The organism is Colwellia sp. MB3u-45 (genome assembly GCF_014077005.1).
Lineage (GTDB): Bacteria > Pseudomonadota > Gammaproteobacteria > Enterobacterales > Alteromonadaceae > Cognaticolwellia.
Genome location: NZ_JACGVC010000047.1, coordinates 173015 through 230685, shown reverse-complemented (window position 1 = coordinate 230685; position 57671 = coordinate 173015). Strand labels below are relative to the sequence as shown.

Here is a 57671-nt window from a genome sequence, read left to right as displayed (position 1 = left end):
GTTTTACGTGATCCCTCGGTTGATATCGCGGTATTAGAAACGGCGCGAGGCGGTATTGTTCGCTCAGGTCTGGGTTACTTAGAATGTGACGTCGCTGCTTGTCTGAATGTGCAAGCCGATCATTTAGGGTTAAGAGGTATAGAAACGCTTGAGCAACTAGCTGAAATTAAACGTATTGTGGTTGAAGTTGCTACCGACAGTGTGGTACTCAATGCGGATGATCCGCTGTGTTTGAAAATGGCTGATCATACCAAAGCTAAACACCTATGCTATGTCACTATGAATACGGGCCATAGTTTAGTCCGCGAGCATATTCGTGCTGGCGGTCGAGCCGTAGTATTAGAGAAAGGGATTAACGGTGACATGATCACCATTTTTGATAATGGTACCCATATCCCGCTGCTGTGGACGCATTTAATTCCAGCGACCTTAGAAGGCAAAGCACTGCACAATGTACAAAATGCTATGTTTGCTGCTGCCCTAGCTTATTGCTTAGACAAACCATTAGAGGCCATTCAACAAGGCTTAAGAACCTTCACAACGACATTTTATCAAGCACCGGGTCGAATGAATGTGTTTGATGAGCACAATTTTAGAGTGATACTTGATTATGCTCACAATGCTGATGGTGTGCATTGTATGAGCGAGTTGGCCAGTAAATTAGAAGTTAAGGGTAAGCGTATTACTGTCTTGGCAGGACCCGGTGATCGTCGTGATGAAGACATCGTGAATATTGCTAAAGCGGCGGCTGGACATTTTGATCTTTATATTTGTAAAGCTGATGATAATCGCCGTGGCCGTGGTGAAGATGAAGTGCCTCAACTTTTAGCTGCCGCATTAAAAGCTCAAGGTATTGATGAAGCTAATATTTATTGTATTCCAGATGAAGTAGAAGCGATAAATAAAGGTCTAGAACTTGCCAGTAATGATGACTTATTAATGGTTTTTGGTGATGCGATAACACGCTGTTGGAAACAAATCATTCATTTCAATGGCGTTAATAAACCTGATCATGAAACAGAGCAAACGCCACGTCAAACCGTGGTGTCTATGTTAGAAACTAGCGAGCCTGATACTTTTGTCTTGGAAACCGGCATGAGAATTGTTTCTGATGAACGCGGTGTGCGTGTGGTATCTGAACACGATGAAGAAAGTGATTAAGCTTACTAAAAAAAATCAACATCAAAAAGCGTAGTAATATATGAATATAAAAAATATAACACTGAGCTTAGATGATAATCGTCGGCTGACAGGTAAAAATTTATTATCTGATCAGCCAGGCGCGATCATTGATGCTTTTGTCTCGGGTATTGACAAGCTTGTTGTAGTTAATGTTTGGTCTATTTACGTTAATCGGCTACTGAAGGCGGTTAATTGGTCAAATGAAAAAATATACTCGCGTATCTTCGAAGATGGCATCACGATTGCCATCAGTGCTCCCATCGATGCGCTGTATGCAGCCTGTGATTTAAATGAAATGGCCTGGCAGTTGACCTGCGAAGAGTTAGCCCATACTGAAAATGCAGAGCCAATGAGTGCCGCCATCGTGCGTTTAAAAGCCGCGATAGCAGAAGAAGTTAATCCAAAACTGCTAGTATTAATTAAACAAGCAAAAGCTAAAGGTATTGTTTATTTGGTTGATGATGATGAATTTTCATTGGGTTATGGCAGCACAGCACAATGTTGGCCCATATCAGCACTGCCTGAACTCGCCAGCATAAATTGGTCACAATACCACTCGATACCGCTTGCCTATGTGACCGGCACCAATGGTAAATCGACCAGTGTGCGCATTATGTCGCAAATTATTGAGCAAGCGGGAAAATGTTGTGGTGTTACCTCGACAGATTTTATTCGGGTTGGTGATAATATTATTGATCATGGTGATTATTCAGGTCCGGGCGGGGCAAGAATGTTATTGCGCCATCCTAATACCCAAACCGCTATTTTAGAGGTAGCGCGTGGTGGTATTTTACGTCGGGGTTTACCCATAGATAAGGTTGATGCCGCCTTAATCACCAATATTGCCGAAGATCATTTAGGGCAATATGGCATTAATACCGTTGCCGCACTTGCCCAAGCTAAAGCTGTGGTTGCCAAAGGCTTACAGCATAACGGCGAAAGTAAAGGTACTTTAGTACTGAATGCCGATGACGAGTATTTAGTGGCGTTAGCGCCTGAATTGTTGGTGAATAAGTGTTGGTTTTCTTTAGATGAAAACAACCCGACACTACAACAACATAAACAACAAGGTGGCGCGGTTTGTTTTGTTAAAGACCAGCAATTGGTTTATGCAGAGGCTAATGAAGAAACAAGCATTATCGGTGTTAACGATATTCCTATGACGCTAAACGGCGCGGCGCTGCACAATATTCAAAATGCGCTGGGCGCGATTGGCTTAGCTAAGAGCTTAGATATTGACAATAAAGCGATTACCAAAGCTTTGTCGAAATTTGCTAGCAACAGTGAAGACAATCCCGGTAGAGGCAACCAGTTTAGCGTTAATAACGCGCAAGTGATCATGGACTTTGCCCACAATGTTCATAGTATGCAGGCCATGGCAGTCACGACGGCGAATATCAAAGCTGAGCGTAAATTTTTAATGCTGAGTCATGCGGGTGACAGAACTGATAGTGAAATCATCAACATGACGAAAACCGCATTAAAAATGCAGCCTGACTTTATTATTGCTGTTGAGGTAGAGCCGTATTTACGCGGTAGGGCGTTAGGAGAAGTACCGCAATTAATTATTGATACCGCGCTGGCTCATGGTGTAAAAGAGCATAATATTTTTACTTTTAAGAGTCCCTTTGCTGGGGCGAAATATATTATAGAGCAGCTGCAAGCCGATGATTTATCGTTACTGATGGTGTTATCTGAGCGAGAAGAGATCACTGAATTGTTACTGGATAAATCTTAAATAATTGAGCTTTGGCTTTCAGTTATCTAGATAACTGAAAGCCTAGCTTATGTGTTATTTCAGCAACTTTATTTCAGTAGTGTGAGTAAGCGCTTGACTGTCCAGTAAGGCGTTAAGCGCTTTTACTCATGACTTTGATGTCCACCAATAAGCCATAATAAACCTATAGCTATGCTATACATGCAGTGTTTATTAAGCTTCAACTGTTTAACAGCTTTGTCTGTGCTCGATATGATAGGGGATTAAAACAGAATCTGTAGCTCGGTTAATGAAAAGTTCAGCGGCTTTGCTGCCTTTTTCTGCACTGTTTTGGTGTACAGTGGTTAACGGTGGATTCGACCGGCTTGTTTCGTCAATACCATCAAAACCCACCACGCTGATATCTTCTGGTATTTTAAGGCCCATGGCATTAATTTCTTTTAAAGCCGCTAAAGCGATTAAATCACTCATACAAAGCAGAACATTTGGCCGAGGAATAGAGGTTAGCGCTTCTCTAACGGCTATTAAGGCGATGTCATGACTGCTTTTTGGAATATTCCATATCCTATCATCTCTTAACGTAACACCGAGTTCATTGATAGCCTTCTTGTAACCATTTAAACGACGATGAGCAATTGAAGGCAGAAGATCAAAGTCAGGTAATTCATACACTCGACAGGTTAAGTTTGAATCGAGTAATCTTAAACCCAGAATCGCTACATTATCATCTGCTGACTTTATCGCCAGTTTTGCTATTTCATATGCTGCTTGTTCGTTATCAACGCCTACCGAGGCATTACGATCAATATCAAAATCTGCGGTAACCACTTTTTTAGTGGTGGCTCTTAACTGCTCAACCAACTTAGCGTTGCGCGGGCTGCCATAACAAATAAAGCCATCAACAAAGTCAGCAACCGCATTAATGTCGTCAGAAGCCCCAGAGAATAATAATAAATTAACCTGATTTTTTTCTAAAACGGATGAAACACCCTTAACAAAATTGCTGGCGACGGGATCAGAAATCATATACTCGACACTATCGGGTAATACCAAAGCGACAATATTAGAGTGACCTTTTCTTAACGATTGCGCCGCTTTATTAGGCCCTGAATAACCCAACTTTTTACATGATGCAAGGATGTCATCTCTGCGCTTTTTAGACAGTTGATCTGGACGACTAAAAGCATTAGAGACAGTGGCATTTGACACACCAAGTTCTTTGGCAATGCTTTTTAATGTCCATATTTTTTTTTCTGTCATGTTGACCCTATTTTATTATAGTGCATAAACATCGCGCAGATCTATTCAGTTTGTTGTCATTATTGTTGACATAGTATACTGGTATTTATCAATATATAACTTATTTTCACTCGCTATTTTGAAGGCTAATTCAAAAGGCTTTCTAAGAGAATAAAACGTTTTTTACCCTTGTCATTAAGCTCAATAGACGCTTTTCTCGCGGTTAAGTCGACTAATAAAGTCGCTTGGCTCTTATCATTAGTCCAAGCCATTTCTAATACAGATTGCTGACCTTCAATAGTAAATTCACCATTAAAAGCTTCACTGTTATTACGTAATTTTATCAATTCAATGATAGCTTGAGTGATAGGTTTTTCGAGTGATTTTTCAATGTGTTCACTATTAAGATAAGGGCGATTTATATCTCTACCTACATTGGTGGCAGATAACAAGCTCATATCATTTTTTTCAGCGAATAAACCGGCATAATAAACTTGCGGTGTGCCCGGTGCGAAAAACTGTATGGCTCTGGCTAATAAATAGTCATAATCATTGGCCGCTAACGCATCGTAGTAAGTACAATTAACTTGATATAAATCAACATTACTTGCCGCTGCACCTGTGGCTTTTTGGCTTTCGCCTGCGCTATTAAGATGAATTTTTTTAACTAAGTTATCTATCTCAGCGTTATCAAGCAGCCCTTTTTTGCCGTTCATCGGGCCAACATCAATAATGCCAATACCGTCGTGGGTGTCTAAAACCGTGATGCAATTTCTAGGCGAAATGTTCAGCCACTTAATTAATGCGCTAAAGTCTTGGCTAAAAATACTGTGTAAAATTAATGGCGGCAAGGCAAAATCGTAAACTTGATCAACACGTTTAGCTATTTCAATTTGGGTTTGATAATAAGAATGAATTTCTACTAAGGTATCAATACCTTGTGCGTTAGATTTTTTGGTTAGCTGATCAATAAACTCAAAGGTTTCTTCAAGCATAAAGCAGCTAGTACCGGCCTTTTTAATCGCATAACCAGCGGCATCAAGGCGAATAATATTAATATTATTTTCAGCAAAGGTTTTTAAAATCCGCGTTAAATAGGCTTGTCCAACATCTGAAGTGACATCGATATCAATTTGGTTATCGGTAAACGTGGTCCAAAAATCAGCCGATTGATTATTGGGTAATACATAATTGGTAAAACTGCTACCAGGTCTAGGACGATATATTTTCGCTTGTTGCTCTTCATTTAAGCCGGCGGGGAAAACTTTATCTTTCGTTAAGAAAAGCTCCCAAAACGGTGAATCACTGCCTTTATCTAGTACATCTAAAAATTCTTTAGATTGAGCAGACATATGATTTACGATAAGATCTGCCATTAATTCATGGCTTTCTCCTAATGTTTTCACGTTTCCCCAATCGCCAAGTCGGCTATCAACTTCAGTGTGGTCAATAGGGTCAAAACCCGCATCACTGCCATCTATTGGATAATAAAAGGGTAATAAGTGCACACCTGAAAATAAACCTGACAACTGATTATGCAGAATATTATCGAGTGCTTGGACACCAGAACCGGTTAGCCTATCAACATAGGTTATTAGCTGAACATTATTTTTCATAAATCTACCATTAAAGTACAAGTTGAATCTTAATCGATTAAGGTATATGTTTATATACAACACAGTTTTAATCAAGAATAATTTTGCTTTTTCTTTAAAATATTAAGTATCAGCAGATGTTTTAAGGTTAAATAATCAATAAATCACTTTAGTTATTAAGCAACTAAAGCCAATATATATAAATATAATAAGAGGGGAAAATAATGAATCCATCGAGTAGCTCAGCAGTAGATAAATCTTCAATCGAGGACGCATCGATAACCCGTATTAAGCTTTTAACCTATATGATGTTTTTTGTTTTTGCAATGACCTCAGATGCCGTTGGTGTCATCATTCCTCAGTTAATTGAAACCTACAATTTAAACTTAACACAAGCGAGTGCATTTCATTATATTCCCATGATTTTTATCGCATTTAGTGGTTTGTTTTTGGGTTATCTTGCTGATAAGTGGGGCAGAAAATTAACCATTGTTATTGGTTTAATGATTTTCTCTGTCGCCTGTTTTATGTTTTCTGTTGGCGAGTCTTTTTACTACTTCTTATTTTTGCTAGCGCTAATTGGTATTGCTATTGGTTTGTTTAAAACTGGCGCATTGGCACTGATTGGCGACATATCTTCGTCAGGTAAAGAACATACGGCGACAATGAATAAAGTAGAAGGCTTTTTTGGCATAGGCGCTATTGTAGGCCCTGCGATTGTCAGCTACTTATTAATTTCAGGTGTTTCTTGGAAGTATTTATACATAGCTGCGGGTGTTATTTGTATTTTGCTGTGTTTGGTTGCAATGAAAACAAAATACCCAGTGACTAAACAACATGCGGCAGAAAAAATTAATTTAAAAAGCTCGTTTAAATTAATGAAAGACCCTTATGCTTTAGGGTTTTCATTAGCCATTGCGCTTTATGTCGCTACTGAAGTGGCTATATACGTTTGGATGCCAACACTGCTTGCTGACTACACCGGTTCTCTTGTTTGGTTAGCGACTTATGCCTTAACTATTTTCTTTGTCTTACGGGCAAGTGGGCGATTTTTAGGGGTTTGGATGCTTAAGCACTTTAGCTGGCAAAAAGTGATGTTTTGGTTTTCATTAGCGGTATTTCTTTGCTATTTAGGTACTGCTTTAATGGGGGTTGACGTCGCCGTTGTATTATTACCCTTGTCAGGTTTATTTATGTCAGTGATTTACCCAACCTTAAACTCTAAAGGTATTAGTTGCTTTAAAAAGTCAAAGCATGGTGCGGTTGCGGGGGTGATCTTATTCTTCACGGCGGTATCAGCTGCTATATCTCCTTTACTTATGGGGATTGTGAGTGATCTGTTTGGCCATGTTTCTTATGGATTTTATTTGGCAACATGCTTCGCCGGCTTACTGTTTGTCGCGGCAATCTACAATCTAAAAGTGGATCCTACTCAACATATACAAAATTAATTAATTATATTTATCATGTAATTAATTCAATAAAACCTATTGTACAAAAAAAAGACTTGCTAATATTTATATTTTTAACAATAATCAACTTAATCGATTAAGTTGATTGTTTTAATAGTAAACAACTTCGATTAACTATAAAAATATTAATACAATAAATTAACAGAACACGGGGTGAGACAATGAAAAAAGCTATTCATAAGAAATTTATCGTAAGCGCATTAGCTATGGCTATATGCTCTAGCTTAAGCGCAGCAGAAACAAACGTGACAGAAGAAGTAAAAAAGAAAGGTATTGATTTTGAGCGAATCGTCGTTACTGGCTCTGTTGGTAAAGGCACAACGGTTATGGAATCAAGTGTCTCGGTAAGTAGCATCTCTGCAGATCAAATTGAAATAGCGTCACCACGAAGCAGTGCTGAAGCATTCAGAAACATCCCAGGTGTTCGTGCAGAAGCATCAGGCGGTGACGGTAACGCTAACCTTGCAGTACGTGGTCTTCCTGTAGCCGCGGGCGGTGCTAAATTCATGCAAATTCAAGAAGACGGTTTACCCATTCTACAATTTGGTGATATCGCTTTTGGTAACACAGATATTTTCTTACGCATAGATTCTACAATGGCAACTATTGATGCTATTCGTGGTGGCTCTGCATCAACATTGGCTACAAATGCTCCTGGCGGCATCATTAATATCGTTAGTAAAACGGGTGAAGCTGAAGGTGGTAGCGTAGCGACAACATTCGGTTTAGATCACGACTCTACTCGTACAGATTTTCAATTTGGCGGCGAGATTAACGACTCAACCTATTTCCATCTCGGTGGCTTCTACCGTCAAGGTGAAGGCGTACGTGATACTGGTTATACGGGTAACAAAGGTGGTCAAATTAAAGCGAACATCACTAAAGAATTTAGCGATGGTTACGTTAGACTTTATTTTAAACACTTAGATGATACAACTACAGCATATTTACCTATGCCTGTTCACGCTGACGGTTCTTCAGTTGAAGGTTTTGACGCCTCTACTGGCACTCCTCATACCCCTTACCATACTTCAATGATCACAACTGATGGCGCTGGTAATGGCCGTCTTGCTGACATGCGCAATGGCATGAGCCCTAAAGTGGATTCTTTTGGTTTTGAAGCCGCATTTGATTTAGGCAATGACTGGTCTGTTGAAAACAGAATGAGAATTTCTCGCACTAAAGGTAGCTTTACTGGCCCATTCCCTGAAAGTATTCAAGGAAGCCAAGGTTTAGCTGACAGTATAGCGGGTGCAGGTGCAACATTAACTTACGCAAATGGTCCACAAGCAGGTAATGCTTATACGGCTGATAACCTTATGCGTATTCACTCGTTTGATGTTGAAATGACTAATCTTGATTTTATGGTTAACGATTTCAAATTAACAAAAACGATTAACGACTCTACCTTTACTGTTGGTTTATATAACTCGTCTCAAACTATTCAACAATCATGGTTATGGAACTCTTACTTATATGAAGTAAAAGGCCAAGATGCCGCACTTGTTGATGTAACTGCCGCTGACGGTACAGAATTTTCTCAAAATGGTGTAATTGCTTATGGTGTACCTGCATGGGGCAACTGTTGTACACGTAATTACGATTTACAATATGAAGTTACAGCGCCTTATGCTGCGTTTAGCACAAGCTTTGATAACATAAATATTGACGGTAGTGTTCGTTTTGATAGTGGTTCTGCAACAGGCTCTTTCTCAGGTGCAGCTCAATCTGCAGTTGACATGAACGGTGACGGTACTATACATCAAATCGAAACCAGCGTTTCAAATGTTGATAACGCTTCAGCTAACAACGTAAATTACGATTGGAACTACGTGTCTTATTCACTAGGTGGTAACATCAAAATCAATGATGATGTAGCCGCATTTGCTCGTATCAGTAGAGGCGCTACAGCTAATGCTGACCGCTTAGCTTTTGGTAAAATAGATGCTGCTGGTGTTGCCAAAGATGAAGACATCTATGATGAAGTTGATCAGTTAGAACTTGGTGTTAAATTCCGTCAAGATGAAATATCTGTCTTTGCAACGGCTTTCTTTGCACAAACTCAAGAGCAAAACTTTGAAGCCACTAGCCAACAATTTTTTGACCGTGAATATGAGTCAAAAGGTATTGAAATAGAATCTACATACTACATTGGTGATTTTGATCTACGTGCTAACTTAACGTGGACTGATTCTGAAATAACTAAAGATGTCATTAATCCAGCTGTAGTTGGCAACACACCAAGAAGACAAGCTGATGTTGTTTACTCAATAACAGGTCGTTACAACTTTAACCAAGGTTCTGCGGGTATTAACTTAATTGGTACTACTGATTCATTTGCTCAAGATAACTTTGACCAAACTGACCCTAACGCACTTATATTAGACGGCTATGTTCAAACTAACGCCTTTGCTCAATACAACCTTTCAGATTCATTAAGTGTTTCTTTAAACATTAACAACTTATTTGAAACTGTTGGTATTACTGAAGCAGAAGATGCAACAGCGGCAACGGCTAAAACTATTATACGCGCAAGATCTATTCAAGGTCGTTCAGCAACTCTGACGCTTAAATACGATTTTTAATCTATAACTTTTTAAACTAATAGTACAAATAATAACAAGCCCATTTTATATGGGCTTTTTTATTCAAAGGTGATTTTATGCTTTCTTTACTCAGTTATGGCGAAGTGTTGGTTGATTTTTTACCAAGCTCAGCTCATAACCCAAGTTACACTCCGTTAGCGGGCGGTGCACCGGCAAATGTCGCTGTAGCCTATGCTAAATTAGGCGGAAATAGTTATTTTGCCGGCGGTATCAGTAGCGATGATTTTGGTACTATGTTAATGCAGCAATTACAAGATCAAGGGGTGAATACAAGTTACGTAAATACCGTAGAAAATGCCAATACAGCCATAGTGTTGGTGACCTTAGATGCGAGTGGCGAACGTGCTTTTAATTTCTACCGTAACGATACGGCAGATATGTATTATGAAAAGAGCCAGGTTGATAAAATAAACTGGCAAGATATTACTGTTTTTCATTATTGCTCAAATACCCTCACCAATGAACAAAACTATGATAATACGCTTTATGCCTTAAAGCGCGCTAAATCCAATAAGGTATTAATTAGCTTTGATGTTAATTTACGTCAGCAACTTTGGGCTGATTTAAGTTTACTACCTGCTCGCGTAGAAGCCTGTCTCAATGAAAGTGATATTGTAAAATTAAGTAAAGATGAAGCCAGCTATTTAGCCGCCATTAAAAATATTGATATACCAGACTATGTTAGCTACTTATTAACGCTAGGCGTTAAGCTGATCGTTATTACTGATGGCCCTAACGAGGTGCAAGTAACTTGTGCCAGCTACTCACTGATGATTGCTGTGCCTAAAATAACCGCGCTAGATACTACCGCTGCCGGTGACAGTTTTATTGCTAGCTTCTTATTTTCTCTCTCTCAAGATGCCGATTTTAATCAAACGTGTTTATTTAGTGTATTAGAAAACCAAACACTTGTGTCATTAGCGGTATTATTCGCCAGTAAATGTGGCGCCTTAACTTGCCAAAAAATGGGCGCATTTGCGGCCTTGCCGTCAATTAAAGCGCTAGCGCTTTAATTGTTTTTTTATCAAATATCCGAGAATAAATATGGAATCTAGAACTTCCCTTGCCAGTTGGAAAAAGCTAACGCTGCATGCACAACAGATGAAAAAGTCTCATATGAACGACTTTTTCAATGAAGACAAACAACGATTTGATAAATTTTCTCTGTTATTACCTTCTATGCTATTAGATTATTCTAAAAACTTGATCACAGAAGAAACTCGCTCGCTGTTAATTTCACTCGCAAAAGCATGCGATGTAGAGGCTTGGCGAGACAAAATGTTCAAAGGCGAGCGTATTAATGGTACAGAAGATAGAGCTGTTTTGCATACCGCCCTGCGTGATCAGCAACAAACGCCCATAATTCTTGATGGCGAAAACATCAATGAATGCGTTGCAAAATCGTTAGATAAAATGCAAGCCTTTACCGAACAAGTGCGTCAAGGAAGATGGAAAGGATATTCTGGCAAGCGTATTACTGACGTGGTTAATATTGGTGTGGGTGGCTCTAACTTAGGCCCTCAAACGGTTACTGAGGCATTAAAAAAATATAGTGATGACAGTATCAATGTTCACTATGTCTCTAACGTAGATGGCACCCAAATTGCTGATGTATTGAAGCCATTAAATCCAGAGAAAGTCCTGTTTATTGTTTCTAGCAAAACCTTTACCACCACAGAAACCATGATCAATGCTAAAACGGCGCTGAACTGGTTAACCTCTGCTTCATTTGATAAAAGTGCTGTTGCTCAGCATTTTGTCGCTGTGACCACCAATAAAGAAAATGCGATGAAATTTGGTGTTGAAGCAGATAATATATTCGAGATGTGGGATTGGGTTGGCGGTCGATTTTCATTATGGTCAGCCATAGGCTTGCCAATAGCTTTAGACTTAGGTTTCGATAAGTTTATTGAATTATTAGAAGGTGCCCATGAAATGGATCAGCACTTTTGTCAGACTGAACTTGAGCATAACGCGCCAGTGATTTTAGCTTTACTCAGCGTCTGGAATTGTACTTTTCTAGGTTCACAATCACAGGCTATTTTACCTTATGATCAATCCTTACATATGTTATCTGCGTATTTGCAACAAGCAGAAATGGAAAGTAATGGAAAATCAGTTAACTGGCATGGCGAAACCATTAGCTATTCAACTGTGCCGTCAATTTGGGGCGAATTAGGCATTAATGGCCAACATGCCTTTTATCAATATTTGCATCAAAGCAATAATGTCGTGCCGGCTGATTTTATTGGTTCAATTGAAAGTAATACCCCTATTGAGGGACATCATGAAACACTGATGGCGAACTTTTTTGCTCAAACTCAAGCATTAATGCAAGGAGTAGATGAACAACAAGTTAGAGATGACTTAAAAGCCAAAGGCAGGACAGATGAGTATATTAATAAAGTTGCGCCACATAAGGTACATAAAGGCAATCGCCCCTCTAACACTATATTAATGAACCGTATTTCACCCCGTTCGTTAGGCAGCTTAATCGCACTTTATGAACATAAAATATTTGTTCAAGGGATTCTCTTACAAATATGTTCGTTTGATCAGTGGGGAGTCGAATTAGGCAAAGGTTTAGCTAATAAAATTGAACATGATCTACACCGTGACAAAAACAATCCCGATCACGACAGCTCTACTTGGAATCTGATCAAACATTATCATAAGGTAAAATCAGCCACCGCTGAAACACCTGATAAGTCATAAAACTGTATCTTGAAGTCGGGTGAGTATTCCTGTTAACAACAGGAATACAGGCTTAATAACAATGCGGTTGTTGAAGGCTTGAGTTGGCTTTTGATCCGCTTGTTTGATAGTTAACTTACCGCCATTGCAGCGCTTAATTCAATGGCGGCAAGTTAAAGCCGGCGATAATCGAATTATTTTGATCTAAGCGCTAGCTTTATGCGTATAATTTTTTTTAACTAATTGAATTATATTCATGAAACGTACCTTATACTGGGTGAATAAAGATCTTCGTATCAATGACAACGCCGCGCTTAACTTAGCCAGTAAAAGTGATCGTCTGCTTTGTGTATATGTTGTTGATAAACAGTGCTTTGAAGTAAATAATTTTCAGTCAAAACCGTTAGGTGATATCAGGTGGCAATTTTTACAAGGCTGTTTAGATGATTTTAACGAGAGCTTATTAAAGCTTAGACAAGAGCTGTATATTGTTTATGGCGATACCTTATCGACCTTAACTCGGCTCTGTGAAAACTATCAAATTACTGATGTAATCACCACGAAATTACCCGGCACTTATGAAAATAGGCTTATTACTCAGCTTAATGAGCGCCTGCCTGAACTGACCATTAATCTGGTAGACCAATTTACTTTATTTACCGAAAACGCTTTGCCTTTTGAGCTAGAGCAATTACCGGTCAGTTATTCTAAATTTCGCAAAAAAATGGCTGAAGTCAGTATTTCCAAGCCAGAGCCAAGCGTGCAATCTCTGCCTAGCATGTTTGACACCCTACCGGCGCCAACTCTCTTTAAGCCTGAATGGCTACCTAGTGTAAGTGCTATAAAGGCCAAGCAGGGCTTTAAGTTTGAAGGGGGTGAACAACAAGGCTTAAAGCATCTTAGGCAATATTTTTCATCAAATTCCCCCGCCGAGTATAAGCAAGTCAGAAATAATTTAGACGGTTGGGAAAATAGCAGCAAGCTATCGCCGTGGTTAAATGCTGGCTGTATTTCTGTGCGCCAAGTGATGAATTACCTGACTGATTTTGAACAGCAGCAGGGCAAAAACAGTTCCACCGAATGCCTGTATTTAGAATTACTGTGGCGAGAGTACTATCAATGGGTACATGGTAAAATTGGCGCTAAAACCTACCAATTTAAAGGCATTGCTAAACATAAACCCCTAACAACATTCTATCCTGAACGCTTTAATAAATGGTGCTTAGGCAATACTCCTTATCCTTTGGTTAATGCCTTTATGCATGAGTTAAGACAAACCGGCTATTTAAGTAACCGAGGACGTCAAATTGTCGCCAGTTGCCTAGTGAATGAACTCAGTGTTGATTGGCGCTATGGTGCTGCCTGGTTTGAAGAGCAGTTAATTGATTATGACGCTGCGGTTAATTGGGGTAATTGGCAATACATCGCCGGTGTAGGTGTTGACCCTAGAGGTGGCAGACATTTTAATATTGAGAAGCAAACCACACTTTATGACCCTAATGGTGATTACCAAGCTAAATGGACGGATCAAAGTCAGCAAGCCACTCAAGCCAATCAAACACTAGACTCCGTAGATGCTTCAGATTGGCCGGTGCTACAGTAAGCTAGCATGGCAGCTAATACTGTGGCAGCTAATCTCGTGGCAACTAATAACCTGGTAACTAATAACCTGGCAGATAGTGCGGTCAATATTGTTTGGTTAAAGCGAGACCTGCGACTGAGCGATCATCAGCCGTTGAGCGCATCCATTCAGTCGGGTTTAACATTAGTGTATTACGTATTTGAGCCTTTATTAATCGCAGACCCTCATTACGACGAACGACATTGGCGTTTTATTTGGCAATCAATTGAAGATATTAACGCCCAGCTCAGCGCTTTTAATGCCCAGGTTTATGTTTATTTTGGTGATGCGCTTGCCGGCCTTAATGAAATTCAGCAGCGTTTTAACATTACCGGTTTATTTAGCCATGAAGAAGTCGGCTTGTTGTCTACTTTTGAGCGCGATAAAGCGGTTAACAAATGGTGTAAAGCACACAACATTGTTTGGCATGAAAGTGCTTCAGGCGCGGTAAGTCGCGGTAAAAAAAATAGACATAACTGGGACAAAGATTGGCGTAAGATCATGAAAGCTGAGTTATGTCAGCCAGCGCTATCTTGTAACACACTGGTAAGTAAACAATGTTTAGAGCAGTTACCTGAGTTTATTTTACCTGTATCCTGGTCAACACCTGACGAGTTCATGTTAAAAGGTGGTGAGCTTTGGGCGCAAAAAATGCTGCAGTCATTTTTGAATGGCCGAGGTAAAAACTATCATTTTGACATATCTAAACCGCAGGCAAGTCGTAAAAGTTGTTCACGGTTATCGCCTTATTTAGCTTGGGGCAATATAAGCTTAAGGCAGTTCTATCAAACCATTTTAACGAAAAGACCTCAAAGCGGTTGGAAAAGACCAATAGATGCACTGGCATCTCGCCTGCATTGGCATTGCCATTTTATACAAAAATTTGAAAGCGAACATCAAATGCAGTGGCGTCCGGTAAATAGAGCTTACAGTGATTTTAGCTATCCTGACCTTCATTGTGGTTTGAGTATTGAAACGCGATTAAATAAATGGAAGACGGCGCAAACAGGCTATCCGTTAGTTGATGCTTGCATGCTTTGTTTAATAAAAACCGGTTATATCAACTTTCGTATGCGCGCCATGTTAGTCAGCTTTCTATGCCATCATTTACTGCTAGATTGGCGTTTAGGCGTGAGGTATTTAGCGAAATTATTTCTCGATTTTGAACCAGGCATTCACTATCCACAATTTCAAATGCAGTCAGGGGTAACCGGCACTAATATCATTCGGGTTTATAATCCAGTGAAACAGTCATTGGAAAAAGATAAAGATGGCCTATTTATTAGAACATGGTTGCCACAATTATCAGAGTTGCCAAATGAAATTATTCATACCCCTTGGCAATTATCGCCTATGGAGCAGCAGCTTTATCAATGTCAATTAGACGAGACTTATCCTTTACCTATAGTGGATATCAATGAAACAGGGAAGATTGCCCGCGATTTACTCTGGGGTTTTAGAAAACGATTTGACAGTAAAAAAGAAGGTCAGCGCATTGTCGCAAAGCATGTTCGAACGGCTAAAAAACCGACGAAAGCCAGCAAGCCTAAACCCTTAGAAAAATTAATATGATCAACGATGCATAAAAAATTATTCTTAGCCCATAAAAATTGTCTGACCTGTAAAAAAGATTTTTTATGGCGCAAAAAATGGCAAGCCAATTGGGCGCATGTGTTGTATTGCTCAGAGCGATGTCGGCGTAATAAAAACACGATTAATAGTGCACTTGATAGCGCTCAATCGAGAGTCAAAAAAAGAGCTAAACTCAAATTAAACGTAAACTTAAACTAAACAAAGCGCTAAAGCTTGGCTCTAGCCAGCGTTCAAATAAAAGTAAGGTAAATTCATGACGGCAAAACATCTCAGGCTTATATTGGGTGATCAGCTCAACCCTATGCACACTTGGTTTGAACATATCGACGCTGATGTTGTTTATGTCATCGCTGAGCTTCACCAAGAGGCAAACTATACCAAGCACCATGTGCAAAAAATAAGTGCATTTTTTGCTGCCATGGCTAATTTTGCTCAAGACCTTGAAAGTAAAGGCCATCGGGTTTGTTACCTCACCTTAGATGACAGTGCAGCATATCAAGATCTTCCACAGCTGATAAAAGCATTAGTTGCACGTTATGCTTGTCAAAGCTTTACCTTTCAACGGCCTGACGAATACCGCTTACGGGCGCAATTAGCTGGCATGTCAGCGCAGTTAGCTTTACCTGTGGTTGAAGTCGACAGTGAACATTTTTTACTGCCCTTTGACGAATTACCTAATCATTTTAAAGCGGCAACGCACGTAAGAATGGAGAACTTTTATCGTTTTATGCGTAAGCGTTTTTCTATTTTGATGGCGGGCTTAAAGCCAGCAGGTGGTGCATGGAACTTTGACGCTAATAATCGTCAATCCTTTAAGCAAGCTGATCTCAAACTTATTCCCAAACCTTTGGTATTTGACAACTCAGCAGAGGAATATTTACAGCGTATAAAACAGCATAATATTAATACTATCGGGCATGAGTCGGCCAATGTGGCTTACCCCATTAATCGGCAACAATCCTTAGTGTTACTGGATTATTTTTGTCAACATCAGCTAGCTAATTTTGGCAATTTTCAGGATGCAATGACGGTAGCTTCGCCCTACGCTTGGAGTTTATATCACTCGCGGCTAAGCTTTTCACTTAACTGTAAAATGCTCAGCCCCATGGAGGTAATTGACACCGCGCTTATCGCTTACCAAGACTCTGAGGGTAAGATCACACTGGCGCAAATTGAAGGTTTTGTTAGGCAAATTCTAGGCTGGCGAGAATATGTTAGAGGTATGTATTGGGTGAATATGCCGAACTACGCAGAGCAGAATTTTTTAGGTGCTAAGCGCAACTTACCTGCTTTTTTCTGGAATGCGGACACTAAAATGCAGTGTTTAAAAAGCGCGATATCACAATCACTGGAGCATGCTTATGCCCACCATATTCAACGCTTAATGATCACAGGGAATTTTGCTTTGTTAGCCGGCATAGCACCTAGCCAAGTTGATGACTGGTATTTAGGCATCTACATAGACGCGATTGAATGGGTAGAGCTACCCAATACTCGCAGTATGGCGCTTTTTGCTGACGGTGGTTGGATAGCAACAAAACCTTATGCGGCAAGCGGCAACTATGTCAACAAAATGAGTGACTATTGTAAAAACTGTCATTATAAAGTGAAAGAAAAAGTCAGCTCAAATGCTTGCCCATTAAATAGTTTATATTGGAACTTTATCGACCAAAACTATGACAAGTTTGCCGCAAACCATCGCATGAGCTTCCCTATTCGTAACTGGGATAAAGTTGATCCAGCGCAAAAAATTGCCATCAGAGAAAAAGCGGCCGCGTTATTAAATGATTTAGACAAGTTATAGATATACTTAGTAGCGGTGTTTTTCAAGGCAGTTGTAGCGTAAATTAAACGCTTTATTGCACAACACCGTTTGACGATTTTTTGTAGGTCGGACTTTAGTCCGTCAACCGTTAAGCGGGCAATTAACGCAATGGAGCGCAATTTTCTTGTAGGCCGGACTTCAGTCCGTCAACCGTTAAGCAAGCGATTAACGTGATGGAACACAATTTTTTGTAGGTCGGACTTTAGTCCGTCAACCGTTAAACGGTCAATTAATGTCATGGGTTGACCAAATTTTGCAGCGAATATTATTCTGTTAAATAATTTCAATACCAAAAAAAGTTAAATTTCATTTAACCTGATGGACTAAAGTCCAACCTACATTTAAGCCCCATAGAAGCTGCGGGTAATCATATAGCGTTGGGCGATTTTTTTGTAGGTCGGACTTCAGTCCGTCAACCGTTAAACGGGCAATTAATGTCATGGGTTAACCAAATTTTGCAGCGAATATTATTCTGTTAAATAATTTCAATACCAAAAAAAGTTAAATTTCATTTAACCTGATGGACTAAAGTCCAACCTACATTTAAGCCCCATAGAAGCTGCGGGTAATTATATAGCGTTGGGCGATTTTTTTGTAGGTCGGACTTCAGTCCGTCAACCGTTAAGCGAGCGATTAACCTTTATTTTCACTCGGTACTTTTATTATTTTTCACCTATCACATTGATTTATTTTAATATTGAAAGCAATGGGTAACACTAAAGTGATAAATTATCTTAAGTTCATATGAGTGAATTTATATGAGTGAATGCAAAAACAGTCGTAACCAGTATCGCTTAGGCTTTATGCCAACGTAGAACAGGCAAAATAACTAACGGGGAATTGGTCTTTTCTTATCTGTTATCCGTATAGCTAGAAAACTTATTGACCAATGTTAGGATAGCTTTTATGGCATTTTTGATGGACGAAGAATCAAGAATTATAGAAATGGCCTGGGAAGACCGAACTCCCTTTGAAGCGATAGAGCATCAGTTCAACTTACGAGAGCCCGAAGTGATCAAATTTATGCGTAGTCACTTAAAGCCAAAAAGCTTTAGGTTATGGCGTAAAAGGGTCGGTGGTCGTGCGACAAAACACCTGCAACTTCGAAGTGACGATGTAACAAGAGGTTACTGCCCAACACAATACAAGCAGCGTTGATGCAAAAAAACTAAGGATTAACGTTGCTAGTATAGCGTAATGACGATTTTACTTTGGCTAGCTAAGTAAATCCTAGGTTACAATGATAGGTTATCTAGCGACCTAAAAATTTATTCATTAAGCCCTAAAGCCCTAGAACATTAAAACGCTAACCGTTGCTGATTTTTTGTTAAACTGCATTAAATTACCTGCATTTAAGCACCAAACACTCAATACTAAGGATCAGTAACGACTACGGAACAGTGGTTAAATAGTTTTTAAACAGTGTTGGTTTCTGCCATTTTCTTTTGCTTCATATAAATATTCGTCAGCTATTTTAACCAGTTTATCACTGGAGATTTTAGTACCTTTAGTTTTTAACGCCGCTCCGACAGAGACTGACGTTTTAAGAATTTTGCCATTATTATTCAAGTTTAAATTTGCCACACTCTCGACTATTTCTAAACACGTTTCTTCAAGTTTTGCTCTATTTACCCCATAGAGAATCACTGCAAATTCATCGCCACCTATGCGAAAGCCAATGTCTTCAGTACGACGACATTTGTTCTTTATGACGCGAGCTAGCTTTTTTAAAACCTCATCACCCATGCTATGTCCGCAAGAGTCGTTAACTATTTTAAAATAATCTGCATCAATAAAAATTAAACCTAGGGCCGCATTGTCACGCACGGCAATTGCATTTAATCTTACTATTTGTTCTTGAAATGATCTTCTGTTGTTGAGTTTTGTTAATCCGTCTGTGATCGACTCGTTGTAAAGACGATTGATTAATAGATAATTTTTATAGAGCGTTTTTTGGCCGGTTAGATTAACCATAAGACAAATACATGCAACAACAATAAGAATTATCAGCATGAATATTAAGTCGTTTAATGGGTGGTTTAAGTGAATATTTACCGTTGTAAATACGCAGAGAATAATCACAGTGGCTATGCCTGCAGGTTTGATCGGCAGCACCATAAGTAAGCAGCCAAACATTATAATGAGTACTAAACCAAGCTGAGGAAATGAAAAACCATTTATGTCAGAAATATAATAGATGAAGGTGTGATTTAAGCCCACAGCCAAGTAGATAAACAATATTAATAATATGTTTGAACGTATCGTTATCGGGGGCTTGAACCAATAAATGAAATTTAAATACAATAAGGGCAGTATTACGAAAAATAGTCTAGATGTTAGTGTTAATAGGTATATTTCACTGGGAAATTTAACTACATCCATAATCGAAAATGCTAGGTATAAGAGCAATCCAGCGATTAAAGCCCCACGCCTAACGTTTAAGCATTGCGACATCAAAAAATGGGAGAACTTCTCTCTATTATCAGTCTGCTTGTTATTACCCGGAACTGCTGTATTCATATAAAACTTTAATCCATATCTATATTGCATAGTTTTTTGTTTATTGCGAACCAATCGACTATGTAATAACTTCAAAGATTTTAAATAAAAATATTATAATTATACTTTTTTAAATCTTTTACAATTTGTAACACTTTTATTTTGAGAGTGCAATTTAATGGCATATTAAAACTATGCTTCTAAAATGGTCAAGTATTATCTACACAGTGTTAAGAGTTGCAAAGCCTTAATGAATGCTAATAATAATCAGTCAGGCTAGTAGTTAACTCATTATTAACAGCTTCGCCATTTTAGCAATCATTTATTTAACTATTCAGTAGACCTGCGTAGTTGTATTTAATTTTCCTTGCTGTCGTTTCTTCGCGGCTAAACCCGTTTGAAATAGTAACTTAACAATGCACTGGAATAAGGCAGATAAAAAATTATTGGCGTGAATTTAAATTTGTGGCCAAAACTAGTCGGCGATAAACCTCAATTAACTATATTACAAACATCATTAGTCAATGGCTGAAAAGTAATGCAAACTAGCAAACAACTCAAGCGAACTAGTTAATTGCTAGCTTATTTTCATTTCGCAGCATATTTTAGTCAACATAATCAGTCCATTAATTGGGCATATACTTCCTCTGGATAGATATTATGAATTTAGATAAATCAACAAAACGTATAGCAAAAAAAGTTAAGGCAGGTTTTCAGGGCTACCCTCAAATTACCTTGGCATATTTTGGCGAAGCTGAAGATTGTGCGACACAAGTAGTGGTTAGTTTTATGTTAGAAGCCGGTGCTGATGCTCAGGAAGAACGTTTTTCTAGCAAAGGTGACATCAGAAAAGACGAAACTATTCAAACGACTATAGTAAAAGTTATTGAACGGGCAGAGGCAAAAACGGTTATAGAAGTGGCGGGTGTGGCAAAAATTAAATAACAGCAGTTAATTATGCCAACTGTTCGCTAGGGTGATATTGCTAAAAGTACTACTCGTACTTAGTGCTCAGTAATCGGTTAGAGCTCATTTATAGCTAAATTATTGCTAAGTTAAAGCTAAGTTATAACAGCACAAGTTAGCCTAAATCAGCGCTGCAGGCAGCTTATAGACAAAACAATAAAACCCAGCACAAACACAACAACTATCTCACTATCATCAAAACAGTTTGTTGTGTGTAATGGCAAGAGTTTTAGCATTTTAGGTTAAACCTATCTGTTGCAAGTTAATGGCTGCGATAGCCGTTAAAGTAGTATTTTTTAGTGTTTAGGCTTTTACTTAAAAAATTCTTTGCCACAGGTCAATTTTTTATGGCGGCGTCGGTAGTGATTTAGCCAGCATTTATCGCTATAAATGCTGGCTAGGCTTTAGCATATCGAGCTTGAGCATGCGCTGCATAGTCTTTAACATCAATTTATCAAGATTACGCCAGATCAGGTTATTTAGTGAGATAATGATGATTATGTTATTATCTTGACTAATTGCCTTATTGAACATTTAATCATTATATTGCCATGACAAATCTTGCCCCTTGCTTTACGTTATTCTCCCAAGCTGTTGACTCTATAACGCTGCCAGAAAAGTTTACTTTCCCCTTTTATTACCAACCACAACCGTTAGCAGTTAAAGCCGTTGAGCAGTTACAGCAACAGCTTGAAATGCTGCCACAATGGCTGGAGAAAACAGTATTAAATGCGTCAGTTGAATCAAAAAAAACCAATGCTGGAAAAATGTTTGGTGTGTTGGTTGTGCAAAACAATCAGCAGGAGTTAGGCTTTTTAAGTGCTTATTCTGGGCAACTTGAGGACAATACGGCGGATATTAACTTTGTGCCTGCAGTGTCAAATATGCAACTGCAAGACGCTGCCTTTTTGGCAGAAAATCGCATTATCAATAATATTAATGCCGAAATTGAGCAGTTAGCGCATAGCGAGCCGCTGAGGGTTATTAATAACCAGCTTAGTGCGGCGACAGCAAGTTATCAGCAAGAGTTAATAGCGCAGCAAAGTTTAATGGTAGCGAGTCGTCTGCAAAGAAAACAACAACGCAGCGAAGCTATTGATCGACTCGCGGAGCACGACTTTGAAGAGTTAAAAACAAATTTAGCTGGGCAAAGCATTCAAGAAAAAAAGCAACTGCAAGCGCTAAAGCAATCTTGGCAAGACCAACTCGACTTATTGCAGCAAGCACTAGCGAGTATTACCAGTGAAATTAACAAGTTAAAAAAACTGAGAAAATCACGCTCGAAAAATTTACAGAAAAAACTTTTTGCTCAGTACCAATTTCTCAATGCTAAGGGCGAGGCTAAAGACTTAAATGCCATTTTTGCTGAGCTACCTGATCATACTCCACCGGCTGGCGCGGGTGATTGCGCTGCGCCTAAACTATTACAATATGCTTATCAACATAACTTAAAACCACTCGCTATGGCTGAGTTTTGGTGGGGCGCTGCGCCAAAATCGGCTATTAGACAACACAAAAATTATTATCCGTCTTGTTACAGTAAATGTCAGCCCATTTTGACCCATATGCTGCAAGGTTTACAAGTTGATGATAATCCGCTGCTGATCAACCCTGCACTGGGTAAAGATCTAGCCATTGTTTATCAAGACGCAGATATGTTGGTGGTTAATAAGCCGGCCGAATTTTTGTCAGTGCCAGGTAGAAACATTGAAGACTCGGTTTATTCACGTATTAAAAGTCAATTCCCACAGGCCTCTGGGCCAATTATTGTCCATCGTTTAGATATGTCGACCTCAGGTTTGTTAATTATTGCTCTTAATAAAGTAGCCCATAAAGCGCTGCAAAAACAGTTTATTGAACGCACCATAGAAAAACGCTATGTCGCTTTGGTTGATGGAAATATTGTCGCAGAAAGTGGCAGTATTGACTTACCACTGACCTTAGATTTTGATGATAAACCACGGCAAATGGTTTGTTATCAACACGGCAAACACGCGCTAACCACATGGCGAGTACTTGAACGAAAAAATAACACCACACGACTGCACTTGTTCCCTAAAACTGGGCGAACGCATCAACTTAGAGTGCATTGTGCTCATAAAATGGGCTTGAATATGCCAATCGTTGGCGATGACCATTATGGTTTAAAAGCAAATCGCTTACATTTACATGCCGAGTATTTGTCATTTTGTCATCCCATTAATGAGACTAAACTAGTATTTGAAGTCGCGGCTGATTTTTAGTGAAAAATTCTGCATAAACTTTGGGTTTGATCACTGACGAATAAAAGCTAATTAGCCTATAAATTAATAACAGCTAAGTGATGGGATTTGGCTCTATTAGTTTAAATCGTATGGTTGTTAACCGATTAAGTTGAATTGGCTTAAGCTAGAATTCAGCTTAATCGCTTGCCAATGAGACTATTAAATCGAAGATATCAGATCATATTTTGTATACTTAAAATAAAGCACAATGCCTGCGCCAAACCTTTTCAGAACTCTTGCCAAATTTTTATAAGACAAATTTCAGCACTGCTGCTAAAGCAGTATATGAAATAGCGATTAAAATTTAGTGCGAGCAAAAAATAACTAATTCACTTGCTATAAATTTTACCGCACTAGCTTTGGCTTGTGTATTGGCAAAGCCTGACCTACATTCATTTAAGTAGCGTATTTTAATGCTTAAGTATGTCCACGATGGAATTATATAATTAAGTAAATAACTAAGTATATAACTAAGAGGGAACTTAAAATGTTAAAAAAAATATTAGTGAAAAAATTTGGACTTGGCTTAGTATTATCGAGTCTCAGTTTGCTTTGTGCTCAAACTCAGGGCGCTATAATAACCAGTTTTGATACTGGCGTTGATGTTGAAGTCTCATCTACATTTTCTGTCAATGAATTTGAAACAGAATTTTTTGATAGTCAAGTTTTTGTAGACGGCAGTGCATCTGGAGGCGCAAGTGGTAGTGATGATTTTGGCCCAGTTATTCTTGATTCTGATGAGGTTGGTTTAGTCAGCGCTGCGGCTGATGGCCAAGTAAACGGTATGGGAGGGTTTGTTCAGAGTTCCTGGGAAACAGATGGATATTTATTTTTTGAGAATAATACCGGCTCAGATATTTCTGTCAATGTGCTTTTTGCTATCACTTGGTTTGCAGAAATTTTTACTGCTAGCAGTGACGAAGAAGCCTATGCTACCGCGGGTTTTTTTATTGAAGATAGTTTTGGCGACATGGTTTTTGAAGATTTTATTGAATTGGACAGTCTTATTAAAGGGACTGGAATCTTTAATGATAGCGATTATTTTCAAGTCAATTTCAATTTTGTTTTAGCTGATGGCGATTTCGAAGAATATTATTTTATCGCAGATAGTTTTGGCTTTGCTGAAAGTCCACAAGCCGTTCCTGAGCCTAAAGGTCTATTTTTAGCTGGCTTAGCGCTTTTATTTGCGTTTCGACAACGTAAACTTAATGGCATAGTATAAGTACATAAAAACCAATGCGTGGTACGCATCTCACTTTGTTGTTGATTGACCAAGTATTACCTATGTATTTATCTCAATTATGGTAATACTTAGTCATTACTGAGTAATGTTTATTAGACTTAAGGCACATCAAGATTCTGTTTATGTGGCAAGGGTGAATATACAATTAGGCTTAGTTTAAAGACTTTTCACCTACGTTATTGTCTGTTAAGAGGTGTCGGGTTATGTCTTGTATTTTTCATACTTAAGATAAAACACAAAACCTGAGCCACACTTTATCTAGAGTACTATACACGTTCCGCTCAAGGAGCAGTGTCAGAGCTAAGCTCCCTATGGGCAAGCCGATAAAGGGTCATCTAAGGCGTTATGAATTTCGACAATATTCCCACATAGATGTGGGTTATTAGAGTCACACCGGAGCAGTTGCGAGAACAACTATTCTCTTCAACCCATGCCTAGTAGCTAACCCTTTCTCAGTTTGCTGAAGTCTGCATCTTGAAGTTGAGCGGGTATATACCTGCTCCTTGATTTATTGCTTCTGCATACAACAAGATCACAAACTAAACGGAACGGGTATTACTTGATTTTTAGGGGCTTTAAAGTTTTTTACCTAGCCTTTTTTCAATTTGTTTCTTTTCCCAATCAGCACCAAAAAAGCTATATAGCTCAAAGACACTAATGCCGTGAGATATTAGCCCTACACCCCAGCCAAACGCCGCCCACCAAGCCCAATAATACCCAGGGCTAGTTAAAAAATTAACTAAAAATAAAGCGAGAATTATCACCGTATAATTAATCAGGTGACTGTAAAATCCTTTAATGTCTCTAACATGATCGATAATACGACTTTCTTCTGCACTATAGTTGTCTGAGCTATTCATATTTTCTTTCTCCAGCAATTCATCAAGTTCAATTTCAAAAACAGCAGCAAGAGATTTTAGTGATTCCAAGCCTGCTTTTTGGCCTCGTTCAATGCGTTGGATAGTTCTTATATTTAAGCCACTGAACTGGGCTAGTTGCTCTTGAGACCATGCTCGTTTAAGTCTTAACTGTCGAACCATCATTTACTTCTCCTTGTAACTGTTCTGATTGAATTATTCATTACTAGATAAATTTTTACTACGACTTTTACCCGACAATTTACTGACAGTACTTAAAATTCAATGAGTTATGTCTGCTGTGTCTTTTATGTTGTTGGTTGATTAGTTTATGAATAAATATTAATGTCCTTCAGTAGTTCCGCCGCATCGTCAAATTCATAAACTTCAATTTTTGCCCTAATGTCTTTTAGTGCTTGGTGATAGCTTTGCTGTTGGCTCATTGCTAGCAAGGTATGAATGCTATCAATAGCGGCAACATCACAATGTTCTACATCAATAATCAATTGCGCCATAAGTGTTTTGCAGGCTGACACATTGAACTTTATATCAGCAGGCTCTTGATGCTCTAGCGGTGCTAGCGCAAGTTCAATACGACTAAGTTCATCTTGGCACTGTGTTAACAGCAGTGGTTTTATATCACGCTGGACAGCGTTGTTTTCTAGCTGTTGGCATAGCGCGTAAAGTGCTGTTGCGCCAATATTGCCAGCGACACCTTTTAAGGTATGTGCCAGTAATTCTATTTGAGCAAAGTCATGGTTGTTTAATGCCACGGAAATGGGTGCCATAGCATTTGCATAGTTAGTTTTAAATTTAAGCAATAAGCGTAGATACAAGTCGTGATTATTTTGCGCTATCGCTAAACCTGCTTTTATGTCGATGCCGTTGAGTTCAGGAATAGCCATTTGCTGATTTTTATCAGCTAATGGCTGAGCTCTATCGTCTGTTGTCCTCGCTATTTTATCTAACGTATTGGCATTATTTGTATTATTTGTACTCTTGGGTCTCACCCACTTTGTCAATTTGACAAATAGTTCATCGGTATTGATGGGTTTGCCAATATGTTCATTCATGCCTGAGTCTAAGGCTTTTTGACGATCGCCCGCCATGACATTAGCGGTCATCGCTATAATAGGTAAATCGATAAATCGTGGGTCTTGACGTAATTCTCGTGTGGTGGTGTAGCCGTCTTTAATAGGCATTTGGCAGTCCATTAACACACAGTCAAAGTGTTGATGGTTAAGGCGGTCTATGGCTTCTTGGCCGTTATTGGAGACCACCACTTCAATACCATGATGCGTTAATAACTCAGTCGCTAATTCTTGATTTATTTCATTATCTTCTACCAGTAATATTCTTGCACCCTGAAGTGTATTTATGGCCAAGGGGACTTCACGCAGGGAAGCATTATATGGCTCACTACGCAGGTTTTCCTGAGCCAAAGCTAGCAATAAACTGTCGAGTAAATTAGACGAGGTTATGGGTTTACAAAGTGTGGAGTATTGCTCATTACCTTTAAGTGCAAGCTCCGACATTTTTTGCTTGTTAGGGAGAATATGTAATATCGGCAAACCTATGCTAGCAGCGAGTATTAAGCCTAAGTCGTTACAGTGTTGATTGTCACTGCAATTGATCAGGTCGAATATTATGACATCAAAAACCTTGTTTTTGTTTTTTAGCTCTGGCAGCGCTTCGGCGACAGAGTTGAAATTTTCGACGAGAAAGCCCGAAGACGTTAACATCCGCTGTAAAATAGTTTTATAGATTTTATTGTCGGTGATTAAAGCGATGGTTAAACCTTCAACTGAGGTTAAATTAGTTTTTTTAGCGTTTATATCTTCCGATGACTGGCTTTGGTAGCTAAGGGTAAAATGAAATTGACTGCCCTTATCTTCTTCGCTTTCTAACCATATTTCACCACCCAATAATTCAACAAGGCGCTTGCAAATCGCTAATCCTAAACCGGTTCCGCCATATTTTCGTGTTGTTGAGGCGTCTGCCTGACTGAAGGATTGAAATAATTTTTTTTGTTGCTGCGCACTCATCCCTATGCCAGTGTCACAAATAGAAAATTTTAAGGTAACGTTATCGTCACGCTTACTGAGACATGAAACGTGAATTTTTATTTGCCCTTGTTCAGTGAACTTAGCAGCATTACTGCCAAGGTTAGTTAATATTTGGCTCAGGCGCAGTGGGTCACCAATAAGGTTAATGGGGACGGTATTTTCAACATCAAAAATCAACTCAGTTTGTGTCTCGTTCAGCTTATCGACTAACATCATACTGAGGTTATCGAGAATATCATCTAAGCAAAACGGGATAGATTCAATGTCGAGTTTATTGGCTTCAATTTTTGAAAAGTCTAAAATATCATTAACGATACCTAGCAAGGATTCGGCCGCGAGATTGACCTTGGCAATATGATTTTTTTGTTCGGGTGTTAAATCGGTTTTCAATGCTAACGCCGACATACCAATAATAGCATTCATTGGTGTGCGTATTTCATGTGACATATTGGCTAAGAAATTTGATTTAGCTTTAACCGCTTCTTCTGCTAATGCTTTGGCATGAGCCAATGTTTGCTCGGCCATTTTTTGTTCACTGATATCAACAAAGGTACCTAATAAGCCGCCCGTGCAGCCATCAGCTTTAGCAAAGCTTTTTACCCAATACATGGTGGTATGTTCTAAGCCATCGGCGTAAACCAGCGGTATTTCTTTTCGCACCATGCCCATTGAGTCAATAACTGCCTTGTCTTCTGTTTGGTAGGCTTTTCGGTCTGCTAATGGCAAATAGGCGAGGTCTAGTACGGTTTTACCAATAATATCCGCTCTTTTAACATTAAAGGTTTGTTCATAGGCTTTGTTAACGTTAGTAAATTTCAAGTCAGGGTCTTTAACAAAAATCGGGTATGGAATGGTATCAGCCAGTGCTTGTTGGAAAAGCAGATGCTCAGCCAATGCCGCGTCACGGTTTTTGCGTTTGGTGATGTCTCGAATAATGGCAACAATAAAGCGATCATTATGAATATCGACGGCGCTAACGGTGACTTCTGCAGAGAATTCACTACCGTTTTTACGTCTACCGTTAAGCTCGATGAGCTTTTTCTCTAGGGTAGGTTCGTGCAATAAGTGGTGAAAAATATGTAAGCTTGTTTCTTCTGGTAATAATCGCTCAATTTTTTCGCCAATAAGCTCAGCTTTTTCGTAGCCAAACATGCTTAATACTTGCGAGTTAACAATGCTGTGCTCTCGATGTTTATCTAACATCAATATGGCATCAGGTGCTGACTCCATTAAGGCGGCAAATTGTGCTTTGGCGGCATTTTTTTGCGTCACATCGATTAACGTTAACCGCACTTCGGTTAATTTATTATCGTCATCATAAACCGGCAGGGCAGACATCATAGTGTCGATAGTTTTTTTGTCATTTATTTTGACTGGTACTTCACACTCTAAAAGCCGAGATTTAGTCTGAAATATTTGGTGCACGTAATGGGCTGGCGCAACAAAGCTTTGCCAATTTAAGGAGGAAAACGTGCCTCTTGGGCGTTTAAACATTTGTGCGAAGACAAAATTGTGTTTAATAAACTCGCCTTGAGCGTTTAAGGTCGCATAAGCCACTGGCGCATGTTCATATAACTGCCACATTGCACGTTCGCGTTGATGTAATTCAGCGGTACGTTGTGCAACAAGTTGCTCTAATTCTGCTTTCGAGTGGCGCATATATTTTGTTGAACGTTGGCCAACCGTGAGTGTAAATACGTTAGACGTTAAGGTTAATAGTAAGGTAATAACAGCAATTAACATCAATTCATTACGCAGTGAACTTACGCCCCCCATGGCTTCATCTGCATTAATTTCGGTTGCAATACCAAAGCCGTACTGATTGTTCCATAACCAAGCACCATAAACGGTGACACCGCGATAGTCGTTATACCCCAAGACATTACTGGCAATTTTATGATCTGTGATCAAGCTAATGTTGTCTGAACGGGCATTATTGATCAATTGGTTTGCCATAAAAGTAAAGGGTAATTGCTGGCTGTTAATCACGGCATCAGGGTTTTTCATGACATTAATCTGTGGGTCTTTAAGTGTGATCATTTGCTTATTTTTGCTGTGTTCTTGAAAATAGTTTAGTGATGATAATTCAGCATCAAAGCGACTTTTTGAGAGCATTTGGCCTAATCGACTGACTAAGTAGCTTTCGCCTGAGGCGCCAATGCGACCTTGCTGTATAATAGTAGAGATTTGGCCACTGACTTGAATGCTAATGGATAATGCCGCAATAACCTGATCTTTTTCATCGAGGATCGGCGTGATCATATACATATTGTATTGATCTATCGTGTTGGCCGAATGGCTAAGTGAGTGCTTAACACCAGAGTTTATTGAAGGCACAAAACGACTTTTTCCAGCAAAAACAGCAGTGATAATCTCGGGGTGTTGTTGGGCTATTAGGTTAGTTTTACCTAGGCGGTCATTGTCATCAGCGCTAATGTTGATGAAGTCTTGATTAATAACTGAAAAACCTTGGTTTTCAAGACTCGTTTGGCGCAAGTATTGGCGAATATTTTGCTGTGATTTTGTTTTGATGAGTGTGTCGTTTAACTGGGATTGCAACAGTAAGCTTTTAGTGAGATTAACTAATGTGTCATCTTTAGCTATTTGTTTTAATAGGTTTTCTTGCTCACTTAACCAATCATTGAGTCTATTTTTTGTTGCTTCAACGACAAATTCAAGATTTTTTTTGATATTGGCTTGGCTGATTTTTTCATTGTCTTGCAAGGATAAGTAAATAACACTAAAAATAATGGCGATATTTAATATCGATACGGTATGGACGATAAAGGGGAATTTTTTTGATGCCATAAAGGAGGCTAGGTGTTGTTCACTAACTAATCTTGGTAGCAGCAGTGTTGAAAAAATTAATAACAGTGAAATTATTACCATGACAATAATTAATGACGTACTGCTATTAATGGCAAGTTGTTTAGGCGCAAAGCTGCTTAAGGCGTCTTCTAGTAATAGATTGGTGGGGATGAAAGGCTTATCTATCATGCCCAGTTGATAATAAATCTCAGCTATTTTTTCCATGCGGGTGCGGGCGATTGAGCCAAGAGGAATAAATTTAGCTAAAATTATTTTACTAATTTCGTCAGCTTCAAAAGCTAAGTGGCGATAAGACTTGTTTTGGCTATTATATTTTTCTGCAATTAATTTAATGATTTCTGCTTTATGATTGAGCGCATATTGCCAACCTTTTATGGTTGCTTGACGCATTGCTTGTACACGTTGAGGGTTGTTTTTTACCTCTGACTCACTGGTGAAAAGATTGTCGCCATAAAAATCAATACCGTAGTCTCTTGGGCTAATGGTTAATATATCAATATTTGCTTGGTCAAATTCAAAGGGCTCATTAGTGTCATAAATTAAAATAGCATCGGTTTTACCGGTAATTAACGCTGAAAATCTGTCACTTTGTTCTTGCCAAGTAAAGGCTGACATATCTTGTTCTGCTTGCATAAGCATGGCAGTAATAGGGGCAAAATTTTTCAATCTTGTATCTATCATGATGCGCTTACCAATCAGATCAAATGGACGGGCAATGCGAGAAGATCTTAATGTGGCGATAGTCGCCGGTGAATGTTGAAATATTTGTGCGACAATAACAACAGGTTTGCCATTATTTTTCGCGACAATTAAACTTGAGTCATTGATGCCATAATCGGCCCTGCCGTCGATGACATAATCTTCAATGGGGCTTGAACCTTTGAATTCTCTTAACTCTACCTCTAAGCCCAATGCTCGATAAAAGCCTTGCTCTTTGGCTGCGTAATAGCCGGCATATTGAAATTGATGCAGCCAGTTGAGCTGAATAGAAACTTTATCAAGTTCTTGCCCTAAACCTTGGCCACTAAAAATGAAAGATAAAGTACAGACTATGGTGATTAAGCTGTTTTTAATGCTGAAAAAATTTAACATATTACGCGCGTTCGGCCCATTGTTTGATAATGTTGGCTAGTTGTTCAACCCCGTCAGTTAATGCTGCGGGTCCTGGCTGTAAAATATCGGTAGAGTTTATCTCATAGATGTCACCATTTTTTATCGCAGGTATTGCTTGCCAACCCGCTCTAGAGGTAACTTTTTCTTGATCAAATTTACGACCACACCAAGAGGCAATGTAGATATCAGGCTGTTTGGCAATAACATCACTGGGGTTTGCCACAATGCGGTTTTTGGCTAAGGACTGGCCGGAAAACTCTTGATAACAGTGTATACCACCGGCAATTTCTATTAGCTCACTTACCCAGCCAATGCCGGTGATAATAGGGTCAAACCATTCTTCAAAATAAACTTTTGGGCGCACAGGCAGCTTGGCAGCTTGTTGTTTAATTTTGCTTAAATTATGTTGTAAGTCGCTGACTAACTTATCGCCTTTTTCTGGTTTACCGATTAAGCCTGATAAGGTGCGTATCATCTGCAAAATTTCACTGACACTGCGATGATTAAAGCAATGCACTTGTATACCTTCTTTGATTAAATCGGCAACAATATCGGCTTGCATATCAGAAAAGGCCAGCACTAAATCTGGTTTTAGTGCGACTATTTTTTCTGTTCTTGCGGTGATGTAAGCACTTACTTTTGTTTTTTCTTTTCGCGCGCGTTCAGGGCGCATGGTATAAGCTGAAATGCCAATAATGCGATGATCTTCTTCCATCAGATAAAGTGCTTCGGTGGTTTCTTCTGTTAAGCAGATAATTCGTTCTGGCCATTTAGGTTCAGCAACTGGCATTATGTATTTTCCTTGTTGACTCGCTGTGGTCTTACTATCAGTCTTGTTACTAGTATTCGCCTTGCTATGAACTATGTATCGCCATGAGCTAGCTGTTATTAGGCTGAGTACTTTTTACTTTATCAAAAACAGAGACACAATGATTAATTTTTTAATTATCCTAGGGGCTATTATTGGCCAACTCGATGTTAACGCATCATAACTAAGTACTTAATGCGCTAAACTTGTTTGCTATATTTTTCGGCATTATGGGGTGAAAATTGGCTTGAATTGACGCTTTAACGATAAGTTGTTAGTTGTTGAGTTGAACGGCCATGGAGACAAAATAAAGCTAATCAGTTAACTTTTATGCTTAGGAACCCGGTTATATTGCGGTGATATTATTTTGAAAAAGTGAGGATATTTATATTCTTAACAGCCCAGTGAATAAAAAATAAACCTTGCTATTTCGCTCTAGCTGTCGATAATCGCGCCATTAATTAAATAATGTCATATTCAATTTTACTTTTTTATGTTTTGAAAGCGTAATAAAATAAAGCTGGGAATGTGGTGAAAGTCCACAACTGTACCCGCAACTGTAAACAGAGCGATATATTAACCACTAAATCTTTTGGCTAAAAGTGATTTGGGAAGGGATATATCTAGATGCTGTAAGTCAGGATACCAGGTGAATTATGATCATTAGTTACCACGTCGAGCGGGTTACTCGGGCATTGGATATTTTATCTATTTTCATTTATACCGCCTCAGTGGTGAAAATGAATTTGCTCGCTATATCGCTAAACCTTATCGACGTTAATCACATATATCGACCAACTGATGTTGGGTTTGATACTCGTTAGGCGTTGCAATGTTTGATATGAAAGCTGTTAGTCATCCACACTCAGAAAAAATTCAAACGCTTATCTATGGTAAAGTTAAACCATTAAATATCAGCACTTTGGGTAAACTCAAACACTTAACTAAGCATTTAACTAAGCACATGGCTAAAATTCAGCTGACGGTTAAGGTTTGTTATGTGCCTAATCATCTTCATCAGAAGTTACATTTCAACTCTGCCCATTTTACAGCTGTTGCTATTGCGGCCAGTAAAGTCACCAAGCAAATGAATAACCAAGTGCACCAAGCCATGGTTGATATTAATCAACATCGAGAAATACAACTTGAGCGATTAGCTGATGTCTGTCAGCAGCATTTAGCTAGGGATAAAATTTACGACATGATTAATCAAGGTGTCGATACGCCGAGTAATAAGCTGTCAACTCACTAAGACGAAAAAATTTAAACAAGCGACAGTAACTGAACACTTTAGTGACTGTTTTACATAGTAAGTTCGAGGGAAGAAAATGAAATTTTTTCACTGCCCCCGCAACGGTAATCATAGTGTTAAGCGTTTTATTTATATAAAGATATATTGATAGAAAGCGTGGCCATGTTAGTCCGAGCACTTTAACTTGCATAATTAAACTGCGCTTAAGCGCGGTAATAAAAATGGTGCGGAGGGCATCGTTAATGAGGTCATATGAACATTAAACAAAACAATTTTTTCAAAAAATCACTATTATCACTTGCCGTTATCAGTGCTATGTCGACAGCTTTTGTCGCTTCAGCAAGCACCGAAAGTAAGGCAAAAGATATTGAAGTATTAACCGTAACGGCAACCCGTACACACCTAAATATTGACGATGCGCTGACTAGCCAAGTGGTTATTACACGTGCAGATATCGAGCTAGCTAACCCAATTTCATTTTTAGATTTATTATCTACAGTACCCAGTATTGATATTGCCACTAATGGCGGTAGAGGGCAAAACGCCTCAATTTTTATGCGTGGCACCAACTCAGATCATACCTTAATACTGATTGATGGCGTGCGAGTGAGTTCCGCTACATCGGGCGGCACAAATTTAAATACCATTTCGCCAGAGATGATCGAGCGTATCGAAATCGTGCAAGGCCCACGTGCAGCATTGTGGGGCTCAGACGCTATTGGCGGTGTTATTCAAATATTTACTCGTCAGTTATCAGCGGGAGAGTTGTTTGCCGGTGCTAGTTTTGGTACTGACAATTATCAAAAGTATAAAGCTGGCGCAGGTATTAGCCATGGTGACGGCCAAACGACTATCACCGTCAGTAAAGAAGAAAGTGATGGTTATGATGTTCAAGAAGGCGTTGAAACTGATGATGACGGTTACGACTTTACCTCGGTAGCGATTAGAGGTCAGCAAAAAATCACGGAAGACTTTTCAGTAGAGTGGTTGTTATCAAGTGATAGCGGCGACAATGAATATGATGGTTATTATAATGGCTCTGATTTTAATAATCATACGTGGTTAGTGCGTGCTAATTATGCGACCAGTATTAAAGGTGTAAATAACAAGACCGTTTTTTCTGTTGGGCAAAGTCGTGACAGTATCGACAGCTTAAGTAATGGCCTTTCACAAGGGATTTTTGAAACCCGTCGCAATCAATACTCGATTGTTAATAACAGCCAACTTTCTGATGATCTGCAAGTTAATATTGGTGTTGATTATTATCAAGACGATGTTTCTAAAAGTAGCATAGTTTTTGACAAAGAAGAAAGAGACACCACAGGTGTTTTCGCCCATACCTTATATACTGAAAATACATGGACATTTGAAGCGACATTAAGACACGACAGTGTTGAAGATGTTAACTCAGAAAATACGTATAATTTTGGCGTCGGTCATAAAGTTGATGAAGATACTCGCGTGGTGCTTAATTATGGTACTGGCTTTAAAGTGCCGACTTATAATGATTTATTCTACCCAGGTTTTGGCACGCCAACACTTGATTCAGAGCTTTCTGAAACGGTAGAGTTGTTTTTCGAAACAAAAATTGCTGAAGTTAACACCAGTGTTAGCTTATACCGTTCAAAAATTGATGACCTAATTGGTCAAAAAGATGGTGTGGCAGCAAATTTTGCAAAAGTTGAAATTAATGGTGTTGAACTCTCAGCTAACTATGCCGGCTTTGGTGGTATGCACGACTTTAATCTTTCTTATACGGATGCCAAAGATCAATCGACAACAGATAATACTGGCCGCTTAAGCTATGAGCAGTTGATTCGTCGCGCGAAAGAAAAATTCAACTATAAATTTGTCACCACAGTGAATGCAGTAGACGTTTACGCAGAATATCAATTTGTTGGTGCAAGAGAAGATGCCGTATTCGGCATTGGTAAGGTTGATTTAGCGAGTTATCAATTAATTAATTTAGGGCTGAACTACGATGTATCTCACAATTTTAGCGTTTCTTCGCGTATTACTAATTTATTAGATAAAGCGTATCAAACGGCGAGTGGCTTCAACAGCCAAGAACGCGCACTTTATCTTGGTATTACTTATCACAACTAAGTTGTATTGACCTGTCGGGAGTTATTATTGCCTAGCGCTTTTGCAAGAGCGTTGAAAGAGTATTGAAATATAGCCCTGTAAATAAAAAAGGCACCCTCAATAACAGTAGGGTGCCTTTTTTTATCTAATCTGTCGAGAAAACCCCGTGATCCGAGCGAAGAAAAAGTCGCGGGGTAGTTCACATTATGTGTTGGATGTGGGCGCTGATAACACTATGTTAGTTAATAATGCTTCTTGTTGGCAAAACAAGCGATAAAGCTGTAATTGATTTTTTGCTCTGACTAAATTGTGGCTGGCGTAAGTGGTTTTAAAGTACCGATCGCCATTTAAAAAGTCAGTTAAAAATCGAATACTGAGCATAAACGGCATCAATTTAATGCCAAAGATTAAGCTTCTGCGTTCAATTTCGCTGAGCGAGCCATTAAAACCTTCAATGTAGGCGTTGGTTAACGCGGTTAATATCTCAAAATTAATGCTCATATTATCGAGTTCAGCACTATCTTCGGCAATTGACGGACAACAGCTGCGTACCATATCGCCAAAATCATGCATCACATAACCTGGCATACAGGTATCTAGATCAATCACGGCAACGGGTTGGTTGGTTGCTTTGCTAAAAAGTAGATTGTTAATTTTAGTGTCGTTATGGGTAACACGTAAGGGCAAGTTTTTAGTGATTTCAGCGATACTGTCGATAAAAGTTTGCTGAGATTGAATAAAGGCAATACTTGTCTGAGCGGCTGCTAATCGTGTATCTTCAGCGCTTGCTAGTGCTTGTTGAAATTGTTTTATTCGTATGGATAAATTATGAAAATGTGCAATGATTTCAGCTAATTCTTCACTGTTAAAATCACTGAGTGCGGCCGTAAATTGTGCAAAGGCGCGGGCCACTAAACTGGCTTGCTCGACACTAGTTATTGACTCTAAGGTATAACACTGCGGAATATAATGCAGGCTACGCCAATATTGCCCTTGTACTTTAACATGATTTTTATTATCTATGCTGCGCAGCTGATAAATCGGTGTTAAAGGGTAGCTTTTATTGTCAGACTTAATTTTTAAGTGTGCGCTAATCAGGTCGGCATTATCAGTTACTTGCCGCGGCGCATTAAAAACTTGTTGATTTATATGTTGTAAAACAAAGCTATTATCAAGCGTTTGCACTAAGTAAGTGTTATTGATCAGGCCATTGCCGAGCAAAGTGATTTTGCAATTTTCTATAGCATAACCAAATTGTGCTAATACCTGTGCGAGTAATTTATGAGGTAAGGCTGAAGTCATAGGATGTTTTTTTATTGACAATAAGGCGCTACAAATAGGCGAAATCTTATCACTATAAAGCGTTCGACATATTAAGCGTTCGACATATAAAACAGTCGAAATGTTAAGTTATCGACATATTAAGAGATAGTCGCCAAGATGAAAAGTCTTCATTTGCTATTAATGTTTAAGAAAAACGAGGCTAAGCTAGCGACAGATAATTTTTTGCATTGATAATATCTTTATATTTGCCATGCTTTACCTCCTGCAGTCCTCATTCTTTTCTCCCTGTGAGATGTTTCTTGTTTTTACAGGGAGGAAACAATGAGAAAAGAAGGAGAAAATATTTAATATATGGCAGGGCTGCGAGGGTGTTATGTTAAAGGCGAAAGCATTTTATATTAGCTGTGCTTTACCTCCTACAGTTCTCATTCTTTTCTCCCGGTGAGATGTTTTTTATTTTTACAGAAAGAAAACAAGCAGGTAACCAAGGCTAGTGTGCATGTTTGCGCGCTAAACGCTTTAAATTATCGATAGCTTGAGATGATTTTGTATAGGCGAGGACAATTTCTCTAGTTAGTTGTAAGCCAACTATCGGTCTAAACACCACGTCACTGCGCTTAATAATTTCACTATGTGCCGGTAAAAATGCACAACCTAAACCGGCATGGACCAAACCGAGGGCATAATCTATGGTGGTAATTTTTGCTCGCACATCAAGACTAATACCTGCCAGCGCTAAAGTGTCTTGTAAGTTATTCCAAGCACTGCAAGGTGTGCGTTGAATAAAAGGTAAGCCATCGAGCTGCTTTAACGTTACGGTATCCTTGAGTGCTAATACGTGATCGTAAGGCAATACCAGCAAGTAGTCTTCTTGCCACATATTGATATATGGTTCACTCTCATGGAGTTCGTCTTTTAAAATAATACGCGCATCAACTTTATCGGTATGAGGGACTAAGGTCAGCTCAACCAAAGGATTGGCTGAAGTAAAATCTTTTAATAGTAGGCTCATGCGCTCAACACCTAAACCTCGGGTTACGCCTAAGTTAAACGGCTGTTTATCAGTTTTTTCTGAAAACACACTTTTGATTGCCCCTGCTTGTCCTAACAGTTGCTTGGCTAACGGAAAAAGCTTTTCCCCTTGCTCTGACGGCGTTACACCACGGGCATGACGAATAAAAAGTTGCACACTAAGTTGTTGCTCTAATTGTGCTATTGCTGCCGATATTGACGGTTGGGCAATAAAGCAGGTTTTTGCCGCCGCACTAAAGCTTTTTAACTCATAGACGGCAATAAAATAATTCAGTGATTTTAAATCCATAATAATCTTGGTTACTTTAGTGTGGTTATCGTTATTGGTGACGTTATCAGAAAAGGTATAGGAAAAAACTATAGCAGATAAAGAAAAAGAATATTTTAACTTTGGCTGGTTTTTGCTTATTATTTTTGTACTTTGTTTTACATGCTTTTTTTTAGCGTTTGTTTGATAGCTTAAATCGTCTTACAAGACTAATTTTAAACTACAACAATAATAACTATCCCCGTGGAGATATGATGTCTGATCGCAATCAATTGGTGAATGAAAACTTTATCAATTTTGTTCGAGCACGAACTTTACCTGAATCAAGTTGTGCTTTAAGCCCTAATGATGTGGGACTAAGTTCAGCTGAAGTGATTGACCTATTTGAAACGCAAGTCATGAGTCGCCACCTTGATTTGCAGTCACGCGTGATGCAGAAAAAAGGTCAAAGTTTTTATACTATTGGTAGCTCTGGCCATGAGGGCAATGCCGCTTATGCCAAGGCATTTCGCCCGACAGACATGGCCTTTCTACATTATCGCAGTGCCGCGTTTGTTATACAGCGTAGTAAGCAAGTACCCGGACAAACCATTTTATACGACATGCTGTTGTCATTTGCGGCCTCAAAAGATGATCCTATTTCTGGTGGTCGTCATAAGGTGCTCGGGAGTAAAGCACTCGCTATTCCTCCACAAACTAGCACTATAGCGTCACATTTACCCAAAGCCATGGGCGCTGCTTTTAGTATTCCGTTAGCAGAGCGTTTAGCCCATCAAGGCGAAATTCCCAATGATGGCGTGATTATTTGTAATTTTGGTGATGCTTCATCGAACCATTCCACTACACAAGGGGCAATTAATAGCACAGCTTGGGCAGCCTATCAGTCGATTCCTATGCCGATTGTTTTTGTCTGTGAAGATAACGGCATTGGTATTTCAACCGCCACCCCAGAAGGTTGGATTGCGGCTAATTATGAAAACAGAGCCGGTTTAACTTATCTCTATTGTGACGGCCTGAATATTTTAGATACTTATCAAACCGCCAAAAAAGCGGAACGTATTGCTCGAGAATTGCGTAAGCCGGTGTTTTTACATATTCGCACCGTGCGTATACTGGGCCATGCGGGGTCTGATGCTGAGTTTGTTTACCGTGATATGGCGGATATTACCGCGACTGAATTTCAAGACCCGCTATTACACACGGCGCGTATTATTTTAGAAAACAATCTATTAAATCCAGAAGAGCTGATTGAAATTTACCTAGATGTTGAAAGTCGCATTGCGGTGATTGCTGAAAATGCCGCGAGCAAAGACAAGCTGACCAGCGCTGAGGCGATCATGGCGAGCATTGTCCCTCAGGTGCATAAAGCACCCAGTTCAATCGCGGTGAGCGAGGAAACCCGCAAAGAAATTTTTAAGCATGAGCAACATAATCTGCCGAAAAAACAGCATTTGGCAAAATTGATTAATTGGACCTTGATGGACTTGATGGCTGAGTACCCCAATATTGTGATGTGCGGTGAAGATATTGGCAAAAAAGGCGGTGTTTATAATGTTACCGCTAAACTATGCGAACGTTTTAGCAAGAACCGAGTGATCAATACCTTACTAGATGAACAAACCATTTTAGGTACCGCGATTGGTTTAGCGCATAACGGTTTTTTACCTATTCCTGAAATTCAATTTTTGGCTTATGTGCATAACGCGGAAGATCAAATTCGTGGTGAAGCAGCCACCTTGCCATTTTTCTCCAATGGCCAATTTACTAACCCTATGGTGATCCGCATTGCGGGTTTAGCTTACCAAAAAGGTTTTGGTGGTCATTTTCATAATGATAACTCTTTTGCTGTATTTCGCGATATTCCTGGCTTGATCATCGCTTGTCCGTCAAATGGCGCAGATGCGGTTGAAATGATGCGCGCCAGTGTGCGCTTAGCGCAAGAGCAGCAACGCATGGTGATATTTTTAGAGCCGATAGCCTTATACATGGCGAAAGACCTACATCAAGAAGGTGATGGCTTATGGACTTTTGAATACCAAACGCCAGCATTGGCAGACAAGCGCATTGATTTAGGCGTTAAGGTTGCAGGCTCAGGTAAGCAAGTGTGTATTTTAACTTATGGCAATGGCAATTATTTATCGCGCCAAGCACAAGCAAAACTAGCCAAGCAGGGTATTGAAGCGCGCGTGGTTGATTTACGTTGGTTAGCACCGCTAGATGAACAAGGTATTTTGGCGCAAGTAAATGCTTGTGAGCATGTGCTTATTGTCGATGAATGTCGTCAAACGGGCTCAATTAGCGAAGCCTTAGTGACCTTAATTCATGAACAAGCCAGCAAGATCGCTAAAATTAAACGTGTTACCGCCAGTGACAGCTTTATTCCTCTTGGCGCGGCGGCTTATGAAGTGTTGCCGTCGGTGGAAAATATTGTCGATGCTGCCAAGGAGATTTGCCAATGAGTTCGTCAGTTAACAATAGCGCTGAAACAAGCGTCAAAAAAAAGCATAACAGCAAGCAAAGAGCGGTAGTTATTTGTCCTGGCCGTGGTACCTACAATAAAGAAGAACTGGGTTATTTACAGCGTTTACATAGTGATAAAACTGAAATAATTTCATTGATTGATGATTTTCGTGAGCGCCAAGGACAAATAAAAGTCGCTGAACTTGACGGTATGGAAAATTACAGCATGCGTACACATACGGCGGGTGAAAATGCTTCTGCACTTATTTATGCTTGTGCGCTAGCAGACTTTCAAGCGATTAATAAAGACCAGTTTGATATTGTCGCGGTGACAGGAAACTCGATGGGTTGGTACATCGCGTTAGCGGTTGCCGGCGCTTTAAAGCCAGATAAAGCTATCGAGTTAATTAATACCATGGGCTCGATGATGACAAAAGGTCTTATTGGCGGGCAAATGATTTACCCGATCATTAACGATGATTGGCAAGTTGATCCGGCGCAAGAACAAAAAGTAATGCAATGGCTGGCACAGGCAAATCAACAAAGTGATTGTGAAGTTTATCTGTCAATTAAGCTCGGTGGTTACCTTGTTTTTGGCGGCAATAAAGCGGGTTTAAAAGCCTTAGAGCATTTACTACTTGTGATACAAGACCGCTACCCAATGCATTTGTTTAACCATGCAGCTTTTCATACGCCGCTGCTTGATGAGGTTTCAAAACGTGCGATGTCGTTAATGTCAGCTGAACTGTTTAATGCCCCTGAAATACCGTTAATCGATGGTTTAGGACAAGTGTGGCAACCTTATAGTTGTGATGCTGAGCAGTTATATCACTACACGCTTGCTACCCAAGTGGTTGAGCCTTATAACTTTTCAAAAGCGATAGAAGTGGCCATTAAAGAGTTTGCGCCAGATAAGCTGATTATTTTAGGCCCAGGTGCGACCTTAGGCGGTGCTGTAGCGCAAAGCTTGATCAGTCATCATTGGCTTAACTTAGAAAGTAAGGCTGACTTTATCGCTCAGCAAAAACAAGATCCCTTTATACTTGCTATGGGTTTAGCAGAACAACGTAAAAAGGTTGTAAAATAAGCCTTATCTCGACAGGTATTATTTCAAGCTAAGTAGCGTTTACAATTTTGGTGTAAAATAAAATAGCCGAAAAAATATTTATTTTATACAATAGACAAAAGCAATTTCCGTTTCGAGTTAATTAATGATCACAAGCCGTAAAAAAAATGAAGCAGAGTTAGTACTCGCGTTTAAAGCATTACTAAAAGAACAGTGCTATGGCTCACAAAGTCAACTTGCTGAGGCATTAGCCGAGCAAGGCTTTAAGAATATGTCGCAGGCGAAAATTTCACGCTTGTTATCTAAACTTGGCGCAGTGAAAATGCGAAATGCGAATGATCAAGTGGTTTATATTCTGCCAGATGAGTTAGCCGTACCCAAATCAAAGCAAGCTATTCAATCTGTGGTGATCAGTGTCAAACATAATAATATGCAGATTATTTTAAAAACAGGGATTGGTGGCGCACCATTAATTTCACGAATGTTAGATAGTCTAGGTGAATCAACCGGTATTTTAGGGACGTTAGCAGGTGACGACACTATATTTATTGCACCAACAGATATTAATCGTATTGATGAAATAACTAAAGACATCAGCTTGTTGTTAGGTGTTTCAACTCAATAGTTTTAAGCTGTCAGTTAACCGTTCTTTGTAGGTTCTTTGTAGGTTGGACTTTAGTCCAACATCTTGATTTAGCAATATATTTAGCATGATAATCCATCATGCTAACCGCCTATTCGACATTATAAATACGAGCTAAAAATAGTTTTAAGCTGTCAGTTCTAAGCTGTCAGTCAGCAGAAAATAGCGATAAGTGTAGTTGCCATTTTTTTGTAGGTTCGTTGCAGGTTCTTTGTAGGTTGGACTTTAGTCCAACATCTTGATTTAGCATTATATTCAGCATGATATTCCATCATGCTAACCGCCTATTCGACGACATAAATACGAGCAGAAGATAGTTTTAAGCTGTCAGTTCTGAGCTGTCAGTCAGCAGAAAATAGCGATAAGTGTAGTTGCCAGTTTTGTGCAGGTTCTTTGTAGGTTGGACTTTAGTCCATCATCTTGATTTAGCAATATATTCAGCATGACATCCCATCATGCTAACCGGCTATTCGACGGCATAAACGTGAATCCATAACAAGCACTGATGCATAGGTAATTCACGTTATACCGTTTCAAACACAAAGCGAGTTTGGCTATAAAAAGGCTGTTCTGGCCGCACTATGGTGTTGTTTATATTAGCGCCGTTAATACGGGTAGCTAAGTTTTGCGGTTCAAAACAAAAGGCTGAATGTTGTTGATAAACGCAGTGTTCTTTACCTGTTTGGCTGCCATCAATATAATTAGCTGTGTATAAAATCAAGCAAGGTTGAGCGCTATACATAGTTAATTGCCGGCCAGAGTTAGGTTCAAATGCTCTTGCTGCAAATATTTCACCACTGATAACATTATCATTGCTTAACCAATAATTGTCGTATCCTTTAGCGATAATCACTTGTTCGTCGTTTGAATTAATGTTTTTACCTAAAGCGGATAACTGACTGAAGTCGTGCGCGCTATTTAGCACGGCTCTAATTTCACCTGTTGGGTAAATATCTTCATTCATCGGTAAAAAATAATCAGCGTTTATTTGAATCTGATGCTGATAGATATCACCAGATTTATGCCCAGCGAGGTTGAAATAGCTATGCTGAGTTAGGTTAATTACGGTAGTTTTATCAGTGTTGGCAAAGTATTCTACGGCTAGTTCGTTGCGACAATTAAGGCTATATTTTACTGTGAACTCGACATTGCCTGGAAAACCGTTATCACCATCAGGACTGGTATGATGCAGTATTAAGCTGATTTTTTCAGCCGAAATTTCAGTGGTTGCCTGCCAGAGTTTTTTGTTTAGCGCCTTGTGACCACCATGAAGCTGATTGTCATTATTATTGATATCAAGCTGATAAGTTTTATCGTCAATAGACAAGAGTCCTTGATCTATCCTACCGGCATAACGGCCGATAATAGCACCTAAATAATACGGGTCATTTTCATAAGCTTTAATGTCGTCATAACCCAAGACAATATCGCTTGAAACAGCATTTTTATCTAAGGTTTCCAAAGCAACAATAATGCCGCCGTAATTACTGATTTTTACTCGAACACCGTGAGTATTTGATAAGGTAAAAAGTGTTGCGCTTTCGCCATTACTTAAAGTGCCAAAGGCGCGTTGAGTAATGCTTAGGCGGTTAATTTTGGGTTGGCTTGGCATGCTTTATACTACTATCAAAAATGATAAGAAGACTATAGCAAATATTTTTATGGCTTGACTAGCGCTGTAAAATAATCTCAAAAAATAAATATAAACAACAGTTAGTTATAAAATAACTGTTGTTTATTTGGCCAGAGACTTAATGGTTACGATTAGCAGCTATATGGGCTAATGAAATTAAGGCTTGTTTGTATGCTGACTCAGGCAGTATGGCAATCGCATTAATGGCTTTATCTGCTTCTTGCTCGGCTTTATCTTGGGTATAGACTAAAGCGCCCGTTTCTTTCATGGCGGCGAGTATATCGTCTAAATGCTCCATACCATCGCCATGCTTAATCGCGCTGCGGATCATACTTTTTTGTTGTTCATTGCCATGTGCCATAGCGTATAAAAGTGGCAGGGTAGGCTTACCTTCAGCGAGATCATCGCCAACATTTTTGCCCATGGCTTGTGCATCAGCGGTATAATCCATAATGTCGTCAACCAGCTGAAAGGCAGTGCCTAAATGTTTACCATAATTTAGCATGGCGGTTTCTGTTGCTTGATCTTGTTTGGCAATGACCGCAGCAAGTCGCGTGGCGGCTTCAAATAATTTAGCTGTTTTGCAGTAAATAACCTTCATGTAGCTATCTTCTGTGGTGTCGGGGTCATTACAATTCATTAATTGCAGCACTTCACCTTCAGCAATGATATTGGTTGCATCGGATAAAATATCCATGATGTTTAAGTTACGTAACTCACTCATCATTTGAAATGAGCGAGAATACAAAAAATCACCTACCAAGACACTAGCACTGTTACCAAACATAGCATTGGCGGTTTCACGGCCTCGGCGCATATTTGACTCATCTACAACGTCGTCATGTAGTAAGGTTGAGGTATGGATAAACTCAACTATTGCTGCAAGTTGTAAATGCTCATTGCCTTGATAGCCAATAGCTCTTGCCGCTAATACCGTGAGTAGGGGACGCATACGTTTACCACCACCATTAATAATATAAACGCCTAATTGATTAATCAGCGCCACATCAGAATGAAGTTTTGAAAAGATAAGATCGTTGACAGCTGTCATGTCTTGTTGAGCCAAAGCTTGGATATTTTTGATATTCATAGAACGTAACAAGTTACCTTAGATGTACTTTAGTGTTAGAATACTAGTAATTTCACGGGGTAATTTTACACGAATTTCATGACGATAGAAGTTTTCCGAGTGATAAGTTTTTAGTTTAGTAAAAATAATAATAAATCATTACTTTTATGCTTGCTCTGACTGATTTCTTCGCGTAGAATTCGCGCCCTATAATTTTAAATTTAAGCGTCGTCCCTAGATGATGACGCAGTACGGAGTAGCTATGTACGCGGTATTCCAAAGCGGTGGTAAACAGCATCGTGTAACTGAAGGCCAAACAGTTCGTTTAGAGAAGATTGAACTTGAAATTGGTGCTGCAGTAGAATTCGAAAACGTTTTAATGATCGCCGATGGCGAGAGCATCAATGTAGGCGCGCCTTACATTGCTGGTGGTAAAGTTGTTGCTGAGGTTGTAAACCAAGGTCGCGCTGACAAAGTTAAAATTGTTAAATTCAAACGTCGTAAGCATTCACGCAAAGAAGCGGGCCATCGTCAATGGTTCACTGAAGTGAAAATTACTGGCATTAACGGCTAACTAGGAGCGATTTACAATGGCACATAAGAAAGCTGCGGGTAGTACACGTAACGGTCGTGATTCAGAAGCAAAACGCCTAGGTGTTAAGCGTTTTGGCGGCGAAGCCGTTTTAGCGGGTAACATTATTGTTCGTCAACGTGGTACTCGTTTCCACGCTGGTAGCAACATGGGTATCGGTAAAGACCACACTCTATTTGCTTTATCTGATGGTAAAGTACAATTTGAAGTAAAAGGTCCTAAAAACCGCAAGTTTGTAAGTATTGTTGCTGAGTAGTAATACGCAAACTTATAAAGCCCTGCTTTTACGCAGGGTTTTTTTTTGCAGGTAATTTATAGTTATTCGTTACAAATTGTATAAAAAATGACATTTTTCAAAACTATTTGAAATAAATCATTTATAATATGTAGCAGAAAATAAAATTTTGGAGTGTTTTAAAACACCATGAAATTCGTAGATGAAGTAGAAATTCGCGTAGAGGCCGGAGACGGTGGCAATGGTTTAGCCAGTTTTCGTAAAGAAAAGTTTATTGAGTTCGGTGGACCAAACGGCGGCGACGGCGGTGATGGCGGCGATGTTTATTTAATTGCTGATGAAAGCTGGAATACACTAATCGATTACCGTTTTGAAAAATTTCATCGCGCGAAACGTGGTGAAAATGGCAGAAGCCGTGACTGCACCGGTAGAGGCTCAGAAGACTTGTACTTAAAAGTTCCTATAGGTACACGTGCTGCAGATATTGATACTGGTGAGCAATTAGGTGATTTAACTCATCATGAGCAAAAGCTATTGGTCGCCAAGGGCGGTTGGCATGGTTTGGGTAATACACGTTTTAAAAGTAGTACCAATCGTGCACCACGTCAGAAAACTGATGGTACCCCAGGCGAAATTCGCAACTTAAGACTTGAGTTGTTGTTGCTTGCTGATGTTGGTTTACTCGGTTTACCAAACGCAGGTAAGTCTACTTTAATTCGCAGTGTTTCGGCCGCGAAGCCAAAAGTAGCTGACTACCCGTTTACCACCCTAGTACCAAATTTAGGCGTTGTGCGCTTAGACCCTCAACGTAGCTTCGTTATTGCCGATATTCCAGGCTTAATTGAAGGTGCCGCTGACGGCGCAGGTTTAGGTACACAGTTTCTAAAACACTTAGAACGCTGTCGTATTTTATTGCATGTGGTTGATGTCATGCCAGTTGACTGTTCAGACCCATTAGAGAATGCAAAAACTATTATTGGCGAATTAGAAACACATTCTTCAGAGCTTGCTGGCAAACCACGCTGGTTAGTCTTCAACAAGTTAGACTTGTTACTTGAAGAAGAAGCAAAAGAAATTACTGATCGAGTTATTGAAGGCTTAGGCTGGACAGGTGAAGTTCGCAGTATTTCAGCGGTTAATCGCACCGGTACTGACGACTTGTGTCAAGGTGTCATGGGCTTTATTGAAGCCTTACCACCAGAAGAAGAAGCTGCACCTGTTGATGGTAAAACTGTTGAGTTTAAATGGGATAGCTATCATGAAGATACTATTGCAGAACTCGAAGATGATCTTGATGATGAAGATTGGGATGAAGACGATTACGACGTAGAAGTTGAATATCGTAAGTAATTCTTGATCTAAACTTAGCTGATCTAAGCTGAGTTCAGTTTACGCCTTAACCATAGGCTTAAACGTCAAAGGAAAATCTTAAAAGGTGGCTTGTTTTAGCTGATAAGTCACCAGTCTTACCCAATAAATTCCATATACCCCGTTAAAATTTATCCTGAGCAAATAGGGCAATTAGCCTGCTTTTTTAGGGTGAATTGCTGCCATGAATTATGTAAACCATCAAAAATATTTAATTGATTTGTGGCGACTGCATGGCCAGTTAAAAACTTAATGGCTTGCAATGCTTGCATACCACCAATAATAGCCAGTACTGGGCCTAATATGCCGATAGTTTGGCAATTATTTTCTGGCGGCTTTTTATGGGCAGGAAATAAACATTGATAACATGCACTGTCAGCTATGTTCGGATTAACAAACATATGTTGTCCGTCAAAGCCGGTTGCTGCGCCAATAATTAAAGGCTTTTTATGTTCGATACACTTTTGATTAATTAAATAACGGCTGTTGATGTTGTCAGTGCAGTCAAGCACTAAATCAACCAGTGGCAGATAGTAATCAGCCAGTTCTGCATCAAGCATTTCATCGAGCACTTCAATGTTGGTAGCGCTATTAAGCTGTTGCAACTTCTCTGCACTGGTATCGGCTTTATTTTGGCCAATATCTGTTTCGGTAAACAATATTTGCCGGTGCAGGTTGCTAAGTTCAATATTGTCGCCATCGGCTAAGTAAATATTACCGACACCGGCGGCATTTAAATAAAGACTAGCAGGGTTACCTAAACCACCGACACCGATAATTAATACACTGGCCTTCTTAAGGGCTTGTTGACCTTGTTCGCCAATGTTTTTTAACATGGTTTGACGACTAAAACGTAATTTTTCTTGGTTGCTAAGCATTGGCTGTTGGCTCCGTAAAATAATAACTATGTACGGCATTGGCTTTAAATTGAATATACACCTTTGACTCTGTGGTTAGCGCCATACGTTTTGCTGACCATAAACTTATTTGGGCGTAAAACTCTTGCTCGTTAGCTTTCAATGTCACTAACGCATTGGTTTTGTTGTATTGTATTACGCTAATACTTGCCGGCAGGTGATTTACAATCGAGCTGTGCTCGGGTTTGGTTTTACTGATGCTAATATCGCGCGCATAAATAATGCAAGGTAATTGCTGAGAAATTAAACGCTGACTATTGCTTTGTTCTAGTATGGGTAAATAGATATTATGGTTTTTGCTTGTGCTCTTTTTTGCCGGTAGTGTCAGTCGAGTTAGGCCATAATCAGGTAAATGTTCAGCGATAGTTAATGACAAACTGGTTTTAGGGCTAGTTTCACCGCGACTGTTTAGCTGGTGAATTGCTTGGTGAATAGGGGCTACTTGGGTTATTTTTCCTGCTGAAACTACCACCAATTGATCGGCGATATATTGTAACTCACTTAAACTGTGACTGACATAAAGCATAGGCAGCTGAAGCTGTTGTTGAATGGCTTTTAATATCGTCAACATTTGCGATTTAGTGCTTTTATCTAAGGCACTGAAAGGCTCGTCCAATAACAACAATTTAGGCTCGGCTAATAGCGCCCTAGCAATCGATACCCTTTGCTTTTCACCACCAGACAGCAGCGTGACATTTTGATGCTGTAGTTGGTTTAATTGCGTTAACGCCAGTACCTTTTCAATGGTCAGTTGTCGGTTGGTTTGGCGTTTTGCGCCATAAGCTAAGTTTTGGTAAACACTTAAGTGTGGAAATAAACGACTGTCTTGAAAAACTAGCCCAATTTGTCTTTTCTCCGCTTTAATAAAAGCTTTGTTGTCGCTATCTTGTAGCACTGTGCCATTTAATGAAACTTGGCCTTTTGCTCGCGGTTCAAGGCCGGCGATAACGCGTAGTAAACTTGATTTTCCTGAGCCAGAATCACCATAAATACCGGTAATCGCTGAAATGCTAATGTTTTGTTTAATGCTTATTTCAAGATGGCTAAACGCCAATTTAAACGCCAAGGCTAATGTTGAGGGGGCAGCACGTTTTGGCTGTGCAACGGCTAGCTGTTCGTCGCTTATATTGCGTATAGCGCTTGAATTATTTGAGTTGTCTATGCGGCTCATAGTTTCACAGTCCCTTGCTGCTTTTTATTGAAGTTATTACCCAATAAATAAACCAAAGACAAGAGTATTAATGAGGCAATTAATAATCCGGCCGAGAGCAGGTGGGCGTTAGCGTAATTAAAGGCTTCAACATGATCGAATAAAGCGATAGAGAGTACCCGCGTTTCACCAGGAATATTACCGCCAATCATCAGCACCACGCCAAATTCACCCACGGTATGCGCAAAACCTAATGCGGTTGCCGTAATAAAGCTGGCCTTAGTTAACGGCAGTACCACACTAAAGAAACGATCTATCGGACCAGCACCCAGCATAGCGGCGGCCTCAAGGTGGTGATCACCTAGCTGTTCAAAAGCTTTTTGTAAGGGTTGTACAACAAAGGGTAGTGAATAGAGTACTGAACCTATAACAATAGCGCTAAAACTAAAGGCGAGCTGGCTGCCCGTTGCACTTTGCCATAACTGCCCTGGTAAGGAGGTGGGTGAAAAGGCTAACAGTAAGTAAAAGCCTAATACGGTGGGCGGCAATACTAAGGGTAAAGCGACCACGGCCTCAAAAAAAACTTTGAATCGACTTTGCCACTTGGCTAAATACCACGCCATTGGCGTACCTATTATGAGCAAGATAACCGTAGTCACCGCCGCCATTTTCAAGGTGGTTATAAGCGCGAGTAAGTCGGCTGAAATATCAGTCATATTGTGTATTGACCTGGTTATTTTTTTCTATCAATGGTATGGATTTTATCGGTAAATAACCGAGTTGTACTAATTTCTCTTGGTTATCTTCCTGTAAAATAAAATCACTGATTTGCTGTGCTAATTTGACTTGTTGGCTAGATTTAATAATCACTAATTGCTGGGAAATGGGCTGGTAATATTCAGGCGGAATAATGATCCCTTGATATTTATTCATGGCTAATTGGCTGTACGCCACAATACCAAACGGCACAGCTTGACTGCGAACTTGTTGAAAGGTTTGGTTGATATTCATACCGGTGATTAAATTGTTTTGAACCTGCGGCCAGAGCGATAATTTTGTTAACGCCTGTTGAGCCGCCTTGCCATAGGGGGCGGTATCTGGATTGGCAATAGCTAACTTACCGGAATAATGATTAAGCTCACTTAAGCCAGATAATGCTCGAGTAGCTGACCACAAAGCAATTTGCCCGTAGGCATAAGTTTTGCGACTGTCGGCTATTATTAGCTTTTCTTGTTCAAGTAATTCAGGTCGCATTGAATCGGCAGATAAAAACAAATCAAAGGGTGCGCCGTGTTTTATTTGCAGATATAAGGTACCGGTCGCTGCGCTGATCATTTGAACGTTAATAGCGTCTTTGTTGGGTAGGTTAGCCAGCAATATTTTAAGGGCAGGCGCAAAGTTTGCGGCTACCGCGATACGTAAGGGCTTAGTCTGTTTTGGTTTGTCGAGTGCACAAGCATGGCTGGCTTGTAAGGCCAGCCAAATAATGCATAGCGGGAGTAACTTTTGTCTTAACTTTTGTATTAGTTTTGGCATTAGCTTCTGCATGAGTGCTATCGATATAGCTGATGCTATGTAAACTTTAGGTGCGGTACAAAGTTACAGGGGCGATGACTCGCATCCAGTTGCTCAACAATTAATTTGTCCCAAGCCGTTTTACAAGCATTGGTCGAGCCGGGTACAGATAGAATGACTGTGCTATTTGCCATGCCACCAAAGGCACGAGATTGAATGGTTGAAGTGCCAATCTCAGCCAAAGAAATCGTTCTAAATACTTCACCAAAACCTTCAATGTCTTTGTCAAATAAAGGTAATAACGCTTCCGGTGTATTGTCTCTTGCGGTAAAGCCCGTGCCGCCAGTGGTCAATATGACCTGTATAGCCTCGTCAGCGATCCATTGAGAAACTACAGCGCGTAGTTGGTAAACATCGTCTTTTGAAATTGCTTTAGCGGCTAAGGTATGGCCTGCTGCTTGTAATCGTTCAACGAGTGCCTGGCCCGAGGTGTCGTTGTGCTCTTCTCGGGTATCTGAAACAGTTAATACGGCGATATTTAATGGCACGAAGTCATCGCCACAATGAATAGAAGATTTGCTAGACATGAGATTTCCTTTGCAAAGATAATAAATGTTGCGCCTGTTGCCATTGCTCAGGCGTATTGGTGTTAAATAAACATTTGCTGTTTTTTGGTGTAACCACCTTATGCGGAATTTGTGCTAATAAACTGCGCACAGAAGGCCCGGTCAAATTTCGCTTACTGGCTGCTTTATCCGCACTGACGTGTTCATGACTAAAGCTTGTTTTTGACTTTAGTGGTGAATCAGGTCGTGACGAAGCTTGTGAATGCGGCTTGGTTAAAAGTTGTTGAAAAAACTGTTCAACAAAGGCATTAACCGGTAAATACAAGGGCAAGTAATTATCAGTAAAGTAGCATGCTTGGTTACTCAATTCGCCCACTTGCTTTAATCTTGCAAGTTCTACCGAGGTCATTAAAGGTAAATCTACCGGCAAAATTAATAGTGCTTGGGGTTTAAATTGTTTGATAATACTTTGAATGCCACCAAGGGGGCCGAGGTTGGCAACGAGATCGTCAATACCTTGTTCGCCACCACTCACCAGTACTTGTGAACTGCCGGCAGCTTTGAGTAAAGACATGCTATAACTGAGCATGTCTTGTTTTTCCCGTTGCAAGCTGGCTTTATCTTGTCCCATACGGGAAGATTTACCGCCAGCTAAAACCACACCTAAGCAGGGTTGAAATAACGTATTTGCCACCGCCATTAACCGCCCAACATAGCTAGGTTTTTCGTTGCGCCAGTCAGCTTCTCATGTAAAAAGTGCGTTTCCTTTTTATCAGTCAACATACTGGTGATAGCCGCTTTTAAAGGTTCAACATCATCAGTTTTCAAGTAGTCTTTCAACGACAAGCCTTGTTCAGTAAATAAACATAAATGTAACTTACCTATGGCACTAATTCGTAAGCGATTACAGGTATTACAAAAATCTTTAGAGTAAGGCATGATCAAGCCAATTTTACCGGCATAGTCAGGGTGATAAAACTCTTGTGCGGGTCCTGCCGCCTTGTCATTAATAACAGGTAACCAGCCATCTAAAATCAGATTTTGTTTTATGCGTGAGCCTTGAACGTGTTGAGCATCAAAAAATTCTTTATTATCACCCGTTTGCATTAATTCAATAAAGCGTAAGGTAATGGGGGTGTCTTTTAACCAGGCTAAATAACTGGCGATGTCGTAGCCATTATATTCACGCATTAATACGGTATTAACTTTAACATCTATATTGCCTGCCGCCACTGCCATATCAATACCTTTGAGGATATGTTTAAGCTTGTCGTGGCCAGTAATAGCATGGAATTGTCTTGGGTCTAAAGTATCAATACTGATATTTATGGCATCAATGCCGGCATCTATCCAAGCCGGTAAATGTTCAGGAAGTTTGTAACCATTGCTGGTGATAGCAACCTTTTTAATGCCAGGTGTTTGCTTACATCGGGCAATAATTTCAGGTAAGTCTTTACGTAAAGAGGGCTCACCACCGGTAATACGAATTTTTTCCGTACCCATAGCAGAAAACGCCGAAGCTAAGCGGGTTATTTCAGGCAGTGTAAGAAATTTTCTATCATTGTCACATTGATAGCCATTGGGCAAACAATAGTCGCAGCTAAAATTGCATACGTCAGTGATTGATAGGCGCAAGTAGTAAAACTTGCGACCGAAGTTGTCTGTTAACATGTCACCTTTCCAATGTCGGGAGGTAAACAAGTTTCCTTGTTAACCCTGGCAAACTCAAATTAAAACTCAAATTTGGTTTACGGCTAAAACAGCATGTTAGTTGCACAGCAACTAATTTAGCTAAGATAGCTCGGCGAAAAAAAATAATATCTATATCATCTATCTAAATATTTTATATTGTCTACTTGTAAGCATAGTATGATTGCAATCACTATAACAGAGAAAGACCTTTGTTATAGTAAATGATATTCAATAATATAATTATTATTTAAGAAGTAGATAACTCATACCATTTGATTTATCAACTTGGTATAAAGTCAAATGTTGCTTAATCGCGCTGTTTTAATGCGTTTAGTTAAAGCTAGAGAAATAAAACACAATATAAGTTGGAAGAGTTTATTATGGTTGATTGTTATTCTGCACCCGGATTAATGCCCTTTGAACAAGCATTAGAAACAATGCTAGCGGCTATTACCCCGATTACCGACCTTAAAAATATTAGCTTAGCTGCAAGCTTAGGTAGAGTTTTATCAACAGATATAACTAGCCCAATTAATGTGCCACCGCATAATAATTCCGCTATGGACGGTTATGCTTTCGCCCATGCGAGTTTGGCCAAGCAAGCGAGCTTGAGCTTAGCTGGTCGCTCTATGGCTGGGCAGCCTTTTGCAGGGGTTTGTGGTGCAGGTGAATGTATTCGTATTATGACGGGCGCTAAAATGCCGGCTGGCTGTGATAGCGTAGAAATGCAAGAAAATTGCCAAGTAGTAGGCCAGAGCGTTAAATTTTTAGGGCAGAGTAAATTGGCTGACAATGTACGCTACGCCGGTGAAGATATTAAGCAAGACCAACTGGTTTTTACTCAAGGTCGGCGTTTGTCTGCTATTGATATTGGTGTATTAGCTTCTCTTGGTATTAACGAATTAAGCGTATTTCGCCAGCTTAATGTCGCGTTAATTGCCACAGGTGATGAGCTAAAAGCATTAGGCGAGCCTTTAGGCAGTGGTGATATCTTTGAAAGTAACAGTTACGCGCTAGCGGCTATGCTAAAGAACTTAAACGTTAATGTCATTAATTTTGGCGTTATTGCTGATGATGAAGATGCGATAAGATCAGCGTTTATTCAAGCGGATGCCCAAGCTGACGCCGTGATTTCCTCTGGTGGTGTGTCAGTAGGTGAGGCAGATTATACTAAACTCGTGCTTGAACAAATTGGTGAAATTGCCTTTTGGAAAATAGCGATGAAACCCGGTAAACCCTTTGCCTTTGGTAAATTGCCGAACAGTGTGTTTTTTGGCTTACCAGGGAACCCGGTTTCTGCCATGGTAACCGCGGATCTTTTAGCCATGCCAGCGCTGATTAAATTACAAAATTGCCACTCAACACCGGCAATCACCTTAAAAGCAAAAACTATCACTGATTTAAAAAAGTCACCCGGGCGCATGGACTTTCAGCGCGGTGTTCTCTCTTATGACCACACAGGCGAGTTAATGGTCAATAGCACAGGCAGTCAAGGCTCCGGCATTTTAACCAGTATCTCGTCGGCCAATTGTTATATTGTTTTACCGGCTGAGCAAGGTCGAGTGCCAGCGGGAGAAGTAGTCAATGTTCGCTTGTTTGAGCGCTACTTTGCATCATAATTTAGACAAAGTAGCACTCAAAAAAACCTACAAGGGATAAAAGTGTCACAAACTATTTACTTTATTCCCGGTACTATGTGCGATGAGCATTTGTGGTTGCCTGTATGGCAGCGGCTACAAGAGCAATGTCATGAAGATCACCAATTAATTTCTTTGGCGATCCCAAATACCGGTTGTATGGACGAAGTGGTGAGTGCTCTGGCAGAAAAAATCGTTGCACATAAGGCGATATTAGTGGGTTTTTCATTAGGCGGTTATATTGCGAGTGCCATAGCGTTAAAGCTCGACAATAAACTTAAACACTTACTCATAGTCTCTAATTTTCCGAAAAATTTACCCATAGCCGAAATTAAGCAACGTAAACGTACTACTGATTTGATAAGCCAGCGCGGTTATTGTGGTATTCCAGATAAGCGTGTTGATGACTTATTACACCCAGAGATTAAGCAACTTAATCGACAAGGTTATCAAGATATAAAGCAAATCATCGTTGCTATGGACCGCACGTTGGGTGTTGATGTGTTATTGCATCAACTCAGAATTTCTATGCATAGGCCCAACTTATTGCCTGGTTTAGCTCGATTATCCTTACCTATTACCTTGCTGGTGGGCGATGCGGATAACTTAGTTGATCTTGCTTCATTAAAACAAGCGCTGCACGGCGCGAGTCATATTGTGTTAAAAGAAATACCCCATACTGGCCACATGTTACCATTAGAATCACCGCAAGCTTTTGCCACTATGCTAATGCATTTGTTGGCTAACTAATGCTACTTTTTGTCAGCTGCCCAGTGGTTAATAATTTAATTGTCTAAAGCTGTGTTTGCCTGAGCGAAAGCGTGTAAAATAGCGACAATTATTTTTTACCTTAGGACTTTACGTTGAGCGACAGCAAATTTTCATCACTTAGCTTGCAACCGGCACTTTTAGAAAACCTTTCATCAATGGGTTACCATGAGATGACAGAAATACAAGCGAAAAGCCTACCAGCTATTTTAGCGGGACAAGATGTTATTGCCCAAGGTAAAACCGGCTCTGGTAAAACAGCCGCATTTGGTCTTGGCCTTTTGAATAAACTACAAGTTAAAAAGTTTAGAATTCAAACCTTAGTCCTTTGTCCAACACGCGAATTAGCCGACCAAGTAGCGAAAGAAATTAGAAAGCTAGCAAGAGCTGTGCATAACATTAAAGTGCTAACTTTATGTGGTGGTACACCGTTTGGCCCGCAAGTGGGTTCATTGGAACATGGCGCACATATTATTGTTGGCACACCAGGGCGAATCGAAGATCATTTAGGCCGTGGCACCTTGTCATTAGAGCATGTTGACACCTTAGTGTTAGATGAAGCCGACCGTATGCTTGATATGGGTTTTCAAGCGGCTTTAGATAACATTGTGGCTAAAATGCCTCAGCAAAGACAAACCTTATTGTTCAGCGCTACCTTTGCACAACAGATTCAAAAAATCGCCAATAGCTATTTGCAAACACCAGCCGTGATCAAAGTAGAATCAAGCCATGAAAGTAGCACTATTTCACAGCACTTTTATCAGGTAGAAAATGATGAAGATCGCCTAATGGCGATTCGTTTACTGCTGTTAACTCATCAGCCTGAGTCGAGCGTCATATTTTGTAATACCAAAGTAGAAACCCAGAGTGTGGCTAATAAATTGGCGGCTTATGGGTTTGGTGTTGTCGCCTTACATGGTGATTTAGAGCAAAGAGACCGAGATCAAACCTTAGTACGTTTTTCCAACAAAAGTGCCTCAATACTGGTGGCGACTGACGTTGCTGCTCGTGGCTTAGATATTGAAGCACTTGATGCGGTATTTAATTATCATATTGCCCACGACAGTGAAGTTCATATTCACCGTATTGGCCGCACTGGTCGTGCAGGCAGCACGGGTTATGCTTTTTCTTTATTTAATAAAAAAGACAGCTATAAAATTGGCTTGTTAGAAGATTACTTAGAGCGCAGCATTGAAGGCGAAGAATTGCCCAGTAGTGATGCTTTAGAGCGCAGTATATTTACGCCAAAAATGACGACAATACAAATCGACGGCGGTAAAAAGCAAAAAGTGCGACCAGGTGATATCGTCGGTGCATTGACCGGTGAAAACGGCATAACCTTTGAGCAAGTGGGTAAAATCCAACTAGGCGCAAATTGGGCGTATGTCGCTGTAGATAAAATGGTGATTAAAAAAGCGTTAAATAAATTAACCCATGGTAAGTTAAAAGGCCGTACTTTTAGGGTTAAAGAATTAAAATAAGACTGTTCCCCTAGCATATCCAGGTGACTAACTAGGTACTCAGTGGCAAATTTGAGTACTTGGTTAGTCACCAAACTATCATTTCTAAAGCATAGCTCCTACTGTCATCACTTAAGTGTCATCACTCTTCACCTTGATTTTTCAATATCGGGCTTTACACCTGTTGACCTTGTGATAAATATTAACGCATAGTAAGGTCATATATCGAACGATAGCCATTATGAAAATAGTGCGGGTTAATAATAGCCTTTGGTAATTTAAAGTAATCAGGGTATGATGCTGTTAATATATACAGTTGTTGCTACTGTTGTGCTGGTATATGCATGATCTTACTGCATCATAGCAATGAGTCGAGTTTGGTAAATAGTTAAATAATAGTTAATTAAGGGATAATAATGGCAGTTGAAAGTCGATATGTCGTCATAAGAAAAGCTGTAGAGGTAGAAACATTCATGGATAAAAGAGCCGCAGATGAATACGACAAAATGCTTGATATTGCAGATGGTTTATCTGAAATTTTTGAACAAGCACCGGTCGAGCTTTCAGAAAGTATCCGTGAAGAACTGAGTGTTTATTTAGCGCAAAACCGTGAAGAGGTACTTGTTGCGTTACAGGCAAAAAAAGCTAAAGTCGTCAGTAAAAAATCCGCTGGCAGCAGTCAAAAAAAGACGAAAGACACAGTAGAGTTAGCTAATGACACTGTTGAAGCTGATAGCGTTAAAGCTACAACTGAGTCAGTAAAAAAACCTAAAGCAGCTGGCGTTAAAGC

The 57671-nt window shown here is 39.7% G+C and carries 44 protein-coding genes and 3 riboswitches (2 of these 47 running past the window's edge); of the genes, 27 read left to right on the top strand and 17 right to left on the bottom strand.

From position 1 onward, the window contains the following. On the top strand, positions 1 to 1161 hold the end of the coding sequence (gene cphA / locus H4J41_RS10460) for a cyanophycin synthetase (RefSeq protein WP_182138203.1). Its footprint begins 1659 nt before the window's first position; only the last 1161 of its 2820 coding nucleotides appear in the window; the start codon falls outside the window, past its left edge; the stop codon is at positions 1159 to 1161. A 40-nt stretch (positions 1162 to 1201) separates the two neighbouring features. After that, a complete protein-coding gene (locus H4J41_RS10455; protein ID WP_220460972.1) occupies positions 1202 to 2920 on the top strand; it encodes a Mur ligase family protein in 1719 nt (572 codons plus the stop codon). A gap of 207 nt (positions 2921 to 3127) precedes the next feature. Here the strand turns inward: H4J41_RS10455 and H4J41_RS10450 are convergent, their stop codons facing one another. Together H4J41_RS10450 and gtfA are read right to left on the bottom strand one after the other, a co-directional pair. Continuing rightward, the gene (locus H4J41_RS10450; RefSeq protein ID WP_182138204.1) at positions 3128 to 4159 is read right to left on the bottom strand and encodes a LacI family DNA-binding transcriptional regulator; all 1032 of its coding nucleotides are present in this window, start codon (positions 4157 to 4159) and stop codon (positions 3128 to 3130) included. 125 nt (positions 4160 to 4284) lie between these two features. Then, positions 4285 to 5754, bottom strand: a complete 1470-nt coding sequence (gene gtfA / locus H4J41_RS10445) for a sucrose phosphorylase (protein WP_182138205.1) — start codon at positions 5752 to 5754, stop codon at positions 4285 to 4287. Between the two features lie 203 nt (positions 5755 to 5957). Between gtfA and H4J41_RS10440 the strand changes: the two genes are divergently transcribed. The 9 genes from H4J41_RS10440 to H4J41_RS10400 all read left to right on the top strand — a co-directional run bounded on the left by H4J41_RS10440 (position 5958) and on the right by H4J41_RS10400 (position 18702). Then, the gene (locus H4J41_RS10440; protein ID WP_182138206.1) at positions 5958 to 7184 is read left to right on the top strand and encodes a sugar MFS transporter; all 1227 of its coding nucleotides are present in this window, start codon (positions 5958 to 5960) and stop codon (positions 7182 to 7184) included. Between the two features lie 182 nt (positions 7185 to 7366). Continuing rightward, positions 7367 to 9790, top strand: coding sequence for a TonB-dependent receptor domain-containing protein (locus H4J41_RS10435; RefSeq protein ID WP_182138207.1), 2424 nt, complete (start codon positions 7367 to 7369; stop codon positions 9788 to 9790). A 77-nt stretch (positions 9791 to 9867) separates the two neighbouring features. Further along, a complete protein-coding gene (locus tag H4J41_RS10430; protein WP_182138208.1) occupies positions 9868 to 10824 on the top strand; it encodes a carbohydrate kinase in 957 nt (318 codons plus the stop codon). Positions 10825 to 10855: 31 nt separating this feature from the next. Next, positions 10856 to 12526 carry a glucose-6-phosphate isomerase gene (gene pgi, locus H4J41_RS10425; RefSeq protein WP_182138209.1) on the top strand — a complete coding sequence of 557 codons (1671 nt, stop codon included), beginning with the start codon at positions 10856 to 10858 and terminating at the stop codon, positions 12524 to 12526. A 235-nt stretch (positions 12527 to 12761) separates the two neighbouring features. Beyond that, positions 12762 to 14108 (top strand): DASH family cryptochrome, encoded by a 1347-nt coding sequence (locus tag H4J41_RS10420; RefSeq protein WP_182138210.1) that lies wholly within the window; start codon positions 12762 to 12764, stop codon positions 14106 to 14108. Between the two features lie 6 nt (positions 14109 to 14114). Further along, positions 14115 to 15698 (top strand): cryptochrome/deoxyribodipyrimidine photo-lyase family protein, encoded by a 1584-nt coding sequence (locus H4J41_RS10415; protein ID WP_259364522.1) that lies wholly within the window; start codon positions 14115 to 14117, stop codon positions 15696 to 15698. 6 nt (positions 15699 to 15704) lie between these two features. After that, positions 15705 to 15917 carry a DUF2256 domain-containing protein gene (locus H4J41_RS17825; protein ID WP_182138211.1) on the top strand — a complete coding sequence of 71 codons (213 nt, stop codon included), beginning with the start codon at positions 15705 to 15707 and terminating at the stop codon, positions 15915 to 15917. Positions 15918 to 15972: 55 nt separating this feature from the next. Beyond that, a complete protein-coding gene (locus H4J41_RS10405; RefSeq protein WP_182138212.1) occupies positions 15973 to 17523 on the top strand; it encodes a cryptochrome/photolyase family protein in 1551 nt (516 codons plus the stop codon). A 927-nt stretch (positions 17524 to 18450) separates the two neighbouring features. Continuing rightward, complete coding sequence (locus H4J41_RS10400) at positions 18451 to 18702, top strand: TIGR03643 family protein (RefSeq protein WP_146879395.1); 252 nt, start codon at positions 18451 to 18453, stop codon at positions 18700 to 18702. A gap of 246 nt (positions 18703 to 18948) precedes the next feature. Here the strand turns inward: H4J41_RS10400 and H4J41_RS10395 are convergent, their stop codons facing one another. Beyond that, positions 18949 to 20094 carry a GGDEF domain-containing protein gene (locus tag H4J41_RS10395; RefSeq protein ID WP_182138213.1) on the bottom strand — a complete coding sequence of 382 codons (1146 nt, stop codon included), beginning with the start codon at positions 20092 to 20094 and terminating at the stop codon, positions 18949 to 18951. Between the two features lie 609 nt (positions 20095 to 20703). Here H4J41_RS10395 and H4J41_RS10390 point away from each other — a divergent pair. The 3 genes from H4J41_RS10390 (at position 20704) to H4J41_RS10380 (ending at position 24495) form a co-directional block, all read left to right on the top strand. Continuing rightward, complete coding sequence (locus H4J41_RS10390; RefSeq protein WP_182138214.1) at positions 20704 to 20988, top strand: hypothetical protein; 285 nt, start codon at positions 20704 to 20706, stop codon at positions 20986 to 20988. A gap of 572 nt (positions 20989 to 21560) precedes the next feature. Further along, on the top strand, positions 21561 to 23252 hold the full coding sequence (locus tag H4J41_RS10385) for an RluA family pseudouridine synthase (RefSeq protein ID WP_182138215.1): 1692 nt from the start codon (positions 21561 to 21563) through the stop codon (positions 23250 to 23252). Between the two features lie 508 nt (positions 23253 to 23760). Further along, positions 23761 to 24495 (top strand): PEP-CTERM sorting domain-containing protein, encoded by a 735-nt coding sequence (locus H4J41_RS10380; protein WP_182138216.1) that lies wholly within the window; start codon positions 23761 to 23763, stop codon positions 24493 to 24495. Between the two features lie 596 nt (positions 24496 to 25091). Here H4J41_RS10380 and H4J41_RS10375 read toward each other — a convergent pair. The 3 genes from H4J41_RS10375 to H4J41_RS10365 form a co-directional block, all read right to left on the bottom strand. Next, positions 25092 to 25559, bottom strand: a complete 468-nt coding sequence (locus H4J41_RS10375; protein ID WP_182138217.1) for a 2TM domain-containing protein — start codon at positions 25557 to 25559, stop codon at positions 25092 to 25094. A gap of 143 nt (positions 25560 to 25702) precedes the next feature. Further along, positions 25703 to 31360, bottom strand: a complete 5658-nt coding sequence (locus H4J41_RS10370; RefSeq protein WP_182138218.1) for an ABC transporter substrate-binding protein — start codon at positions 31358 to 31360, stop codon at positions 25703 to 25705. Position 31361: 1 nt separating this feature from the next. Next, a complete protein-coding gene (locus H4J41_RS10365; protein ID WP_182138219.1) occupies positions 31362 to 32171 on the bottom strand; it encodes a cobalamin-binding protein in 810 nt (269 codons plus the stop codon). 492 nt (positions 32172 to 32663) lie between these two features. Then, positions 32664 to 32859: riboswitch (cobalamin riboswitch) on the top strand. Here H4J41_RS10365 and H4J41_RS10360 point away from each other — a divergent pair. From H4J41_RS10360 to H4J41_RS10350, 3 genes are all read left to right on the top strand, one after another. Continuing rightward, positions 32846 to 33013: a hypothetical protein gene (locus H4J41_RS10360; RefSeq protein WP_182138220.1), complete on the top strand. Its 168-nt coding sequence runs from the start codon at positions 32846 to 32848 to the stop codon at positions 33011 to 33013. Its footprint overlaps the riboswitch before it by 14 nt. An 8-nt stretch (positions 33014 to 33021) precedes the next feature. Continuing rightward, positions 33022 to 33441, top strand: a complete 420-nt coding sequence (locus H4J41_RS10355; RefSeq protein ID WP_182138221.1) for a hypothetical protein — start codon at positions 33022 to 33024, stop codon at positions 33439 to 33441. Between the two features lie 22 nt (positions 33442 to 33463). Further along, a riboswitch (cobalamin riboswitch) is annotated at positions 33464 to 33638 on the top strand. Between the two features lie 55 nt (positions 33639 to 33693). After that, a complete protein-coding gene (locus H4J41_RS10350) occupies positions 33694 to 35547 on the top strand; it encodes a TonB-dependent receptor domain-containing protein (RefSeq protein WP_182138222.1) in 1854 nt (617 codons plus the stop codon). Positions 35548 to 35730: 183 nt separating this feature from the next. Here H4J41_RS10350 and H4J41_RS10345 read toward each other — a convergent pair whose 3' ends face one another. Next, positions 35731 to 36849, bottom strand: a complete 1119-nt coding sequence (locus H4J41_RS10345; protein ID WP_182138223.1) for a phosphotransferase enzyme family protein — start codon at positions 36847 to 36849, stop codon at positions 35731 to 35733. 451 nt (positions 36850 to 37300) lie between these two features. Continuing rightward, on the bottom strand, positions 37301 to 38131 hold the full coding sequence (locus H4J41_RS10340) for a LysR family transcriptional regulator (protein WP_182138224.1): 831 nt from the start codon (positions 38129 to 38131) through the stop codon (positions 37301 to 37303). A 233-nt stretch (positions 38132 to 38364) separates the two neighbouring features. Between H4J41_RS10340 and H4J41_RS10335 the strand changes: the two genes are divergently transcribed. From H4J41_RS10335 to argR, 3 genes are all read left to right on the top strand, one after another. Beyond that, positions 38365 to 40569: an alpha-ketoacid dehydrogenase subunit alpha/beta gene (locus H4J41_RS10335; protein ID WP_182138225.1), complete on the top strand. Its 2205-nt coding sequence runs from the start codon at positions 38365 to 38367 to the stop codon at positions 40567 to 40569. Then, positions 40566 to 41657, top strand: coding sequence for an ACP S-malonyltransferase (locus H4J41_RS10330; RefSeq protein WP_182138226.1), 1092 nt, complete (start codon positions 40566 to 40568; stop codon positions 41655 to 41657). The genes H4J41_RS10335 and H4J41_RS10330 overlap by 4 nt, the downstream gene beginning before the upstream one ends. Positions 41658 to 41781: 124 nt before the next feature. Next, a complete protein-coding gene (argR, locus tag H4J41_RS10325) occupies positions 41782 to 42261 on the top strand; it encodes a transcriptional regulator ArgR (protein ID WP_220460973.1) in 480 nt (159 codons plus the stop codon). A 541-nt stretch (positions 42262 to 42802) separates the two neighbouring features. On the opposite strand, the gene H4J41_RS10320 is transcribed toward argR, so the two are convergent. Further along, complete coding sequence (locus tag H4J41_RS10320; protein ID WP_182138227.1) at positions 42803 to 43891, bottom strand: aldose epimerase family protein; 1089 nt, start codon at positions 43889 to 43891, stop codon at positions 42803 to 42805. A 139-nt stretch (positions 43892 to 44030) separates the two neighbouring features. Beyond that, positions 44031 to 45002: an octaprenyl diphosphate synthase gene (ispB, locus tag H4J41_RS10315; RefSeq protein ID WP_182138228.1), complete on the bottom strand. Its 972-nt coding sequence runs from the start codon at positions 45000 to 45002 to the stop codon at positions 44031 to 44033. A 241-nt stretch (positions 45003 to 45243) separates the two neighbouring features. Between ispB and rplU the strand changes: the two genes are divergently transcribed. The 3 genes from rplU to cgtA all read left to right on the top strand — a co-directional run bounded on the left by rplU (position 45244) and on the right by cgtA (position 47158). Continuing rightward, complete coding sequence (rplU, locus tag H4J41_RS10310) at positions 45244 to 45555, top strand: 50S ribosomal protein L21 (RefSeq protein ID WP_077285540.1); 312 nt, start codon at positions 45244 to 45246, stop codon at positions 45553 to 45555. A 16-nt stretch (positions 45556 to 45571) separates the two neighbouring features. Beyond that, a complete protein-coding gene (rpmA, locus tag H4J41_RS10305; RefSeq protein ID WP_182130220.1) occupies positions 45572 to 45829 on the top strand; it encodes a 50S ribosomal protein L27 in 258 nt (85 codons plus the stop codon). Positions 45830 to 45997: 168 nt separating this feature from the next. Continuing rightward, the gene (gene cgtA, locus H4J41_RS10300; RefSeq protein ID WP_182138229.1) at positions 45998 to 47158 is read left to right on the top strand and encodes an Obg family GTPase CgtA; all 1161 of its coding nucleotides are present in this window, start codon (positions 45998 to 46000) and stop codon (positions 47156 to 47158) included. A 149-nt stretch (positions 47159 to 47307) separates the two neighbouring features. On the opposite strand, the gene H4J41_RS10295 is transcribed toward cgtA, so the two are convergent. From H4J41_RS10295 to moaA, 7 genes are all read right to left on the bottom strand, one after another. Then, positions 47308 to 48054, bottom strand: coding sequence for a HesA/MoeB/ThiF family protein (locus tag H4J41_RS10295; RefSeq protein ID WP_182138230.1), 747 nt, complete (start codon positions 48052 to 48054; stop codon positions 47308 to 47310). Continuing rightward, positions 48047 to 49264 (bottom strand): molybdenum ABC transporter ATP-binding protein, encoded by a 1218-nt coding sequence (modC, locus tag H4J41_RS10290; protein WP_182138231.1) that lies wholly within the window; start codon positions 49262 to 49264, stop codon positions 48047 to 48049. Before modC ends, H4J41_RS10295 begins: the two co-directional genes overlap by 8 nt. Then, entirely contained in the window at positions 49261 to 49959 is a 699-nt protein-coding gene (modB, locus tag H4J41_RS10285; protein WP_182138232.1) for a molybdate ABC transporter permease subunit, read from the bottom strand. Before modB ends, modC begins: the two co-directional genes overlap by 4 nt. Beyond that, positions 49952 to 50779, bottom strand: coding sequence for a molybdate ABC transporter substrate-binding protein (modA, locus tag H4J41_RS10280; protein WP_182138233.1), 828 nt, complete (start codon positions 50777 to 50779; stop codon positions 49952 to 49954). The genes modB and modA overlap by 8 nt, the downstream gene beginning before the upstream one ends. 35 nt (positions 50780 to 50814) lie before the next feature. Continuing rightward, positions 50815 to 51345, bottom strand: coding sequence for a molybdenum cofactor biosynthesis protein B (gene moaB / locus H4J41_RS10275; RefSeq protein WP_182138234.1), 531 nt, complete (start codon positions 51343 to 51345; stop codon positions 50815 to 50817). Further along, positions 51338 to 52024 (bottom strand): molybdenum cofactor guanylyltransferase, encoded by a 687-nt coding sequence (locus H4J41_RS10270; protein WP_182138235.1) that lies wholly within the window; start codon positions 52022 to 52024, stop codon positions 51338 to 51340. Before H4J41_RS10270 ends, moaB begins: the two co-directional genes overlap by 8 nt. Next, a complete protein-coding gene (gene moaA, locus H4J41_RS10265; RefSeq protein WP_182138236.1) occupies positions 52024 to 52995 on the bottom strand; it encodes a GTP 3',8-cyclase MoaA in 972 nt (323 codons plus the stop codon). The genes H4J41_RS10270 and moaA overlap by 1 nt, the downstream gene beginning before the upstream one ends. Next, positions 52982 to 53143, bottom strand: a riboswitch (molybdenum cofactor riboswitch). It overlaps the preceding gene by 14 nt. Before the next feature lie 253 nt (positions 53144 to 53396). Between moaA and moeA the strand changes: the two genes are divergently transcribed. From moeA to H4J41_RS10245, 4 genes are all read left to right on the top strand, one after another. Continuing rightward, positions 53397 to 54635 (top strand): molybdopterin molybdotransferase MoeA, encoded by a 1239-nt coding sequence (gene moeA, locus H4J41_RS10260; RefSeq protein ID WP_182138237.1) that lies wholly within the window; start codon positions 53397 to 53399, stop codon positions 54633 to 54635. A gap of 42 nt (positions 54636 to 54677) precedes the next feature. Next, positions 54678 to 55403, top strand: coding sequence for an alpha/beta fold hydrolase (locus H4J41_RS10255; RefSeq protein WP_182138238.1), 726 nt, complete (start codon positions 54678 to 54680; stop codon positions 55401 to 55403). Between the two features lie 113 nt (positions 55404 to 55516). Beyond that, positions 55517 to 56902, top strand: a complete 1386-nt coding sequence (gene dbpA, locus H4J41_RS10250) for an ATP-dependent RNA helicase DbpA (protein ID WP_182138239.1) — start codon at positions 55517 to 55519, stop codon at positions 56900 to 56902. Between the two features lie 395 nt (positions 56903 to 57297). Beyond that, on the top strand, positions 57298 to 57671 hold the 5' portion of the coding sequence (locus tag H4J41_RS10245; protein WP_182138240.1) for a YebG family protein. It continues 31 nt past the right edge of the window; 374 of the gene's 405 nt are visible here — the first part of the coding sequence; it begins with the start codon at positions 57298 to 57300; its stop codon lies off the right edge, out of view.

Excerpts from the sequence above, each read along its gene's own strand:
- moaA (WP_182138236.1), bottom strand. The coding sequence starts at position 52,995 with ATGTTAACAGACAACTTCGGTCGCAAGTTTTACTACTTGCGCCTATCA.
- H4J41_RS10355 (WP_182138221.1), top strand. The coding sequence starts at position 33,022 with ATGTTTGATATGAAAGCTGTTAGTCATCCACACTCAGAAAAAATTCAA.
- modB (WP_182138232.1), bottom strand. The coding sequence starts at position 49,959 with ATGACTGATATTTCAGCCGACTTACTCGCGCTTATAACCACCTTGAAA.
- H4J41_RS10390 (WP_182138214.1), top strand. The coding sequence starts at position 20,704 with ATGAATTTAGATAAATCAACAAAACGTATAGCAAAAAAAGTTAAGGCA.
- H4J41_RS10385 (WP_182138215.1), top strand. The coding sequence starts at position 21,561 with ATGACAAATCTTGCCCCTTGCTTTACGTTATTCTCCCAAGCTGTTGAC.
- H4J41_RS10340 (WP_182138224.1), bottom strand. The coding sequence starts at position 38,131 with ATGGATTTAAAATCACTGAATTATTTTATTGCCGTCTATGAGTTAAAA.
- argR (WP_220460973.1), top strand. The coding sequence starts at position 41,782 with ATGATCACAAGCCGTAAAAAAAATGAAGCAGAGTTAGTACTCGCGTTT.
- H4J41_RS10440 (WP_182138206.1), top strand. The coding sequence starts at position 5,958 with ATGAATCCATCGAGTAGCTCAGCAGTAGATAAATCTTCAATCGAGGAC.
- H4J41_RS10395 (WP_182138213.1), bottom strand. The coding sequence starts at position 20,094 with ATGCAATATAGATATGGATTAAAGTTTTATATGAATACAGCAGTTCCG.
- rplU (WP_077285540.1), top strand. The coding sequence starts at position 45,244 with ATGTACGCGGTATTCCAAAGCGGTGGTAAACAGCATCGTGTAACTGAA.
- H4J41_RS10350 (WP_182138222.1), top strand. The coding sequence starts at position 33,694 with ATGAACATTAAACAAAACAATTTTTTCAAAAAATCACTATTATCACTT.
- H4J41_RS10375 (WP_182138217.1), bottom strand. The coding sequence starts at position 25,559 with ATGATGGTTCGACAGTTAAGACTTAAACGAGCATGGTCTCAAGAGCAA.
- ispB (WP_182138228.1), bottom strand. The coding sequence starts at position 45,002 with ATGAATATCAAAAATATCCAAGCTTTGGCTCAACAAGACATGACAGCT.
- gtfA (WP_182138205.1), bottom strand. The coding sequence starts at position 5,754 with ATGAAAAATAATGTTCAGCTAATAACCTATGTTGATAGGCTAACCGGT.
- H4J41_RS10400 (WP_146879395.1), top strand. The coding sequence starts at position 18,451 with ATGGCATTTTTGATGGACGAAGAATCAAGAATTATAGAAATGGCCTGG.
- H4J41_RS10430 (WP_182138208.1), top strand. The coding sequence starts at position 9,868 with ATGCTTTCTTTACTCAGTTATGGCGAAGTGTTGGTTGATTTTTTACCA.
- modC (WP_182138231.1), bottom strand. The coding sequence starts at position 49,264 with ATGAGCCGCATAGACAACTCAAATAATTCAAGCGCTATACGCAATATA.
- rpmA (WP_182130220.1), top strand. The coding sequence starts at position 45,572 with ATGGCACATAAGAAAGCTGCGGGTAGTACACGTAACGGTCGTGATTCA.
- H4J41_RS10450 (WP_182138204.1), bottom strand. The coding sequence starts at position 4,159 with ATGACAGAAAAAAAAATATGGACATTAAAAAGCATTGCCAAAGAACTT.
- H4J41_RS10370 (WP_182138218.1), bottom strand. The coding sequence starts at position 31,360 with ATGTTAAATTTTTTCAGCATTAAAAACAGCTTAATCACCATAGTCTGT.
- H4J41_RS10420 (WP_182138210.1), top strand. The coding sequence starts at position 12,762 with ATGAAACGTACCTTATACTGGGTGAATAAAGATCTTCGTATCAATGAC.
- moeA (WP_182138237.1), top strand. The coding sequence starts at position 53,397 with ATGGTTGATTGTTATTCTGCACCCGGATTAATGCCCTTTGAACAAGCA.
- H4J41_RS10415 (WP_259364522.1), top strand. The coding sequence starts at position 14,115 with ATGGCAGCTAATACTGTGGCAGCTAATCTCGTGGCAACTAATAACCTG.
- H4J41_RS10455 (WP_220460972.1), top strand. The coding sequence starts at position 1,202 with ATGAATATAAAAAATATAACACTGAGCTTAGATGATAATCGTCGGCTG.
- H4J41_RS10335 (WP_182138225.1), top strand. The coding sequence starts at position 38,365 with ATGTCTGATCGCAATCAATTGGTGAATGAAAACTTTATCAATTTTGTT.
- cgtA (WP_182138229.1), top strand. The coding sequence starts at position 45,998 with ATGAAATTCGTAGATGAAGTAGAAATTCGCGTAGAGGCCGGAGACGGT.
- H4J41_RS10320 (WP_182138227.1), bottom strand. The coding sequence starts at position 43,891 with ATGCCAAGCCAACCCAAAATTAACCGCCTAAGCATTACTCAACGCGCC.
- H4J41_RS10295 (WP_182138230.1), bottom strand. The coding sequence starts at position 48,054 with ATGCTTAGCAACCAAGAAAAATTACGTTTTAGTCGTCAAACCATGTTA.
- modA (WP_182138233.1), bottom strand. The coding sequence starts at position 50,779 with ATGCCAAAACTAATACAAAAGTTAAGACAAAAGTTACTCCCGCTATGC.
- moaB (WP_182138234.1), bottom strand. The coding sequence starts at position 51,345 with ATGTCTAGCAAATCTTCTATTCATTGTGGCGATGACTTCGTGCCATTA.
- H4J41_RS10270 (WP_182138235.1), bottom strand. The coding sequence starts at position 52,024 with ATGGCGGTGGCAAATACGTTATTTCAACCCTGCTTAGGTGTGGTTTTA.
- pgi (WP_182138209.1), top strand. The coding sequence starts at position 10,856 with ATGGAATCTAGAACTTCCCTTGCCAGTTGGAAAAAGCTAACGCTGCAT.
- H4J41_RS10405 (WP_182138212.1), top strand. The coding sequence starts at position 15,973 with ATGACGGCAAAACATCTCAGGCTTATATTGGGTGATCAGCTCAACCCT.
- H4J41_RS10365 (WP_182138219.1), bottom strand. The coding sequence starts at position 32,171 with ATGCCAGTTGCTGAACCTAAATGGCCAGAACGAATTATCTGCTTAACA.
- H4J41_RS10380 (WP_182138216.1), top strand. The coding sequence starts at position 23,761 with ATGTTAAAAAAAATATTAGTGAAAAAATTTGGACTTGGCTTAGTATTA.
- H4J41_RS10435 (WP_182138207.1), top strand. The coding sequence starts at position 7,367 with ATGAAAAAAGCTATTCATAAGAAATTTATCGTAAGCGCATTAGCTATG.
- H4J41_RS10360 (WP_182138220.1), top strand. The coding sequence starts at position 32,846 with ATGATCATTAGTTACCACGTCGAGCGGGTTACTCGGGCATTGGATATT.
- H4J41_RS17825 (WP_182138211.1), top strand. The coding sequence starts at position 15,705 with ATGCATAAAAAATTATTCTTAGCCCATAAAAATTGTCTGACCTGTAAA.
- H4J41_RS10330 (WP_182138226.1), top strand. The coding sequence starts at position 40,566 with ATGAGTTCGTCAGTTAACAATAGCGCTGAAACAAGCGTCAAAAAAAAG.